Here is a 57,671-nt window from a genome sequence, read left to right on the forward strand (position 1 = left end):
GTCTTTGAAATCAGGTGGTCCTACTACTACAAAAGGCCGTTTCAATTTATCACAGGCCTCAATTGCTGGAAGACTCCATCCAATTAAAGCAGTTAAATATGGAATAGTTTTTCCTTCTGGCTGACTTTCTTCCAACGTCTGGTTCATTTCTAATTGATCCAGTTCCATTCGTTTTCGCTCCTTTTTTTCGTATAGTAGAGAAATCTTCCTGAGCTTCCCTCTCTAACGTAGCAGATATGCGATGACTTTTTAACTAATATTCTGACTTTTAGCCAAATTACGACAAAAGAAGTCGGCATTCTCTGTTATTCGAGTTAATTCGACTAGTCGAAAATCAGAAAACCAGCTAGCTTTTCTATTCCCTATATTTTCTATTTTCTAACAAAAAAGAAAGCCACACTATTGTGTAGCTTTCTTTGATAAACCTAGATGATATGCTCCCTATGCCGTAGGAGCTTGAATACAATCAATCAAAGTTATACTTTCCGATCTATGATGATAACAAACGTTTCAGCTCATCATTTTGAAGTGATTTATTTTAATTCATCGTAATAACGCAGATTGGAGCGGAAGGATGCTCGACTCCTGCGGGACATGCGGGACAGGGGAGATCCCACAGGAGCGTTAGCGACGAGGAAGCTCACCGCCCGCCCCGCGGAAAGCGAGCGTCCGGAAATCACCACTATTTTGTTAGCAAATTCTTAAGATTTTTTTCAACAAACTGAAAGCCACCCAATTGAGTGGCTATCTAAAAATATAGCTTACGAAGCATTTTTCACAGCGATTTTATCTTCAATTACCTCTACTTTTACTGACGTTACATTGCCTTCGTCAACAAGTAGATCAGCTATTCCATCTTCAACGTGTTCTTCGATTACTCTTCGTAATGGGCGAGCACCGAACTGTGGATTGTATCCAAGCTCTGCTAGCTTCGATTTAGCTTCCTCTGTGATCTCGAGGGTAATTTGCTGCTCAGTTAGACTTCCTTTTAACTCATCGATCATCAAGTCAACGATCGATACAAGACTTTCTTTCTCAAGTGACTTAAAGGATACGATCGAATCGAAGCGATTGAGAAATTCTGGTCTAAAGTAAGAGCCTAGGCTTTCCATCACATCGGTATAGCTATCGGCGGATTCAAACCCTACTGTAATACGGCGTTCTGTACTTCCTGCGTTGCTCGTCATGATGATCACGGTATCTTTAAAGCTCACTGTTCTTCCTTGGCTATCCGTCAATCGACCATCGTCTAAGATTTGTAGGAACATATTTTGAACATCTGGATGTGCTTTTTCAACTTCATCGATCAATAGAATGCTATAAGGCTTGCGGCGTACACGTTCTGTCAGTTGCCCTGCCTCATCATGACCTACATATCCTGGTGGTGAGCCGATCAATTTAGAGACGGAGTGTTTTTCCATGTATTCACTCATATCGAGTCGAACCATCGCATCTCGATCTCCAAATAACTCTTCAGCTAGAGATTTAGATAATTCTGTTTTACCGACACCAGTAGGCCCTACGAATAGAAATGAACCGATCGGTCTGTTCTTACGCTTCAGACCTGCGCGACTTCTTCGAATTGCTTTTGCAACCTTATGAACAGCGTCCTCTTGTCCAATAACTTTAGCATTCAGCTGTTCAGCAAGATTCTTCATCTTCATCTGTTCATCTTCTTGGAGTTTTTGTACAGGTATACCTGTTTTACTCTCGATGATTTGTTGAATATCTTCTAAGTTTACAAGAGCTTCCGCTTGATCATTCACACTTAATGATTCTTCTAGTTTCTTTTCAAGCTTTAATTCTTCATCACGGAGCTTTGCAGCTACTTCATAATTCTCTTCATCCGTCGCCTTCTTCTTTTCTACTGCAATTTGTTCGAGCCTCTTTTGTATTTCATCATGATTAGAAGTTGTAATCGTTAAGTTTCTTTTTGCACCAGCTTCATCCATTAAGTCGATCGCTTTATCTGGTAAGAAACGGTCTTGAATGTAACGATTAGATAATGTGACACAAGCTTTTATTGCTTCATCAGAAAACGCCACCTCATGATAATCTTCGTACCTCGGTTTTAGACCTTCTAGAATTTGAACCGCTTCTTCAATCGATGGCTCGTTAACCATAACTGGCTGAAAACGTCGTTCAAGAGCTGCATCTTTTTCAATTTGACGATATTCTTTCAAAGTAGTAGCACCGATTAATTGAAGCTCACCTCTAGCGAGCGCAGGTTTCAGAATGTTTCCTGCATCCATCGATCCTTCGGCTGAGCCTGCTCCAACGATAAGATGAATTTCATCGATAAAGAGAATGACATTCTTTCTTGCTTGCAGTTCTGAAATCAACTGTTTCATTCTCTCTTCGAACTGACCACGGATTCCTGTGTTAGATACGAGAGATGCAACATCTAACAAATAGATCTCTTTGTTTTGTAATTTCGAAGGAACGTTTCCTTCAGAAATACGAAGTGCTAGTCCTTCGGCGATCGCTGTTTTCCCTACACCTGGTTCACCAATCAGGACAGGGTTGTTTTTGTTTCGACGATTTAGTGTTTCGATGACCCGTGCTACCTCTTGATCTCTTCCGATAACTGGGTCGATCAATCCTGCTTTTGCAGCATCTGTTAAATTCTTTCCTAAATCATCTAGTAATCCACCGTTACCAGCGTCGGTTTGCTCAGTAGATTGAGTATGACCTGATTGATTCATAAATGATTGAAAGAAATCATCAAATTGACCTTTTGATGACGGTGTTGTCTGACCATTCATCACATTTGCATAGCAAGAGTTGCACAGATGAACACGTTTTTTAGAATGATTGATCTGAACATTCAACTGAACTGTTGCAGGATTCTGATTACATTTTTCACAAAGCATATGATGGCCTCCTTTAAAATTTATAAGATCGTTATATAATAGTGCGTTACTTGTATTTGTTAAGGTCAATGTATTTTGTTTTGACTTTGACTATATTTGACCTTGTAACCATATTATAATCTGACTATCTTTGACTTTCAAGTGTTATGCATTTTCTAATCTGTTCTTATAAACAAAGCCGCGATAATTGTATCGCGGCTAAAAAAATGTAATATTTGAAATAAAGGAATTTTTTTGAGGGTTGGATAATAGATTGTATTAAACTACTTTTCGACAAAGGGTATACAAGTTTACTAGTCTGGCAACAATGGTGATAGATTATAAAGGGAGGAATACCAATGAATGATTCAGTCTATCAATTGATAGTTGAAACGACCGTCAAGCGCGTGCCTACCTGTCATGAATCACCTAATGATTTCTTCATTGCCCTGGATGACTGTGATTACCCGTACCTTATCCTACCTACTCCTAAAGAAATGTTTGATAACGATGATGTCTTTGCCATTCGTTTAATTCCTGATGTGTTGAATAAATTCCGCTATGATTTGGACAACTCTTATACAAAGCTTTCGTTCAGTCGATTTTCTACTTTTTTCGATGATAAAACGTATTATTTTGGTCCAGAAGATAACATGCTAGTGAAATTCCTAACCTCTTCTATCTACAAGAACTATGTAGCGTGGATCAGCCACCTGTACTTCAAACGGATCGATGATTTAATTGAACAATACAATAATGAACCGGGTAAAGAGCAGAGAAAATCAATTAAAGCGAAACTTTCTCGCCTTCTAATCGAAGCTTAGACACTAGACGCTCCACTTCATTCTGGACAAGTTGGCATCCTTCATCAAGAGACTCATAGTGAACTTTTATAACCTCACCCACATTCTCTGTCGCCTTGTAGGTGTACCTAGGATCGTAATAATTCACCAGAAGGCTTTCGACGACTGCTTCATAATTCTCTTCCTCAAGTGCGAGGGATATATAACGTCGTTCATTATCTGGCAGACGTTTCTCGATTCTTTGGATGCCCTTTACTATTTTCTCTCTATTCTGTTCGGGATGATATGTATCTAAAATGGTTTTTATTCGATAAGAAAGCGGGGCGTGAACATGTATGCGCGTCCCTTTTTGTTTGCCCTCAAAGATAAAGTCCGGAACGATAATGTTCCCAAGTCGCTTACTTTCAGACTCAATTACATAATAATCTGTCTCCCCTATTTCATTTAACCGATGAGAAAGCTTCGCTTCAAACTCCTTTTGACTTCTTTCTGGTAAATTCACTCTTCCGAAAACTGATCCTTTATGTGCAGCTAAGCCTTCAAGATCAATGACTGGGTAGCCTTTGTTTTTTAAATAATGTAAAATGTCTGTCTTAGATGTCCCAGTAAACCCTTCCACTATAAGAAAAGATACGTTTTTTTTAGCATGGCTTTCAAGTATTCTCATGACATTTTGACGATATGACCGAATGCCACCAACAAGTTGACGACATGGCAGCCCCATCATCTCAAAAATCACAGCAAGGCTTCTACTCCTCATACCACCTCTCCAACAGTAAACGACAAACTCCTGTCCTTTTGATAGAACTTTTGCCTTCTGATAAAAATCAGGAAGAGATGGAGACACAAGCGAGATCCCTAAATCCTTCGCTGCTTCTGTGCCTTGTTGTTTGTAAGTTGTTCCAACTAACTCTCTTTCTTCGTTTGAAAAAATCGGCATGTTAACTGCTCCTGGAATGTGGAACTGCTCGAATTCGGCTGGGGTTCGAACATCTATGATCGGTAATTTTCTATCGAAACATTCATCTATCGAAATAGTTCTCATAACGACTCATCCTTTGTATCTCATTATTAGCTCATTATATCATTCTAGACTTAAACCTTTTAAACCCTTGTTTATGCATCTTAAATTCGGGGAAGTTTATATTGAGGTGAAAAATATGGAAACTACCGAAATGGTAACTCGTATACAAGAAACCTTAAACGATTGGGTTGGCGGACATCTTATCATTCAAAAACAAGAGAATGAAGACTTGGATAAGGTAATCATGGTATTAGATCGCATTTCTTTGTTTCACAGAGAGGAAACGATCGATAATTACACGCCTTCTTCCCTCCTACAACTAGAGGGAAAAGGTAAGATCATATCTGAAAAAAATCCCGTTTCCCTTCCAGACGCTAACTATGAAGTACAATTAGAAGATTTAAAAGAAATCGATCGTTCAGCAAATGAGCTAAAAATAACGACAGAGAGAGCACAATACGTGATTACTTATAATTCCAACTAGAAGGAGCCAGCGACAGGTTCCTTTTTTTCGTTGGGAACAAATCGCAAAGAATATCTAAGAAGCCTTCATAATACCTTGTATATAGACGGTTATGAAGGAGGTACTCCATGGAAGAAAAGAACATTCAAACCCCCGATGACGAAACGCGTTCATGGGCTATGTTTGCGCATCTTTCTGCACTATCAGGCTATTTAATTCCGTTTGGTAACATCATTGCTCCATTAATCATTTGGTCACTAAAGAAGGATGTTCATCCTTTTATTAATGAGCAAGCAAAAGAAGCATTGAATTTCCAAATTTGCATGACCATCTACGGCATCATCGCAGGAATACTCACGCTCGTCTTAATCGGATTCATCCTTCTACCTGCAGTTTTTATCGTCCAACTTGTTTTTATTATCATCGCTTCAGTAAAATCGAATCAGGGCGAAGATTATCGGTACCCGCTGACGTTTCGAATGATCACCTAACATTCGACTAATTTTAATGTTTCCACATAATTTAGGTATGTCCATGTTATAATGGAAGTAAACTTAGAATGTGGAGGGTGTGCCTTGACTGCAAAAGGAAAAGAATGGAACCGTTTTACTGTATGGGCGCTTGCATTTATGGTGTGGGCTGTACCTATCGCTTTTATCGTCGGTTTCTATATCACAACAAGACCTCAATAAACCAGCGAACCGCTGGTTTTTTATTTTTTCTGAATCGTTTTAGGCAGGTTTTAGCTTCCATCTTGTTGGGAAAGAAGTACATATACACCAACTAAAGGAGGAACAAAATCATGAAAGAATTCACAGTAGCACCAAACAAAGATGTAACAGGCTGGTATGTTAAGGTGGAAGATATTGCACCTACAGATTTATATAAAATGCGTTCAGATGCTGTTGAGAAGGCAGAGGAACTTGCAAAGGAAGATACTCCTAGTAAAGTATTGATCTTGAATGATCAGCATGAAGTCGAGGAAGAGCGTAAATTTTAATAACTACTCTAGCCCCTTTCAAACGAAGGGGTTTTAATTTTGTTTAAGCCCATAAAAAAAAGAGCGGAGGCTTCTCCGCTCTTCGTACCGATCAATTATTGTTACTGCCGTTTCCGCTATTTTTACCGCCTTTTTTCCCAATCTCTTCGTAAAATTCTTTGTCATGATTCTTAGATGTTTGCTCTCCGCCTTTTTCTCCTATTTCTTGATAAAACTCTTTATCATGCTCACGAGCTGTTTTGTTTCCGCCTTTTTCACCAATTTCTTCGTAGAATTCTTTGTCGTGCTCCCTCGCAGTCTTATTTCCGCCTTTACGTCCTGCTTCTTCCCTACTCATTTTATTATTGTTATTATCAGCCATTTGAAAATCCTCCTTTAGAATGTGTGTTTATATCTCACTCAATTTACGTATTTTACTGTTTTTCATAAATTTGGTACACTCTATGTGAAGTATCATTTAGAGAGAGCGGGCCCAAACCGCTCTTTTTTTATTTGTTCTGATTTCCACCTTTTTTTCCTATTTCCTTATAGAACTCTTTATCATGATTCTTAGACGTTTGCTCTCCGCCTTTTTCTCCTATCTCCTGATAAAACTCTTTATCGTGTTCACGTGCAGTTTTGTTTCCGCCCTTTTCGCCGATCTCTTCGTAGAATTCCTTATCGTGTTCTCTTGCTGTTTTGTTTCCACCTTTTTCTCCTATTTCTTGATAGAATTCTTTGTCATGTTCATTTGCAGTTGTTTCTCCACCTTTTTGGCCGATATCTTGGTAAAACTCTTTGTTATGTTCTCTCGCGGTTTTGTTTCCACCTTTTCGACCAGCTTCTTCTCTGCTCATCTTTTCATTGTTATTTGCCATTTTCTCTTCCTCCTTTGAGATACTTTTTTCTTTTTTTGCTACAGTTGTGGTATTCCACGGTAAATTTTTTCAAAACCAAATAATGGGGTTATTTTACAAATATAAGCCATTCTTACCAACCTGCTCTGTTTTCTTCACACAAAAAAAGCCCCCAAACTTGGGGGCTTAGCGATTAAGAGTAGTACACATGGATCGGTCTTTCGTATTTCTTAGAAAGCTTTTCTAGTGATTTCTTTACGTTGATCAAATCGTCTTTATCGATTCCACAACCGATTTTTATTTTAAAACCTTTTTCTTCAAAGGGCTTTAATTCTTTAATCATACTCTCAAAAGATTTCAACCAGGCTGGGTAGTTGGTTTGAAGACCGGCTGGTTTATATTGACCGTATAGATTAGCAATAATTCTCTTATTATCATGACTCAAAGCAAACGAACATTTACCTAGCTTCTTTTTTGGTGGAAATGGAAAGTTTTCGTCTGCTTTAGCTGCTTCAGGGTACGTTTCTTTCACTGATTTTGCAATACCGACATCTAATGCATTGAAGCAATCACATTGGTGAGCAATAACAGTACAATCACTTTTAAGAAGGTTGCCTTTTTCTAATCGAATCATACATGCACTCTCCTTTAGAGAACCCTTTTGTATGATTATAATGAAAAATCAGATAAATTCAATAGGAATATTTTCCTTCGTTCTGCATAAAATGATAGGTTTCGCTATTTTAATAGGATCTTCCTATGAAAAAAGTTTTTTATCCCCTCTTTATCCCTGGTTGTTTTGCATGTATACTTCTTCGAAAGGCTGGACCACCACAAACCCTTCTCCTTCGAATTTCATCTGGATCGACTCTCCACTGCCTCTTCCAAAAAAGGACTTCAGAGACACATCAGTTTGAAAATCTGGGTTTAAATTACCAGACCATGCTACCGTTGCGTTTGGATCAGTAATAACTGGTTTATCTGGTGTTACTCGAATCGTGAGCGGCTCATAATGACTCGTTACAGCAATCATACCAGGTCCATTACATGTTACATTAAATAAACCACCAGCCATCATCCCAGTAATCCGCTTCATCATTCGAATATCCCAATCGATTCGTTCTTCAAATGAAAGAAGATCATTGCCGTTTACGCTGATCGACTCACCATGACCTAAATGAATGATTGAAATCTTTTTCCCAGAATCAGCTAAGTATAGCTTCCCTCTTCCTTCAGCTTTCATAAGAGAAGCACCTTCACCTGTGAATGCTTTTTTGAACATTTTACCTAACCCATGTTCTAAAATTCCTTCACGTTCGAATTTTATTTCCCCATTATACGTGATCATAGATCCGGATTTTGCCCATACTTTACCGTTTAAGTTCACTTCCAACATTCTTTCAGTTTCAAGTTCAAAAAAACCTTCACCTTTATCCTTTTGCTCTGTTGATTTTACGAACTCATCCATCGAGTATCGATTCACAAAAACCTCTCCCTTCTATTTCTTACCACCATTTTACAATAATCGCTATAACTTCTCACACAGTTGGTTTAGACTGTAGATATAGACTGTTTGGATCATTCCAGCACAGGGTACATTAAAACGTATAAGACTAAGACTGGAGGTATGACCTTGATCATCGTGTATGTAAGTATTGCACTAGTTGTCCTTTCACTCATTTATCTCGGCATCGTTGCAGTAAAAACCTCTAAAGAAACAAAAGGTTCACTGAACGATTTTTCTGCCACTGCAGCAAGACTGCAAGAAAAAGTAGATAAGATCAACGAAGAAACAACGAACTTAACAAACACATCGAATCAAATAACAGAGAACATTCAATCGAAAAAAGAAACGATTCAAGGCGTGATCGGAGAAGCGAAAGCAACTCCTGAACCATTCAAAAAACTTTTCACATCGATTAAGAACACACCAAACCCACAAAAAGATACATCAGATGAAAGGTTGATCGAACTAGGCGATCGACTGATCGACATGTGGGGCCGCTACCGCGTTAAGAGAAAATCGAGAGCGGAGTAAGGGCGCAGCCCTTACTTTTTTTGTACTGCAAAACAACTTATTAGGTGGGCTACTTATGAAACAAATTAGACAAATCATTTTCTTTATTCTGATGACAACAAGCCTTTATAGCGTGTTGTTCACATCGATCCCCACCCTATGGAAGTGGGTTTTTGGAACAATCTATCTTGTGATCTTATTTTCTATTCTCTTCGTCCTCATGCTTGAACAAAGGTCACCTTATAAAACGTTGTTGTGGATGTACGTGCTGATTTTCTTTCCCATTATAGGGTATGTGTTCTTCCTCTTCTCAGGTCAGTTAGAGGTAAAGGGGCACTTGTTTAAAGAGAAACGTACAAACGGCCTCGAGTTTTTTCAGAAGTATGTTAATTTCTCTGCATCAGAGCGCTGGCATGACTTGAATGAGCGGAACCAAAACTTTTCAAACCTTATTGCTACGATGGTGTCTAGTCCTATCAGCATGCGATCCCAAACGAAGCTTCTTTTAAACGGAAGTGATACATTTCCTGCTATTAAAGAAGAAATTAAAAAAGCAAAAACGTACATTCATATGGAATACTACACTTTCCGTTCTGATGAGTTAGGAAAATCGATCATTGAGCTCCTCGTTGAAAAAGCGAAAGAAGGCGTTGAAGTTCGAGTGCTCTATGATTCAATCGGCAGTCATAATCTTTCGAGGGCTTCTAAGAATGCTCTAAGAGCTGCAGGGGCAAGTGTTCAGCAGTTCCTTCCCATTAAATACGGTTTCTTCAATCAAACCGTTAATTTTCGAAACCATAGAAAAATCATCGTGATCGATGGACGTACCGCTTTTGTCGGAGGCCTTAATATCGGAGATGAGTACGCCGGCGATTACAATAATATGAACTACTGGAGAGATACCCACCTTCTCGTAAAAGGTGAAATCATTTCTGCTGTACACGGTGTTTTCCTTATGGATTGGGAATACATGTCTGGAGAAAGCCTGTTATCGGAAAAGTATCTAGAAACGTATGATGTGGAAGGTGACGGCGGTGCTCAGGTTGTCCCGAGCGGACCTGATACAAAGAGAAGTGCTATGACCGACCTTTACTTCAGCTTGATCACAACAGCAAAAGATCGCGTGTGGATCGCAACACCCTATTTCGTTCCAAACAAAGCTCTTAGAGCAGCTCTTTCCATCGCTGCGATGCGTGGTGTGGAGGTTAAGTTAATCGTTCCTGAAGTGAGTGATGGTTTTCTTACACAATACGCTACTCGATCCTACTTCTCACAGCTTCTGGAGTACGGTGTAGAAGTGTATATGTACCAACGAGGGTTTCTTCACCAGAAGATTATGATTGTGGATGATGATATCGCAACGATTGGAACAGCAAATATGGACATGCGTTCGATGCACTTAAACTTTGAAGTGAATGTTTTCTTATTTCAGGCGAACACCATTACCGACTTAATAAACGCCTACCAAGAAGATATAAAAGACTCTATAAAAGTAGATAAGAACAGATATAACGAAAGAGGATTGCTTCACCGTACGAAAGAATCCTTCGCAAGGTTATTTTCTCCCGTTCTCTAATGACATCACCAATCTTTTTTTAAGAGAGCGTGCATTATAAGATCAAAGTGCTTGCCTCCTGCGTATGCATAGTCTCTAAGAACCCCCTCCTCCTGAAAACCGAGCTTCGTTACTAACTTTCGGGAGGATGTGTTATCAGGATGAACCAATGCCCCTATACGATTGAGGTGCAACTCATCAAAACCAAACGGGATAATGGCGGATAGAGCCTCTGTCATATATCCCTTTCCTTCTGCTTTTTCTACTAAATCGTAGCCAATCTCGATTCTTCCAACACGCTCAGCCCAGTTATGGAAACCACATGTTCCGATTAACTCATCAGACTCTTTAAGTGTGATTCCCCATCTCCATGCTCGCTTGTTCTCGAACCCTTTTCTAAAACTCATCATGATTCCTTCAGCTTCTTCTAAGTTCTGAATCGTATCATTGCCATAATACTTCATTGTGTGTGCACTAGAAAAAATCGTAAATAACGCCGTAACATCTTCTTCTTTAATCTCTCTTAAACGCAGCCTTGTTGTAATAAGTTCAGGAAATACGTTCACGTAAACATCCTCTCCACTTCAAAAAAATTCCTGGAGAACGTCTGCTCTCCAGGCAAAATAAAAAAACATAAAATAAGGGGATCAATTATAAGACGATTGAGATCCAATTAAGTTTCAATTTTTTGAATTTATTTTTTGCTCATAAGCTAATCATGGTAAAATTTATGATGACAAATTATTCAGAGTAGTGAAGGAGTGATCTTAGTGAAAAACCTGTACCTCATTCGTCACTGTGAAGCAGAAGGTCAAGCTCATGATGCTTCATTGACTGCGAAAGGCCGGGAGCAGGCCGTGATGTTAGCGGACCATCTACAAGGTATAAAATTCGATAAACTTTATTCTTCTCCTTTCACAAGAGCTCTTCAATCGATTGAACCGATTGCGCTAAAACTAGACAAGCAGATCACGATCGATGAAAGGTTAGAAGAACGAAGACTCTCAGAAGTAAGTCTAGATGACTGGATGACTGAATTAGAAAAAACGTTTGATGATTTCTCTTACAAGCTAACGGGCGGGGAATCTAGTTCTGAAGCAGCAACTAGAGGAGTAGAAGCTGTGATGGATGTTGTTCAAGTAACAAATGAAAATTCACTTGTGGTAACGCATGGAAATCTCTTCACACTAATTCTCAATCACTTTGAATCCTCACACGGATTCAATACTTGGAAGTCGTTAAAGAACCCTGATTGTTTTAAGCTGGTTTTCGAAAATGATAAAATCGTTTCGATCGATCATGTGAATGTGATCCCTACATGAAGACCGGATTTTATTCAAAATACCATTGTTGTGCTACGTGCATTCATTTTGAAATCGTTAAAAACCCACGTACTTCTTACAGATGCAAACGGCTCGGTTTTGAAACCAAACCTACGTATCGATTCGACTGCTGGGAACCTAAAGACGTTGTAAAAAAGCGGATAAAAAAAGACTTACCCTAAACCTCCTAATCCTTCGGGAGGTTTTTAATATGTCGTTTCGATATCAGTTACTTCGTTCATCCATTTATCGATTGCGTGCTGTGGTACATCCCAACTGATCCAAGAAGCCATCACTTTTAGGTCCTCCGACTTTACTACCCAGTATTCGTAGCGCTTTTCATGAATATTGCGATAGACTCCAGATTTATGAATGATCATAGACAACGCCTCCTCTTGAATCTCTTATATTTTTCATACCCTTTTAAATTAAAAGTAACACGGCAGATGTATGAATTATGACTTCATTATCAAATACTAACCTAAGTATATAGTAGGGGGTGATGGTAGTGAAGTATAGTAAATTACGACAAATCCGATCCAGCTTTTGGTTCATTCCAACCTTCTATGGAGTGGGAGCTTTCATTGCAGCGATTCTTACGCTTGTTTTTGACAGGCACTTCATTCAAGGAAATGCCATTATCCTACCTTACTTCTTCTTCGCTACCTATGATACAAGTATAACAATCTTAAGCACACTCGTGTCTTCAATGTTAACGATGACCACCATTACTTTCTCTACCATCATGGTTGTACTTACTACCTATTTATCAAATTTTTCTCCAAGAACACTTCAGAACTTCATAACAGATCGCATTACGAAGCGTGTCCTTGGGATTTTTGTAGGTGGGATCATCTACTTCATCATCCTTCTCCTACTGATCGAACAAACCGCAGAGGATGGATTCGTTTACTTTGCGCCGGTTTTGGCAGTCACTTATGCTATTGTATGCGTCGCTTATTTTGTGTACTTTATCCACCACGTTGCAAACTGGATTCTAGTCGGAAACTTAATCAAACATATCTCAAAGAACACGATGGATACAATCGATCGAACATTTATGGATTTTGAAAAGGCGAACGAAGGTGGATCCGCTTCATGGGACTCTTGGGAACTCGATGAAATCAAAATGAAAGAACCTCGTACAATTTCTTCTAGAGTATCTGGTTATCTACAAAATGTAGCGATCAAAGATCTATTAAAAATCGCGATTCACCATGATCTTATTATTAAACTGGATAGAGATATTGGTGAATTCATCGACGAAGGTACAGTCGTCATCTCTTATTGGTCTGCAAAAGATTATCCCGGAGAAGAAAAAATATTAGATGCCTTATCGCTTGGAACGGAACGAACAACAGATCAAGATATTGAATATGGAATCCAAAAGCTCGTTGAAATTGCATTAAGAGCAATTTCCCCTGGAATCAACGATCCTAATACTGCGATCAATTGTATCAATCGCTTAGGAAGGGTGTTATCAAGGTTAGGGCAAAAGCATATCCCACAACCTTTATACCATGATGAAAACAAAAACCTTCGCGTCATAACGAACCCAGTCACCTATAGTACGTACCTTTATAAAAGTTTTTACCAAATCAGGCATTATGCGCGTGAGGACGTATCCGTTCTTGGCTCGATCCTTCACTCACTAGAACTTGCAGCAGACGGGAATAAGCATGACATTCATGAGACGATATGGGAGTTCGGTCAGTTTGTGATAAGAGGATTTGATCCAAATGTTCTAGATGATCTGGATTTTCGATTTATCAATGAAAAATTAAAAAAGGTGGCAAAAGCAACCGGATTTGAAGAGGCTTATACGCCTCTCAAAAAGCCAGTCTAAAACACAAAAAACGGCCGATATGGGCCGTTTTTGTTTATGATGCAGATTGCAACCACTCTTCCATTTCTTCAAGGGTTAAAGGGCCTACCCGTTTTTCAACAATAACTCCTTCACGATCGATCATGTAGGAAGTAGGCATAGAAATAACTTTGTAGAGATCTTCTCCTACCTTCCCCTCATTATCCATCAAAACAGGAAATCTCAAGTTATTTTCTTCAACAAAGATCGGAATCTCATCCTTTTTAGGTTCAAACTTCGTAAAGTTCACCGATATCACTTCGACCTCTTCCCCGTATTGATCAGCGAAGGCCTGAATATCTGGCATTTCCTCTTCACAAGGTGGACACCAGGTTGCCCAGAAATTTAAAAACACCGGTTTTCCTTCAAAATCCGACAAGCTTACTTTTTCTTCATCTTCAAGTGTCGTAAGAGTGAAGTCAGGTGCACGATCGTTTATTTCTGTACCAACACTTGGTTCTGCGATTACCGTACTATAAACTCCCCATCCAAGCGCAGCGACAAGGATGAGAAGCACGATTCGTTTAAGCATCTCGTTTCACTCCTTTATTACGTATCTAGAGAGAAATATTCATCGCGAACGAAGATTTCTTCACGATTTACTGCATCATCTTTTGATGCTAGCACTAGCCCTAAAGGAGTATCGGTCTCTTTATCATTAATGATCGTAAACGGTATTGAAGCTTTGTTTGCTTCTTTTATATATTTCGATAGCATGGAATACGGTAAATCTCCATTTAGGAGTAAAACACGCCCCCTTCTCATCTCGTTCTTTACAGAAGGATACAGTTTTTGAGCTACTTGTCTTTTCGTAAGTGCAACGTAAACTCGCTCCCTGAACGTTGATAAGTAAAGTGCTTTTTCAGCAGGCTTTAACTCAGGAGTACCATGTATTCCAGCTTCTAATGCTTGTTTGATCTCTTTGTCCAATTCATACACCTCTTCTTGATGATTAAGAATAGTGTCTCACATAGTATGATTGAAATGCTAGTAAAGAGATATTCGAACTTAGACATTTCTCTAAATAAAAAACGCCTTTCTGAGTTATTCAGAAGGCGTAGCTTGTTTTGCGCTCCCTATGCCGCAGGAGTTTGAATCCCTCTTGCTTTCCTGTGGACGAACGCCCGAGCCTCAGAGCGGACAACCCCCCTCCACTCCGAGTCTCGAACGCCCGTTGGACCACTGGAGTCAAGAGGGATTCACTCCTACTAGAATACAATTAAACTAAATAAAACATCACGTCCTAGGTTAGATAACGCCAGCATATATCGCTGGTTGACGGTAACCTTACTACATTGATAGCTCTTAACGCTTTCTAGAAAGACTAGGCCTTTCTATTTTATTCAGAAGGCGCATCGTTTTCGTATTGGTTTAGCATGATTAAACGTTCCATCATTGTTGGATGACCATATTTAAAGAACTTTACTAAGATCGGTGGATTCACTTCGTTTAAACTATTCACAGTTAACTTCTGAAAAGATCCGATGGCAGCATCCACATCGTCTGTCATCTCAATAGCATATTCATCTGCATTCATTTCAGCATGCCTCGATATTGCAAGTTCTACCGGACTCGCAATAAATGACATGATCGAAAATAGAAGCAACAATGCAGGGAGTGTGGTGATATCAGAGACTGATGTTGCCCCCCAGGCATTTCCCCATTTGGCAACAATTTTACCAAAGAGACGATAGGCGATATACAATCCGAACAAACTCATGATTAAAGCACCTGCAAGGTTTCCATACAAGTGGTTCATCACATAATGACCCATTTCATGTGCCATGATGAAAAGCACTTCATCATCTTGTAATTTATTCGTTGTCGTATCCCATAGCACAATTCGTAAGTTTGAGCCTATTCCCGTAACATAAGCATTCATTGCATTTGTTTTTTCAGACATGTTCACTTCAAATACTCGATCAGCTGGTATATTTGCCTCATTCGCTAACCCGAGAATTTGCTCCTCAAGCTCTTTATCAGACAGTGAACTGAAGTCATTGTACAGAGGATCGATGACGACGGGTTGGATGTACATCATAAAAGCGAGATACGGCACCATCAACCCCCATGCAGCAAGCCACCATCTCTTCTCAAAGCGCTTAATCAAGAAATACAACACTCCGATGATGATTGAGGTGAGGCCGATTTCTATCCAAAAAGAAATCATTTCATCCTTCATCCAATCGGAAAAAGCCTGCGTATTAATGCCATATTTCACTGAAAGTGACCTGCTCCAAAATTTAAGAGGAAAGGTTACAATCCATGTAAAGGCAGAGAGAAGCACAATATAGATAGGAATGATGACGAAACCTTTCTTTGAGAGTCCTTGCCCAAACGATTTGAACATCTTCGATAGACCGAAACCTAGTACAAGAAGGTAGATCCCCCACTCAAAAGGAATGGAAAGAAAGGATAAAAAACTTCTGTAACGTGAATATTCTTCCGAAAGTTCAAGCTGCCCTTCAGACATGAATGTAGCTGGATCCGCTGCTGTTCCTTGATACGCTTTCGGTACTCCAAAATCAGCCCAATAAAACAAATAAAGCCCCATTAAGAGCGCGTATGCGGAGAAGCCAAGAATGAACCACCAGGTTACTCGTTTCCTCATAATATTTCTCCTCCCGATACTTTCTCTATATTATTTGTACGAGCAAACCTCACAAATAGAACCTGTCTGTATTGTAGGGTTATGTATTAGTACTTTACCTATATTGTTATGATTTAGATCAATATTATTACAAACGTTGAACAAAAAAATCGGCGGGATAACCGCCGATTTCATTTCAGTTTATTTACTCTCTACATAGACGTTCGTGCGATCATAGCTGTGATCAAATCGGTTCATCACTCCACAATGTGGACATTGTGCAATCACATGGAGCTCAACCACTGGAGCTTGACTGCTTTTTGTCGTAATTGCAGTCGCTTCAACCCTACCTTGTGATTGATAATTATCCTTTGCTATCGGAATGAACCAAGTATAATCATTATCGCACATTCTACAAGTTGATTTTTCCTCAATTTCAGTTGGTTTTAACATGTTTCCAGCTCCTTTAGCAGATTATTTCTCTAGACTGCGAGAAACAAGGCTCCGGAAACCCTCCTTTTTAGATGGGAATCCCTTCCTGGTAACACAATTTCCCGCTCAAAAGGAACTGAAACGTAAATACCACTAATATTTTTGACTATTTCGTTAATTTAACCATCCTGTAATGAAGTAGAAATTGTTCAATAATCCTTGAAATGTCTCTTTACAAAAAGAAATACGCATAAACACTAAGAGCTCCAACAGAAGTCATCACTACGACAATTAGGTTGGCACCAAGGTAAGCAGTGATGAAAGCGACGGCTGCTCCGATCAGACCAAATGTCATGTCTTCATGAATCGTTAAGATACCAGGAAAAATTAGTGCGCCTAAAATCGCAAACGGTACATTTTTCAGTATGTTTTGAAGAGAGGCAGGTATGTGATCAGAGTTGAAGAATACGAGTGGCACCATTCTTGGAATATACGTCACGACAGCCATACCAACGATGATCAACAGCATTGTACTAGACATTCTCTTTCCTCCCCATAACAATCTCTACTAGCACGGATGATAATAATGTAGCTAGGACAATAGACCAACCTGTCGAGATGCTAAGATAAGAAAAGAAACTATTTAAGAGTGCAGCCAAACCTGCTAGAATGATGACTTTCCGACTCTTCTTAGAGGACGGAACAAGCAGTCCAACAAACATCGCATATAGTGCAACGCTCATCCCCTGTTGGATAACACCCGGAAGTGATGCTCCCACCATATATCCTGCTCCCGTGAAAACCACCCAACTCGTGTAGGAGATCAAGCAGAGTCCAAACATATAACCTGTCGTCACGTTTCCACTCTTTGTAGCTGCTACAGTAAACGTCTCATCTGTAATACCAAATGCATATAGAGCCTTTTTCCAGACCGAATCTTCTGTTACTCTTTCGTTAATGGAGGCACTCATCAATAGATGTCGAATATTTACAATGAATATTGTAAATATAATTTCTAATGCACCTGTTCCGATTGCAAGTAGGCTTAGCGTTATATACTGTGCTGCGCCAGCAAAAACTAGCATGCTCATTAAAATCGCTTCAAACACAGTAAGCCCTGTCGTTCTAGCTAATAAGCCAAATGTGAGCGCTACTGGCATATAGCCAATCGCTATGCTTGTTCCTGCTCTAAGACCTGTTGCAAATCCTGACTCACTTCTTGTAACACTCGTGATCGCCTGCATACCATCACTCCTATTGGCGTTAGTTGTTTAATATATTATACTGATTGTATGTTATATTAAACAAAACATCAATAGGTATTTTACCATAGAATAGGAGATAAGAATGAGTGACAACTCTTTAACAAAACAAATCGGTGAAAAGCTTAAGAAGCTACGCCAGGAGAATGGTCTGAGTCTCGATCAGCTTAGCTCTCAATGTTCAGTTAGCAAGCCGATGCTCGCTCAAATTGAAAGAGGAGCCTCAAACCCGACCGTAAATACACTTTGGAAAATTGCAAATGGCCTTGGTGTTTCCTTCACAGCCTTTATAGATGAGGAACAACCAGTGATAAAAAAGGTGAACAGAGACGAAATTGAACCGCTTTTTGAGGAAGGTGGAAAAATGAAAGTCGTTCCCCTGTTTCCAATGGAACCAGGGAAATCGTTTGAAAGTTTCGCGATAACGTTAGATGTAGGCTGCGATTATCACTCTAACCCTCATCCAGAAGGCGTGGAAGAATACCTTTTTGTCGAAGAAGGGGACATGCAGCTCGTTGTGAATGATATCTCGTATACGATTAAGAAAGGTGAGAGCTTGCGCTTTACCGCAAATTATCCACACCGTTATGTGAATCCATCAAAATCTCTTTGTAACGCGATGATGATCATTCATTACCCCACGCGTCATAGGTAAGCAAAAAAAACAACGCCAATCAGCGTTGTTTTTGTTTTGATTCTGTTTTAAATGTTTGAAGTGAATTTTCAGCTGCTTCGATCCATGCTTCTCCAAATCCCGGGTGAGGCGCAAATGGGTAAATAAAGTCTTCATCTCTAGCAACCATCTCCAGGGCGAGCGTTCCTTTTTCGATGAGTTCGATCGCACCGCTTCCAATTGCATGAAAGCCTAGTAAAAGATGCGTCTCCTCATCTCTTATCACTTTTACAAGACCTTCAGGTTGCCCTTGTAACGTCGCATAGCCGTTTGCTCTCATATGAGATAGCCCTGTAGATACTTGGTACCCTGCTTCTTTCGCTTCCGCTTCGGTTAATCCGACAGATGCTACTTGAGGTAACGTGTGCATGACGACAGGTAAAAAAGTAAGATCACATACAGAAGAAACCCCACAGCAGTTGTCTGCTGCTACCTTACCTTGCTTGATCGCTTTAACCGCAAGTGACGGTCCGTTTGTAATATCACCACAAGCATAGATGCGATCATTAGATGACTGACATGAATCGTCGATCGTAATAAAGTGATCGTCATTCACCTTAACTCTCGCATTCTCTAAACCGAGGGCTTCAAGATTACGCCTTCTTCCGGCTGAATATCCTAATATATCGGCAAACATCTGTAAATCTTTCCCCTTAGAATCGTGCGCCGTAACTTTTATAGAGCTTCCTTCTTCGTTTATCGTTATATTTGTAACCCCTGTAGAAACACGGATTCCCTGTTTCTTGAACTGTCTTCTTACTTCTTTTCCAATCGTTTCATCAAGTTCAGGTAGAAATGACGCCTCATCTGTCATCACATGGACATGAGAACCAAGGGCTTGAAAGCTACTTGCTGCTTCTGCAGTCACATAGTCCGATCCATATAGTACGAGGGTCTCTGGCACACGTTCCAGATTGTAAAGGTCTTCGACAGATTGTACAAAATCACTATGTTCTTCATAAAAGGAGGGGATCTTCGGACTGCTTCCTGTTGCGACGATCGCATGGTTAAAAGACCATACTTCAAATTTCTCGCCTTGCTCAACACCGATCCGCTCCTCTGATAAGAAAGAGGCGTTTCCTTGTATAAATTCGATTTTACTCGTTTTGAACAATGAGTGAAGTCCTGTTTCTAGTTTCTTTACCACTTCTTTTTTGTCACTGTTCCACTGTTTCATCGAAAAGGAAGCTGACAATGTAAGGCCAGGAGCTGCTTCGTTCATCTTACTCGCAGAAACAGCAAGCAGTTTTGAAGGGATACACCCGCTATGTAAGCACTCCCCACCAGGTTCAGTGCGATCGATCAAGGTCACATCACGTCCGTAGTTCGCTGCACGGATCGCTGCCTGATAGCCTCCTGGGCCTGCTCCAATGATTACCAGATCTTTTTCATATACCAATTCTCCTACTACCATTATTTCAACTCCGTTAAGAGCAGTGCAGGCTGCTCGATTAATTCCATCACACGATTCGTAAATCGCATCGAATGTGCACCATCAGCTATCCTATGATCGAACGTCATCGATAGATTCATGATCGAACGGATCACGATTTCATCATTTTTACCTACGACAGGCATTCTCTTTGTTTTATGAAAAGCCATCAACGCTACTTCTGGGTAATTGATAATCGGCGTTGCACCAGTACTACCTAGGGGACCAGCATTGCTGATGGTAAATGTACTACCAGACATTTCTTTCGGAAGAAGCGTATTCGTACTTGCAGCTTCATATAACCTCTTCATTTCTTTATGGATTTCCTTAACTGAAAGCTTGTCACAATCATGAATAACTGGAACGATCAATCCATCCTCCGTATCAGCCGCAAGACCAATATGAATAGAAGGCTTTAAATGGATAACCCCTTCATCTTCATCGAGCACTGCATTGAAAATAGGAAAGTCTCTAAGGGCAGTACAAACCGCTTTAATATAAAACGCAGCAACTGATATCGCCTCTCCCCTTTGTTCTAACTGTGCTTTCATTTCCAGAACATTGGAGACGTCGACTTCATCAAAGTGTGAGACGTGAGGAATCGCAAGTCGTGACTGTGACATCTTCGCTGCAATCTGTTTACGCCTCCCCTTGAATGGTATGGTCGTTGTCGAGCTTTCATGTGGAGCTTCTTTCCTGACTTCTTTTTTCTCCTTGATCGGTGCCGGCTTCTTAACACTTGTTTTCATATGGTTGATCACGTCTTCATCCATGACGCGCCCTGCAGGACCAGTTCCAACAACCTTCTCGATATCTACCCCGTTTTCCCTCGCAATCTTTCTAGTAAAAGGAGCAGCTAGTATTCTATTGTGATTGCGCCATCCCCGTTCTGTTGACTCAGCAGGAGGCCGCTCGCTTTCCTGAGCCGGATTGATCGTTAACATCACATTCCCTACCTCGATCACATCTCCAGGAGAAACAAGGATATTCTCAATCTTTCCAGCGATAGGTGCCGGAAGCTCAGCCGTCACTTTATCTGTTTGGACTTCAAGCAACGGTTGATCCACAGTTACAACATCGCCAGGATTAACGAGAAGTTGAACGACTTCTCCCTCAGACATCCCTTCACCTATATCATGAAGTTTCACTTCCATTAACGTTCACCCTCCTTAGAAACGCGTCACTTCTTCAATTGCTCGATAGATTTTCTTTTCATCAGGCGCATAGTCGTCTTCAAGTGTAAATAGAGGTACAGGCGTATCGTAGCCTGTCACTTTTTTAATTGGGGCTCTCATGTAAAGGAAGGAAGTATCGTTGATGATCTCGATCACGTCATTGCTAACGCCACCAGTTGAAGGAGCTTCATGGACGATAATGGCTCTTCCCGTTTTCTGTACAGATTCTGCGATTGCATCTTTATCTAACGGATATAACGTTCTTAGGTCGATGACATCACAGTGCATTCCATTCTTACTTGCTTCTTCAGCTGCTTTTTCTGCAACTCTCACCATAGCACCCCAGGCGAAGATCGAGACATCATCACCTGTTCGTTTGACTGAAGCTTTACCAAGTGGAACAGAATAGCTTTCAGTTGGTACATCTTCTTTCCCTGCACGATATATTTTCATAGGTTCAAGGAATAGAACTGGGTCTGGATCTTTAATAGAACTGATCAGAAGACCTTTTGCATCATAAGGGTTTGAAGGCACAACCACTTTTAAGCCCGGAATATGAGTGAAAAGAGCTTCAGTACTGTCACTATGAATTTCTGGTGCTCTTACGCCTGATCCATATGGAGCTCGTACAGTTAACGGAACGGTATAGCGGCTTTGCGTCCTAGTTCGAATGCGCGTGGCATGGGTGATCAATTGATTAAAACCAGGATAGATAAACCCAAGGAACTGTATTTCTACAACGGGTTTAAAGCCGTTCATCGCAAGACCGATCGATGACCCGATCAATCCTGATTCTGCTAGAGGTGTATCGATTACGCGATCATCACCGAACTGCTCAAAAAGACCATCTGTCGCTCTGAATACCCCTCCGTTCTTACCTACGTCTTCTCCGAGCACCAATACGGATTCATCTTCAGCTAGCATTTCTCTTAACGCATCCGTAATCGCTTGGACGATAGTCAATTTCTTTGTATTTACGGCAGTACTCATCCCTTCTCGCTCCCTTCATAAAAGAAACGATGCTTTTGCTCCTGAACTGGCCAAACATCCGTCCCAAACACATGGTCAAACATGAGTGATTCATCAGATTTAATCGTTTTTTCCATTTCGATCACCGCTTCATCAAGCTTTTGTTCTGATTCTTCATGAACATTTTCTGCCCAATTTGAATCCCATGCCCCTTCATGTTCAAGAAACCTCTCTACTCTTGTGATTGGGTCTTCATTCTCTCTTCTTCTTTTACTTTCAGATTGGTCACGGTATTTCGAAGGCTCATCCGTCGTTGTATGAGCGCCGTACCTCCAGGTGACTGCTTCGATCAACGTCGGTCCACCGCCGCTTCTTGCTCGCTCGACCGCTTTCATCGTTTCATCGTAAACAGCAAACACATCGTTTCCATCGACACGAACGCCAGGAATATCATATGCTAAAGCCTTCTGGGCAATCGTTTTTGTTTTCATCTGACGTTCAAGAGGAACACTGATCGCATAGCCATTATTTTGGTTGAAAAATACGACAGGAATATTAAACACACTGGCAAAGTTTAACCCCTCATGAAAATCTCCCTCAGAAGTTGCACCGTCGCCAAAATAGACGAGTGACACTCTGTCAGTCCCTTTCTTTTGCTCCGCCCATGCGGTACCTGTAGCGTGAAGAATCTGAGATGCAATCGGAACGGAAGGTGGAAAGATATGCTTTCCTTTCGGAGGCACACAGCCTTCGATACACCCTTTCCAATAGAGGAATATATTTTTTAAAGAATGACCAAATGCAGCAGTAGCTGCATGATCGCGATAAGTCGGAAACATCCAGTCGCCATCTTCCATAGCAAGTGCACTTCCGATCTGAGAAGCTTCCTGCCCTTCAAAAGGAGCGTATGTCCCAATACGCCCCTGTCTTTGAAGATTTACTGCTTTTCGGTCGAACAAACGAGAAAACACCATATGCTGATAAAAACGTTTTGCTTTTTCGATCGTAATGTTTTCAGAAATAGCTCCGGTTCTCCTGCCGTCACCAGTGATTAGCTGTACGATAGGGAATTTCTCATTCATATCCATACGTATCCTCCTATTATCTGCATTTAAGAACGCACAGCCCATTTGCCAGGCTTTTTGTGAGAAAAGAAGCTATTTCTTCTTTTACGGCTTTCAATTCTTTCTTCACAAAAATAATTCGCAGCCTGGACAGTCGATATTGAATTTTCTTCTGCGTTTTTGAACACCGTATGAAGCGTATCGTAAATTGCTTTCGTCTTTTGAAGTACACGCATCGGGTGAGGAGAATATAGCTCATCAGATACTTGTATCAACCCTCCGCTGTTCACAATATAGTCCGGTGCATAGAGAATCCCTCTATTATGAAGGCGGTCTCCGTGCTCAAGAGTGAGAAGTTGATTGTTAGCTGATCCGACAACAGCACTGACTTTTAACATATCGATCGTACGATCATTGATGACCCCACCTAGCGCACATGGTACGAACACATCTGCGTCAGCTTCGTAGATCTCATCACCTGAGACGACCTTGACCTCACCCTTCAGTTCGATCGCACGCTGAATGAGTCGATCGATAGCGGAGCGGTTAATATCAGTAACGATAATTTCGGCGCCCTCTTCAAGCAACATTTCAGCAACTTTATACCCTACTTTTCCAAGACCTTGAATCGCATACGTCTTACCTCCGAACTCTTCATTCCCAAATACCATTTTGTTCGTAGCTTGAATGCCGTATAAAACACCTTTTGCAGTAGGAATAGAAGAGTCTCCGCTTCCACCATATTCTTCTGGAACGCCGACGATACAGTTCGTCTCACGTAGAGAATGTACAAAGTTATCTGGTGTCGTCCCCATATCTGTTCCTGTATAAAATCGCCCGTTAAGCGATTCCACAAACTGACCGAATGCACGGAATAATTCAGGTGTGCGATCTGTAAGAGGATCTCCGATAATTACAGCTTTACCTCCTCCGAAATCCACATCTGCTGCAGCACATTTATATGTCATTCCTTTAGAGAGTCTTAGGACATCTTCTAAAGCATCGTCTACGGTTTCATACGGTCTCATCCGACAGCCACCAAGAGCAGGACCAAGCGTTGTATTATGTATCGCGATGATGGCCTTAAGTCCTGTATCTGCGTCATTACAAAAAAGTACCTGTTCATGCTCAGCTATTCGATCAAACATGATTTTCACCCCTTAATGAAATCGCTTACAATTTAGCATTTGCTAATTTCTCTTCTATTGCTTTCTTAGGTAGGACGAACTGAACGACTGATCCCGTTCCAATAATATCCAATCCTCTTCTCACTTCCACATAGCTAATTACTGATTTACTCGTCAATGAGGTGATCGTTGCGGTGATCGTGATCTCTTGACCTTCACATGCTGGCCCAAGATGCTTCATTTCGACCCCTCCGCCAATTCCCTCTTCTTCCTCTTCTAAGTATGGAAGAATGAGCTTTCTCGATGCCCATTCCATATGGTAGACCATTGAAACGGTAGAATAAGCTGGATGGACAACGTTCCCTTCAAACTGAGCGAACATTTCTGATGTCACTGTTGTTGTAACTGTTGCTTTTTGTCCGATGGCGATACCATCCTTCACTCGCTTCATCCCCTAATCATCACACTAAAATATATGACGTTTATTTAACGATATAATAACATCACGTATAATAACCGTCAATTAATTGTCAAAAAATTACGACCCTTTCGCGTTAGAAAAGCTGCCGAACCTACTTCGACAGCCGTAACGTTCACAAGGTTTATCCAAGCAGTGCCTTGTCACTATTCAACTTTGAACCTTTGATTCTCTGAAATTCATGTAGCAGGGCTTCGATCGTAAGATTCTGCTTGTCCTCACCATCGACTTCTAGAATAATCTTTCCGCTGTCCATCATGATCAAGCGATTTCCGAGATCTAGCGCTTGTTGCATATTATGCGTAACCATCACTGTGGTTAGGCCCGTCTTCTCAACGATTTCTCCTGTAAGCTTAGTTATGAGCTCTGCTCGAGCTGGGTCGAGTGCTGCCGTATGTTCATCAAGCAAGAGAATTTTCGGATCAGTAAACGTGGCCATCAGTAGAGAGAGTGCTTGTCTTTCTCCACCGGATAATAATCCTACTTTCGCGTTCAGTCGATCTTCAAGTCCAAGGTGAAGGCTTTCGAGAGCTTCCTGGAAAGTGGTTCTTAGTTTTTTCGTAACGCCTTTTACAAGGGTACGCCTACGGTTCCGACAGTAGGCCATCGCTAAGTTCTCTTGAATCGTCATCGAAGGGGCTGTCCCTGCCATCGGATCTTGAAAGACTCGCCCAATTAACCTCGACCGCTTATACTCTGGCATCGTCGTTACTTTCTTGTCATCGATAAAAACATCACCTACGTCTGGAGTTAACACGCCAGAGATCATATTCATCAACGTCGATTTTCCTGCACCGTTACTTCCGATCACAGTTACAAAATCACCAGGTTGTAATTTTAGATCGATATCTTCTAGCGCAACCTTCTCGTCTAGTGTTCCTTCGTTAAACACTTTGTGAATCTGATTTAGAAGAAGCATACTCATTTCCTCCATTCTCTTTCAGTTTCGTTTGCTGTAGACGTTTCCGTTTCTTTCGATTCCGCTCCTTTTGCCCATCGATTAACTGCGGGAAGATCAATGCTCCGATAACAATGACTGCTGTGATCAATTTCATATCACCTGTTTCAAGAAAATCAACTCGAAGTGCCAGACTTACAACCAATCGGTAAACGATGGCTCCCCCAATAACGGCAAACGTTGTGATCGCGATCGTTTTCGTTCCGAATATCGCTTCTCCAATTATGACGGAGGCAAGACCGATAATAATCATCCCGATTCCCATTCCTACATCTGCAAATGAACTATACTGCGCAATGAGCGCTCCAGACAGTGCGACAAGAGCATTTGAAATACCAAGACCTAGGATTGTCAGTTGATCAGTGTTGGCTGAAAAACTCCTAATCATTCGTTTGTTATCGCCTGTCGCACGTAATGCAAGACCGACCTGCGTCTTAAGGAAATAGTCGGTCAAGATTTTAATAACAGCTGTAAGCAACAGCATACTGATTAAAATCGACCATGTAGAGGTGATACCTCCTAGCCCAACGGCCGATGCTATGCTGTTTAGTAACGACTCAATTCCTAGTGATGAGAAAATCGATTCTACTTTTGTAAAGATCGACTCTTCGTTCAACAGGGGCACATTCGAACGGCCCATGATTCTGAGATTGATCGAGTAAAGTGCGATCATCATTAAAATCCCTGAAAGCAGTGGATTTATTTTTCCTTTTGTATGTAGTAATCCTGTCACACATCCTGCTAAAAATCCTGCACCGATTGCAATCAAAGTTGCAAAGAAAGGATTTGTTCCATTAACGATCAGAATAGCGGCAATTGCAGCCCCAGTTACAAAGCTTCCGTCTACCGTTAAATCTGGAAAGTCTAATATTCGAAATGATAGATATACACCGAGCGCCATGATGGCATAAATCACACCAGATTCAACCGCACCAAATAATGCTGAGCCCATATGTAAGCCTCCCCCTTAATTTCATTCTCACGAGTAAAAAAAATGGTTCGAAAAAGAAGCTGACTTCTTTCTCGAACCTGTCCTGTTACTCGGTATATTCTCCTTCTTCCTCCCATTCTTGTTTGATATCGATTCGCATTTCTTCAGCAGCACTCTTATTCATCTTAAGCTTCAAATTTTGAGGATATTGAACTGGTAATTCAGATGCAGTTGCTTCACCATTTAAGATCTTTGCTGCCATCAAACCTGCTTCGTACCCAATATCTTTATAGTCGAATCCGTAGGCAGCAAACGCGCCTCGTTCAACAGAATCGAATTCACCTGCAAACATCGGAATGTCTTTGTCGTTCGCAACGCTGATAACAGATTCAAGCGCAGATACGACCGTATTGTCAGTAGCAATATAGATCACATCGACTTTTCCTACGAGTGCTTCAGCAGCTTGCTTTACTTCAGCTGAAGTCGAAACGCTTTTCTCAACAGGGTTCAATCCGTTACTTTCTAGCGCTTCTTTTACAACTTTGACTTGTGCAACAGAGTTTTGCTCCCCTGCGTTATAAATTAACCCAACGTTCTCAGCGTCGAATTCACTCGAGATAAATTCAATCGTCTTTGGAATCGCATCAGGATGAGTATCAGTTGTACCTGTGATATTCTCTCCTGGCTTATCAAACGATTCTACTAGCTTCGCTCCAACAGGATCTGTAACCGAAGTGAAGATGATCGGTATATCTGACGTTGCGTTTAATGCTGATTGAGCACTTGGTGTAGAGTTTGCAAAGATCAGATCGACATTATCTCCAACTAAGTTTTGAGCGATGGTATTGCTGTTGTTCATATCATTCTGCGCATTTTGCACATCGTATGTAACGTTCTCTCCTTCTTTAAAGCCGTTCTCTTCTAGCGCCATCTTAAAGCCTTCGAATGCCGCATCCAACGACGGGTGTTCAACGATCTGCGTTACTCCGATCGTATACATCTTATCTTCTGACCCTTCTCCCCCACTGTCAGAGTCTGACGATGCATTGTTGCTTCCACACCCTGCAAGCACCAAGACACTACTGACAAGAGAAATCCCAACCCATTTTTTCCATGATTTCAACATCATTTTCTCCCCCTGTTAATTTAATGAGAACCTACATGTAGCTATCTGTCATATTTTATCGTAATGGTACACTGCAATTGTGAAACTTGTCAACGAATTATCAAACAATTGTTACTATTGTATATTTTTAGAATCTTTATCTTAGACAAGGGCTTCCCCTTATCCGTTATTAGGTTGTTTAAACTTGTTGAACTTCAGGGATTGATCGTTTAGTGTTTCTGAAGCTTCTCGTATCATCGTTACAAAAAGCTCTTCCACAGTAGGTAACGAATCGATCAGTCCACTAACTTGTCCACCATTGATGAACCCTTCTTCCAGCCGTCCTTCAACCGCTCCAATAATGTGCTTATCTTCAGCCGTCATCTTGGCAAAATCATTAGGATGTACTCCATTTCTTTCTGCTTCTTCTATCATTGATGAATAAGTTGTTTTTAATATCCTTCTCACTTTGCCTACACTTCGTCCAACGATCACAGTACCAGTGTCTTTCGACTGCAAAATTTGATCTAAATAATTTGAATGATACGGAGAATCTTTCGTTGCGACGAGTCTTGTCCCCATCTGAACCCCTTCAGCTCCGAGCACAAAGGCTGCCGCTAATCCTTTGCCATCTCCTACTCCACCAGCAGCGATGACTGGAATGGATACACTAGCTTTTAACTGAGGAATCAACGTCAAGGTCGTTAGCTCTAGAGATGAGTTGATCCCTGCTGCTTCAAAACCTTCTCCAACAATGATGTCTGCTCCGGCATTTTCAGCTTTCATCGCATGCTTCACACTCGCTGTCACGCAGATCACTTTTATGCCATGCTCTTTAAAAAAAGAAATATGTGGCGAGGGATTCCCTGCTGAGAGAGACACTACTTTGACGTCATGCTTCACTACCAGCTCACACATTTCTTTAAAGAATGGAGTTACGGTGATCGGGATGTTCACAGCGAATGGTAATGATGTGCGCATTTTAATATCTACTAACAATTTCTCGACCTCATCTGGCGACATCGTTCCAGTTCCGATCGTGCCAAGACCTCCAGCGTTCGAGACCGCAGATGCTAGTTCTGAGCTTGAGATATTTCCCATACCCCCTTGTATGATGGGATAGTTGATCGATAGCGTTTCACAAATCCGATTCATGATGTCTTCGCCCCTTTTCCTGTAACGTATTTATTACGTTTAATAGATTACGTGTTATACTCATACTAAACATTCAAAAAACAGACACTGAATTCCTGCAAAAAAATGAGAAAGAGAGGATTTTTTCGATGCTAATTTCTTATAACGGTCATAAACCAGCGGTAGGCAAAGATGTTTTCGTAGCTCCAGGAGCTAAAATTATCGGGGATGTTACGATTGGAGAAGAATCAAGCGTGTGGTTCAATACTGTATTAAGAGGAGACGAAGCACCGATTACGATCGGAAACGGATGTAACATTCAAGATAATTGTACGTGTCATTTGTTTGAAGGGTATCCTCTTGTGCTAGAAGATGAAGTTTCGGTTGGACATAACGCGATTCTTCATGGATGCAAGGTAAAGAAAGGTGCTCTCATTGGGATGGGTGCTATCGTACTTGACGGAGCTGAAATTGGTGAAGGTGCATTAATTGGAGCGAATACACTTATACCTGCAGGGAAGAAGATTCCACCAAACACGATGGTTCTCGGCTCACCAGGCAAAGTCGTTAGAGAGCTTAATGACAAAGATCGAGAATTGATTAAGTTAACGATTGATACCTACAAGAAAAAAGGAAAAGAATTTCTTGAACAAATCGAAGGCGTCGAAGAAATTCGCTAATACCAAAAAAGGAACGGGAGACCCGTTCCTTTTTTATCTATCGATCAATAGTGGATGCTGAAGCGCATCATAACGATCGTCTTTCTTCTTCAATTCATTGCCTTCTTTAAAGACCTCCTCAAAGAAGCGCGATGATGGTTTTGCAAGCGTACGGTAGTAGTCGCTGAATAGCTTCGCCGCATGTTCTCCCGGCCACTCATCTGGCAGCAGCTGAGGAGGAAGACCCGGATCCACGAATAGAAACTTACGATATTCATGAACAAGTTTTGCCCTTTCAACAAAACATTCTCCATCTGTCATGTTCCCTTTTTCGATCTTATTACGATCGATGACGAACTTCTCACTGTAACGTTTGATAAAGGAGCGATATTTATCGCTGATGTCCTTCAAATCCCAGCATTCATTCACAAGAGCAGTATTTTCGTGTGGACCTTTGTAATCGGCTACAAAGAAATGAATATGTTCTTTAATATCGTATTTCTCGATCAATACATCCACTTGCTCTTCCAGATGATTAGGAGACATCCACAAACTCGCAGAAGAACTTCCAAAGCCGCTCCAGACAAGTTCTTTTCGTAACTCGTCACGAATGTGTCTTTTTTCTTCTGGAATCGTGTAAAGAAGCATGCGCCATCTTCCATCCCAACTGAACGGCTGAAGCTTAAAGATACGCCTTGCCGCTTCATCGATCCGTTTTACCCCACGCTCTGTTAAGAAGTAATAGCTTTTGTTACCTTCTTTTCTTGATTGTACCCATCCTTGTTTGTTCATTCTTGAGATTGCAGCTCGAACTGACTGATCATTGTGTCCAAACTCCTTCAACAGCCTGATCAAACTTCCGATCCAAATCTCATTACCGTAGTGGCGGATATAATCCCCATACAGCGTAAAGATCATCGACCTTGTATTTAAACCTTCATTCATAACATTTTCCTCCGCTCAAGGTATACCGTTAATAAAACGCACCCTAAATATGATGTTATACTACCAAAGAGCGAAGGACATCGCAACTACTCTCCTTTAAACTCAGGCTTTCGCTTCTCAGCAAAAGCTTCAAGAGCTTCTAAACGATCCTTCGTGGGAATTGTCACTTCATACGCTTTCGATTCGATAGCCATGCCCGTATGTCGATCGACATTCATGCCTTCTCGGACTGCAAACTTCGCTTGTTGAACAGCCACCGGCGCGTTCTTACAAATTTCAGAAGCAAGGTCCTCACACTGAGAAAGCAAGGCTTCAGCTTTTACGACACCATTCAGGATTCCATAATCAAACGCTTCTTCTGAAGTTAGTTTTCTTGCGGTCAACACCAGCTCGAGTGCTTTAGCAGAACCGATAAGGCGTGGAAGCCTCTGCGTTCCACCGGCACCAGGTATAATACCTAGACTCGTTTCAGTAAGCCCCATCTTAGTCCCTTCTACTGCATAACGAAAGTCACACGCTAGTGCGAGTTCAAATCCGCCTCCGAATGCATATCCGTTGATCGCTGCGATCGTCGGTTGAGGAAGGGCTTCAACAGATGAAAATACCTCGCGAATCTTTTTGACGTTCCGCTTCACTTCACTTTCAGAGAGTGATCGTCTTTCTTTTAAGTCCGCTCCTGCACTGAAAGCCTTTTCACCAGCCCCCATAAAAATAACAACACGTACATTCTTATCGGTATAAATATCATCGATGATTCCTTGAAGTACAGAAAGCGTTTCATAGTTAAAGCAGTTTAGAACATCCGGACGATTCAATGTAACGTATCCTACGTGATTCTTTACTTCATATGTAACGACAGCCAATTTGCATCCTCCTCTAGTTAAGAACATAGGAAAGAGCCTGGTAGGATAATTAACCTCCAGGACCCCTTCCCCCTAACATCTATTATTCTCGATATTTCCCCCAGTTTCCTTCTTTAAAGCATTATGAACCTTGAAACACCGGGCGTCTCTTCTCAATAAAAGCTTTTACACCTTCACGATGATCGTTGGTTCGACCTGCTTTACGCTGCGCTTCTGCTTCAAATTCCAGCACTTCCTCAAGACTGCTGTCCCAACTTTTTGCCATCCCTTCTTTGATGAGTGAGACCGCTTTAGGTGGTAGATTCGATAGACGCGCAGCAAAGTTACTGACTTTTTCATCCCAAGCATCATGCTCATACACATCGTTGACCATACCAAGTTCCTTCGCATTCGATGCACTCACTTTATCACCAAGCATCGCAAGCTCTAACGCTTTTGCATGACCGATCAATCGAGGTAAAAAATACATGCTGCCAGAATCAGGAACAAGCCCGACGTGTACGAATGCCTCAATAAAACTAGCGTTCTCATGTGCAAGACGGAAATCACATGCGAGAGCAAGGCTCATCCCTGCACCAGCAGCTACACCATTAACAGCTGCAACGACTGGTTTCTCACAGTTCACGATTTGCTTGACCATAGGATTATATGCTGATCGAAGTACGTCACCATGATCGAGTCCTTCGTCAACTCCATTCAAATCCTGTCCTGCACAAAATGCTCTTCCATTTCCGGTAATCACGATACAGCGTACGTCTTCATTGCCCTCGCCACGCTCAACCGCTTCTTGAACTTCTTTATTCATCACCATTGTAAACGCATTCATTTTATCTGGTCGATTTAGGCGGATCCATGCAATCCGATCCCTTATTTCGTATTCAATCGTTTCGTACATTCTCGTGCCCCTTTTCTATTGCTTAGTATCAGCTGTTTCGTGTACTTCTTCTCCGATCATCAGCGTAACAAGATCTCCAGCAAAGCTCATCAAGTCTTTTCCTGACGCTTTTCCTTCTTGTGATTTCATACCTGCCTTCATAGATTCATGATCTTCATAGTACATCTCGCAAAGTAGATAAAATTCACTTTCTCCCATAGGAGAACCAACGATTCTCGTTACTTCCATCTTCTTTAAGCCTGGGATCTTTGACGTGATCGGCGCGTGCGTGTTGAAATAATGCTCATCAAATTTCTGCTTGTTCTCCGGCTGCTTATACAATGCGATAACTTTAACCATCTTTCATCAACCTTTCTATTTTAAAATTAAATTGCTACAGGCTTCATGGCTTCAAACGGATTTTTACAGCTTTTACAATAAAGAATACTTCGACATGCTGCTGGACCAAAAATGTTGTCCATCGTAGTGTATACAGAGTCACAGTAAGGACAAGGAACACGCCATTCGTCCCCGCTTCTCTCTTCTGGAGGAGCGATTCCGTATTCTTTCAGTTGTACCTTCCCTCTTTCCGTAACACGATCGGTGGTCCATATCGGTTCACGTATATACTTCACTTCTACGGATGTAATTCCTTCTATTGCTTCAATTGCTTCTTTAATATCTCGTTTGATGATATCAAGAGCAGGACACCCGGAGAATGTAGGCATCGCCTCTACTTCAACGTTTCCTTCATCCACCTTCACATCGTAAATGATACCGAGGTCGACAACACTAACCGAAGGAATTTCAGGGTCTTTTACAGAATCAAGCTTCTGTAGAACTTTCATTCTCGTTGTCATAACAAAGCTCCTCTCAAACTACCATTCTGCTGATGGTACCGATTGATAAACTTCTGACAGTGTTGATAACGCGCCCTCAAGGTGGTCAGTATGCTTGCCGTTTCTTCCATCTAAGCTCATTTCAATATCTAGGCTAAAGTCCACCTTCTCGTTAAGAATGTCCTTCCACCTCTGAATCAGTACCTCTTCACGTTCTATTAAGGAAAGACGTACGATCTTTTCTCCATTTTCTCCATATGAGAAAACGCCCCTCATTTCTTTGAGTACGATATTGATCGCGTCTGTCATTCTTCTTTTAGCTTCTGGCGTACTGTTCATTAGTTGATCGAACCACGTTTCCCAGTGCATGAGGTGGTACGACATCTCGACCGAAATCTTTTTCACGATTTGTTGAAGGGATTCATAAGAGTTTTCCTTGATGGATTGCAAGCGTACTTTTTTCGCTAACGTGTAGAAATAGTTTCTTACTACAGTAAAAGCCCAATCGTAGTTAGGTTCTTCGAGATATGTTCCTTGCCCGTTCGGAAGTTCTAATAAAACTGCATTATGGAAGTCATGAGGTGACCTCGCATGTGTGAGTTTGTCAGCGTCACCTTCACCAAGCTCTTCGAGTAACGAATAGTAGAGGGTTGCATGCCCCATTAAATCCTGACTGATCGAAGAAAAGGCGACATCCTCTTCAATATGGGGAGCGAGTCCTAACCACTCTGATCCTCTATAGGCAAGGATAAAATCATCATCTGCAAGCTGGTAAATGAGCTCGATTAGACTATTGCGGTATTCGGCGGACTCCATCAATGATTGCCTCCTCCCATAATATCTTTTTCAGTAAGCTGTTCCTGTTCATATTTGCGCCACTTTTTCTTCAAGTAACCATATCCTTTTGTTTCTCTATAAGATTTATCGAGATTCTTCATTCCCTCTCGTTCTTCTTGTGTCATCGTTCGGATATCGTCTCGTTTTACGACCCAGATATCTGCAGGCTGTTCTCGTCGGAAGAAGTTTTCCTTTGCCATGATAAAAGCAAGCTCACGATTTGGAGCAAGCAGGCTGAATTGGTACTGTAGCGGCGCTTTGTCATTCTTCTTACTAAACACTTCATAAACTTGGTAGAAATCCTTTTCACCTTCACTCACTTCAAGAACACCTCTCTATATATGCTGTGGTCTTTTACCAAGCGCCTCACGCACCCAGCTATTCATTTCATATGAACGCACTCTAAGCGCTAGTCGTTCTTTAGACTTCGGACCATTTCCAGTAACGATTTTCTTAAATTCCGACCAATCAGGATCTGCGTACTCCCACTCTGATTTTTTTTCATCAAATTTTAACGTAGGATCTGGAATCGTTAATCCTAACGCCCAGATTCTCGGAACATATTTCGTTAAAAATTCCTGGCGTAGCTCTTCATTCGTTTTCGTACGCAGTTTGTACTGCATGTTTTTATCTTGATTCGAGTGACCCGTTTCATTTTTTGATTTAGGACCGAAGAACATTAGGAGCGACGTCCACCATCTGTTTAGCGCGTCCTGCAAAAGTTCCCTTTGCTCTTCTGTGCCTTCTGCAAGTGCCATGATGATGCTCTCGCCATGCTGCGCATGAAAGACCTCCTCAGCACAAATCCGTTTCAGAGCTCTTCCATATGGTCCATAAGAAGTGCCTAGCATCATCGTTTGTGAGATGATCGCAGCACCATCCACTAGCCATGCAATTATTCCCGCATCGCCCCACGTTGGTGCCTCCATATGAAACACGTTGTGAAACTTTAAGCGTCCTGAGAACAGGTCCTTCATGATGTCATCTCTATTCTTTCCAAGCGGTGCCATTAAATCTTCAGCTACACGAAGCAAAAGCTGCCCATGCCCCATCTCATCCTGAACCTTTGCCATGATCGCTAATTTTCGATGAAGCGTAGGTGCTTTTGGAACCCATTCCTTCTCGGGAAGTGCCCCCATTATTTCACTGATTCCATGCATCGATATCAAACGGATCAATGCTTCACGATACTCATCTGGCATCCAATCGTCTGCTTCGATTTTTTCGCCATTGTTAATTCTATCCATGAAATGATCAATATTTTGCTGATAAACAGCTTCCATTCCCACACACCTCCAATATAACGTTTATTTAACGTCATTATATTTTATTGTTATATAAATATCAAATATTTTCTGAATACTTTTCAAAATAAAAAAAGCCGGCTCTAAGCCGACTTCTTTGTTTCTACGCATTTACATGCTTTCTTAACGCTTTCCTTAGAATCTTTCCAGTAGTGTTCTTCGGTAGTTCATCGATAAACTCGACGATCGTTGGGCATTTATATTTCGCAAGATGTTCCCTACAATAGGTCTTTACATCCTCTTCCGTAAGCGTGTCTTTTGAAACGATAAAGGCTTGTACCGCTTCTCCGAAATCAGGGTCGGGTACTCCTACAACAGCTGCTTCCACAATACCTGGATGCTGGTATAATACCTCTTCCACTTCTCTCGGGTAGACATTATATCCGCCTACGATCACGAGGTCTTTTTTACGATCTACAATATAGAAATACCCTTCTTCATCCATCTTTGCGAGGTCTCCGGTATAAAGCCAGCCGTCTCTAATTGTTGCAGACGTATCTTCAGGGAGCTTGTAATAGCCCGTCATGACATTAGGACCTTTTACAATAAGTTCACCAACGACACCAGGAGACACTTCTTGACCTAGCTCATCTACTACTTTATTCTCTACATTCGTAATATTCGTGCCGATTGAACCAGGCTTTCTCGGACGATCTAACGGATTGAAACATGTAACCGGTGCCGCTTCAGATAATCCGTACCCTTCAGATACTCTTACGTTGAACTTTTCTTCAAAGCGATGAAGGAGCGCAACAGGCAGCGGTGAACCTCCAGAAATACATATCCTAACATGCTTAAAATATTCACTTCGTCCTTCTGGATACTGATAGAGAAAATTATACATCGTTGGAACACCTGCAAAAACGGTTGCTTTGTACTTTTCAGCAACGCGAAATACTTCTTGTGGACTAAATTTCGGCATGATCAGAAGTGTTCCACCTGAAATAAGAGGAGCATTCATAGAAACGGTCATACAAAATACATGGAACATTGGGAGGGCTGTGATAACGACGTCGTCAGAATTAAACTCAAGATAATCGGCTGTGTCAGAAGCATTACTCACGATATTTTTGTGAGATAACATCGCTCCTTTTGGTCGACCAGTTGTCCCCGATGTATAGAGAATCACTGCAACATCATCTTCTTCTGTGTGAAGAGATGGTACAGCGTTTCCTTCTTCGGCAACCATACTTGTAAACGGTTTCAATTTTATGTTTGAAATGACCTTTGAATCCGTTCCTTCTCCTACATACGTAACGAGGTTCACTCCAGGAAGCTGACCTGCCATACCTTCTACAAGGGGTAATGCTTGTTCGAGCGTTACGATCGCCTTAACATCACCATTGTGAAGCAAATAGCCGATCTCACTAGGGGTATAGACCGGATTGATTGGAATGACAACTGCACCCGCTCGTAATACGCCATAATAACTGATGAGAAATTCTGGTGAATTTCCAAGTATTAATGCCACGTGATCGCCTTTGTTGATATCCTCAGCTGCAAGGTTTGCTGCGAAAAGAGATACTTTCTGGTCAAGCTGTTCATACGTTACTGCCTCATCCTCATAAATATACGCTTGTTTATTTGGATGCGATAATGCGGCTCGTTTCAGTTGTTCCGAAAGATTCATTCGCTCTCCTCCTGATATGAATGAATAGTCATTCATTTTTAATTTTCTAAATATATTATATTGGAAGAAAATTTATCAAGCAAGGGGGGAATCCTCTTTCCAGCTCGATCCAATAGAAATAGGAGCTGATATATCAGCTCCTATCCGTTAATAAAGAAGATTTATAAATTCTTCTTCAGTAATATTTCCAAAATAATGTTTTACATCAATATCTTCAATCGCATCACGAATGGACGCTGGATCATACCTTGTATCGTTCAAACGTTGTTCTAACTCTTTTACATCTCCTACCCCGAAGAAGTCTCCAAAAATCGTTGCTTCCTTAATGTAACCCTTCTTCACTTCTAAGCGAACATCGATCGATCCGATTGAGAACCGCTTTGAATGCTGAACGTTGAATTTTGGGGACCTTCCATAGTTCCAATCCCAATTCTTATATCGCTTCTCTGCAATCTCATGTATTTTCTGCCAATCTTCCTCAGTTAGCTGATAGGTGGGGATAGTATCATACTCTTCAAAAATTGAATCCAATAGCTTTTGTTTAAATTCTTCACGAGTCATATCGTCGTCCATATGCTCACTGATGTTCGTCACTCTGCTTCGGATCGATTTAATTCCCTTTGATTCTATCTTCTCTTTGTTTACTTTTAATGCTTTTACGACGTTTTCTAGATTCACATCAAACATCAATGTTCCGTGACTATACATTCTACCTTTCGTTGAAAACTGAGCATTCCCTGATATCTTCTTTCCGTTTACGAGAAGATCGTTCCTCCCGCTTAACTCAGCTTCTACTCCCATCTTATGTAATGCTTTTACGACTGGGTCAGTAAACTTTTTATAGTTGTGAAAACTATTTCCATCGTCTTTCGTGATAATACTAAAGCTTAGATTACCCTGATCATTGTACACGGCTCCGCCACCTGAGAGACGTCTGATGACATCAACATCATTCTCTCGAATATAAGCAGTATCGATCTGTTCGATCGTGTTCTGATTCTTTCCGACAATTACCGTAGGATTCATTGAGTAAAAGAGCAGATAGGTTTCATCAGGGTCGAGTTCTTTTAGAATGTATTCTTCAATCGCCAGGTTAATCCCAGCATCCATAATGTTTTCATTATCGATATACCGCATAGCATTCCCTCCAGTTTGTACTGATTCTATTGTAATGAATTGTCTTAAACTAAGCAAAAAACCTACGCTCTCCCATAAAATGTTATGCGCTTCCTCCCCGTTCTTTTGTCCTATGCTACGAATACTTCTAGTAAACGCAAAAGAGGAGGAGCACAAATGAAGATTGTGTATTATGAAAAAGGGGATATCCCAGTTATTGTAGGTGCTTCGAGTTTAAATTCAAGCTTAACGATAGAGCAAATTAAAGCAGAAGGCGAAAAAAAGTGTAAGGAAATCGCAAGACTTCTTGGAAGAGAAATTGGTTTCTTAATGGATATGAACGGTAAACTCGAATCAAATCTAGATTAATATTTCAAAAGGACTGAAGGGAACCCCCTCCAGTCCTTTACTCATCTTTCCCACGTTAATCCACTTTTCGCAAGGACAACTTCTCCATCAAAATACTTCTTCGCATCGTCCTCTAACTCTTCTAACACACCAAAGTGTGGCAGGTGAGTTAGCATTAGCGTGCCCACATTCGCTGATTTTGCAATTGTCGCCGCATCCGTACTATTCATATGACCCATGTCGGACCCGTCCATATGACTGTATAGATTACATTCACATATAAAGAGATCAGCATCTCGTGCAAACGCTTCGAACTCTTTCATATAACTTGAATCTGCAGTAAACACCATGCTTGTTTGTTCATCCGTAATTCTCATAGCAAAACAAGTCACTGGATGCTTCGTTTTGAGGAACGTAATCGTAAATGGGCCAATCGTAAGCTCTTCGTCTTCCTTATAAGGTTTTGCCACTGTATATGGTTCATGACTGAGTCGTTTAAATTCTGCTTTATCATGAGGAGGCGCATAAATCGGCAGCTCAGGAAGTTCCTTACCAATCTTTGATTGTATGAGCCTTCCATGATAGAGAACACCGATATCCGCGATGTGATCAGGATGATAATGACTGATCACTACGGCATTCAGCTCCTCAACAGACAGATAGTGCTGTAGCTGTGCCAAGACTCCACTACCGCAATCTACTAGTAAGTTAAAGCCGTCTGATTGTACAAGATAACCAGCGCTAGCTTCTCCCACTTTAGGATATCCTCCCCACGGGCCGAGAACTGTCACTTTCATCTTTTTCACGCTCCTTTCAACTCAAGTAATGCTCTTGCAGTATATTGATCAGTAATTAAAATGTTTGCATAGCCGCCTTTTAACGCCCCAAAAATGGCCTCTACCTTCTTTGGACCGCCCGCGATCAAAATCGATTTTTCCTTTTTCGAAAGTTCTTCTAGGTCGATTCCTATTGTCCGATCATTTAAATCCTTATGAATCGGCCGTCCATTCCGATCGAAAAAACGAGAGCAGATTTCACCGACAGACCTTGAGTGGATGACATCTAATTCTTCCTCACTCACATACTCTGCTTGAACGATCACAGAATCTTTTGTTGGAATGCCTACGCTAAAGAGAGCTACGTTCGCATCGCGCCCCATATCGAGTACCTTCCGAATATGTCGATCAGCCTCCATCGTCTCTTTTACAAGCAGCTGATCTACGATAGCAGGTACAGGTAAGAAGTGACCCGCTGCATGGAACGAACGACTGAGCATCTGTATAACTTCATATGCAAACGTATTGGTTTCTGAATAGCTGATCCCACCATTTAACTGAACGACAGTCACATTCTTCAATAGTTTATGACGGAGGTTTTTTCCCACCTCATGTAAGGTCGTTCCCCAGGAAACTCCAATTAGATCATTATCTTTTATCGTGTCATTAAGATACAGAGCAGCTGTCTTTCCCACATGGTGTTTTACGATACTGTCTTCATATTGGGGAACGATGGTCACTTCGGCGTCCATCAGGCCAAAAGCCTCTACGAGCTCGGTGCTTAATCGATGGACATCCTCAGAAGGATCATGAATGGTTATCTCCACAACACCTTCCGCTTTCGCTTGTTTCAACAGCCTGGATACGGTTGGCCTAGATACCGACAACTTGCTGGCGATTTCTTGCTGACTGAAATCAAGCTGATAATATAAGCGGGCTGCCTCTACAACCTTTTCAAGTTTTCCCTTATCCATAGCAACACCTGTAATTCCGTATTATTTGCCACCTAAACACCTTTAAAAAAGGCTTTCAGAAAGACCTTTTCGCCTTCTGAAAGCCTCTCAAGTGTTATCTTGATAGCATTGCTTTTACTCTTTTAACGACGTTTTCTGGAGTGAAGCCAAATTCTTTGATGACCGTATTTCCTGGTGCTGAAGCTCCGAAACGGTCGATCGCTAGAACATCACCTTGTTGTCCTACATAGCGATCCCAGCCCATGGATGCTCCCATTTCAATTCCAAGACGAACAGTTACATCATCAGGCAACACTGTTTTCTTGTAGTCTTCTGACTGCTTTTCGAAAAGATCCCAGCTTGGCATGCTAACTACAGAAGCCGTGATTCCTTCTTTTTCAAGAAGCTTTTGTGCTTCAACTGCAAGACCAACCTCAGAACCAGATGCGAGTAGAAGAGCATCCGCATTTGTGCTGCCTTCCACGATGTAAGCACCACGCTTAACGCCTTCGTAAGCTTCTTCGTGAGAGTCAGTTACTACAGGAAGGTTCTGACGAGACAAAACAAGTGCTGTCGGATTCTTAGAAGATTCTAGTGCTACTTTCCAAGCCGCAGCCGTTTCGTTACCATCAGCTGGTCTGATAACCGATAATCCAGGCATCGCACGAAGAGAAGCTAGCTGCTCTACAGGCTCATGCGTTGGTCCATCTTCACCAACTGCTACGCTATCGTGAGTGAACACATATGTTGCTGGTACACCCATCAATGCTGATAAACGAAGTGCAGGACGAAGGTAATCAGAGAATACAAAGAATGTCGCGCCAAAGATCTTAAGACCTTTGTGAAGTGCGATACCGTTCATCGCAGCTGCCATTCCGAATTCACGTACACCGAACCAGATATTTCTTCCGCTATAATCTGCTGCTGAGAAATCATTCTCGCCCTTAAGCATCGTCTTGTTAGAAGAAGCTAGGTCAGCAGAGCCACCGAAGATTTGTGGATTGTTCTTAGCGATCGCATTTAGTACTTCACCAGATGCAGCACGTGAAGCAGTGCTCGTACCTTTTTCATAAGAAGGAATTTCACTATCCCATCCTTCAGGAAGCTCCCCTTTGATCGCTGCTGTCAACTGTGCAGCTAGTTCAGGGTATTTTTCTTTATAGCTAGCGAAAAGATCGTTCCACTGCTTCTCTTTCTTATCTCCTTCTTCCTTAAGCTCTGCGAAGACACTCTTCACTTCTTCAGGAATATGGAAGTCATTTTCATAAGACCAGTTGTAGTTTTCTTTTACTAGAGAAATTTCATCTGATCCAAGTGGTGCACCATGAGATGTGTTGCTTCCACCTTTATTCGGAGAACCATAACCGATCGTTGTCTTCACTTCGATCATCGTTGGCTGCTCTGTGTTGCTCTTCGCTTGTTTTAGAGCATCAGCAATTGCTGCCATATCGTTACCGTCTTCAACGCGAATCACTTGCCAGCCATAAGCTTCATAACGCTTTTGAACATCTTCTGAGAATGACTGGTTTAATTCACCGTCAAGAGAGATATCGTTCGAATCATACATAACGATTAGGCGGCCAAGCTTAAGGTGACCAGCTAATGAAGCTGATTCAGATGAAACACCTTCCATTAAGTCTCCGTCACCACAAATGCTATAAGTGTAGTGATCGATCACGTTAAAGTCATCTCTGTTGTATGTCGCTGCTAGATGACGCTCTGCCATAGCCATTCCGACTGACATTGCAAGTCCTTGTCCTAATGGACCAGTCGTAGCATCGACTCCTGGAGTTTCACCAAACTCAGGGTGTCCTGGAGTGTTACTACCCCATTGACGGAAAGATTTAAGATCTTCCATGCTAACATCGTAGCCGAACAAGTGAAGCATGCTATAGAGTAGCGCTGAGCCGTGTCCTGCTGAAAGGACGAAACGATCACGGTTAAACCACTCTGGGTTAGATGGACTGTGATCCATGAACTGGCTCCATAATGTATATGCCATCGGCGCAGCTCCCATCGGCATTCCTGGATGTCCAGAGTTAGCCTTTTCAACTGCATCGATGGATAATGTACGAATTGTATTTACTGCAAGTGAATCCATTTGATTTGTTGTCATATGTATACACTCCTTTTTTTATTGTGAAATTTAGTAAAATGTCTTCTGAACAAATGTACATTCATTATTATACATGAGTGCTCGAAAAAGAAAAAGGAAAGATGTCTGATTTTACAAAAAAACATCTAGACCACAAAATTATCTTCCCTCGAAAATGAGTTTTCAATCATGAAAGTTTCAACAAATTAAAAAAGCGCGGTGACTACCGCGCTAAGATTAAGACCAATACACATCGGAGTGCAGAAGCCGATTTCCGCTCCAGGATGCTCGCTTTCCGCGGGGCGGGCGGTGTGCCTCCTCGGCGCTCTGCCGCGCGCCTGTGGGGTCACACCTGTCCCGCTCATCCCGCAGGAGTCGAGCATCCTTCCGCTCCAATCAACGTGATTATGAGCATTATTCAAAATAATTTCCTCATGATACTTCGATGGTGTTAGATATTCTTAATCGTTACAATAAATAAGCTTTTACCTCATACGGTCGCATAGTAGAGTTCGTTTCTAATTTATGCGAAGTACTTTCATAGTTGTTGATGAGGAGGCTGCCTCCTTGTAATGATTCATCTAGTTCAAGTATTACGTTTTTGCTTGAGAAGTTAGCGGCTACGATGAGTGTTTGGTCTTTGTATGTTCTTTTGTAGACGTACAATTGCTCGTTGTCTTCTAGTAGAAGTTTGTAATCACCGTGAACGATGATGTCGTGTTCTTTTCTTAGGCGAATAAGCTCTTTATAGAAGTAGAAGGTTGAGTTTTCGTCGCTCAATGCTTTTTTTGCATTCACTTCGGTATAGTTCGGGTTAAGTTTAATCCAAGGCGTGCCAGAGGTGAATCCAGTATGCTGCTCATCTGTCCACTGCATTGGCGTTCTAGCATTGTCTCGTCCTTTTTTATGGATAGCTTGAAGGATTTCCTCATGCTCTCTCCCTTTTTCTTCTACCTCTTCTTTATACATGTTCAGTGTTTCGATATCTTTATATTCCTCAATCGAATCGAAGTATACATTTGTCATACCAAGCTCTTGACCTTGATAGATGTATGGCGTTCCTTGAAGCAAGTGAAGCCAGGCTGCAAGCATTTTTGCTGATTCAACGCGATACGATTGATCATTACCAAAGACAGATACAGATCGAGGTTGATCATGATTTTCCATATAAAGACTGTTCCAACCTCTACCATGTAACTCGGTTTGCCACTTAGAGATGATTTTCTTTAAATCTGTCAGCTTCCATGGCTGCTGGTCCCATTTTCCTCCTGGACCACTCGTTACGTCCATATGTTCAAATTGAAACAGCATGCTGACGATACCATCTTTTTCGTCTGTATACTTCACACCATCTTCAGGTGTAGCAAGCGGCATCTCCCCTACCGTCATGGCTCCATACTGGCTCAATACCCTTTCGTTCATGTCTTTCATATACTCAAAGAATTTCGGCCCATTAACGAAATAGTCGCCACCCCACTGGTATTTATCAGGTGAAGTTACTTCAGCATCAGGAAGACCAGGCTCTTTCGATATGAAGTTGATGACATCCATTCGAAAACCATCAACACCTTTATCAAGCCAGAAGCTCATCAGTTCATACACTTCTTCACGTAACGTTGGATTTTCCCAGTTTAAGTCTGGCTGCTTCTTTGAGAAAAGATGAAGGTAATACTCTTCAGTCGTCTCATCATACTGCCATGCAGACCCACCGAAGATCGACCCCCAGTTGTTTGGTTCATGTCCATCAACATCAGGACGCCAAATATAATAGTCTCGATATGGATTGTCCTTTGATTTACGAGATTCTGCAAACCATGCATGCTCATCTGAAGAATGGTTAACAACGAGATCCATCACGAGTCGAATGCCACGCTTATGCATACCATCCAACATCTCTTCCCAGTCTTTCATTGTACCGAATTCATCCATAATCTCTCTATAGTTACTAATATCATACCCATTGTCATCGTTTGGTGATTGATATACTGGTGACAACCACACGACATCGATCCCTAGTTCTTTCAAGTAATCGAGTTTCTCTGTAATTCCTTTAATATCACCGATACCGTCACCATTACTATCATTAAAACTTCTTGGATATATTTGATAAACGACACTATCTTTCCACCATTGCTTCCCCACGTCGAAACCCTCCTGATCATAAAATTGCGCAAACGTTTTCACAACCTATTATATAAGAGATTCTATTGAAGTACAAATGAGGGATACGAAGCGAGCTTCTTTTATTTCTAGTATAAAAATTGGTATAATAGGTCTATTCTTCAGTATCTAATAGGCAGAAAGAGTTTTGTCGAGAGGGGCTATACTACATGAGTATCATTCAAGTTAAAAACTTAAAGAAATCATTCGGTGATTTAGAAGTTCTAAAAGAGATCAATACTGAAATAAATGAAAAAGAAGTCGTCTGCGTTGTTGGCCCATCAGGGTCAGGCAAAAGTACGTTTCTTCGTTGTTTAAATAAATTAGAAGATATAACAGGTGGCAGCGTAATCGTGAATGGTCATGACATTGCTGATCCTAAGACCAAAATCAATAAAGTTAGGCAAGATGTAGGAATGGTCTTTCAGCACTTTAATCTCTTTCCACACAAAACTGTTCTTGAAAATATCACGGTTGCTCCTATCAAAGTAAAGGGAAACAACAAACAAGAATCCAAAGAACAAGCATTGGAACTGCTTCAAAAAGTAGGGTTGAAGGAGAAGGCAAACAGCTACCCTGGCGAGCTCTCTGGTGGCCAAAAACAACGTGTTGCCATCGCTAGAGCACTAGCTATGGAACCAAGCGTCATGCTGTTTGACGAACCGACTTCAGCGCTTGACCCTGAAATGATCGGAGAAGTGCTCGAAGTTATGAAGCAGCTTGCTAAAGAAGGAATGACGATGGTAGTCGTCACTCACGAGATGGGCTTCGCAAGAGAAGTTGGAGATCGCGTACTGTTCATGGACGGAGGCTACATTGTAGAAGAAAATGTACCGGAAGAAATCTTTAAAAATCCACAAAATGAACGAACAAAAGCATTCTTAAGTAAAATACTATAAAAAAAAACGTGCAGATCAGTGATCTGCACGTTTTTAAGTAGAAAATAATGACTTCTCCTCACTATTCGCTTTAGTCGATAAGACCTTTATCTTTCAAGAAGTTCATCGCGACATCTTCCGGCTCTTCTCCATCCAGGTCAACCTTCGCGTTCATTTCAGACATTTCTTCTTCAGAGATCTTACCTGCTAGTTCATTCACAATATCAGCTAACTCTGGATGAGAATCCAGCGTTTCTTGTCTTACAACAGGTGCAGCGTAATAAGGTGGGAAGAAGTTCTTATCATCTTCCGTACTTACAAGGTTAAAACGAGCGATACGACCATCTGTTGTAAAAGCAGGAATCACATCTACTTCGCCTTCATTCAAAGCATCGTACATGATGTTCGGATCAAGACTCTCTGTTTCTTTAAAATCAAATCCATACGTTTCTACCATCGCTTCGTAACCATCGATGCGTTCATAGAATGGGTGTGGTCCTCCAAATACCATTTCGTTCGATACTGGCACTAAGTCTGAGTACGTTTCAGCATTCAAGTCTTTATTCGTTTCTTGTGTGATCGCAAGAGTATAACCATTCTCAAAGCCTAGTGGCTCAAGCCAAACGAGGTCGAATTCGTCCTTGTATCCTTCTTTAACACGATTGAAAATATCATCTGCAGAATCACTAGAATCCGCAGTATCTTTTAAAACCGCTTCAAGCCCTGTTCCCGTATACTCAACATACATGTCCACATCGCCATCCACTAAAGCTTGATGGATAACATTTACCTCACCTACAGCTTCATCGATCTCAACTTCATAATCACTATTCGCCTTTATGTATTCACCAATAAGGTGCGGTAATATATATTGCTCTGTCCATGGCTTCCCTGAAATAACGATTGGATCATCCTCACTACTTCCGCTATCGTTACCGCAAGCAGCCAGTACCATAGCGAGGCCAATAATGAATACCGTAAACTTCTTCAAATTAATCTCCCCTTTATTTTTTTGCTTTAATCCCTTTTGGAGTTGCTGCATTTTCTAATAACTTTAAGATCAAGTCGAACCCTAATGCTAGAATCGTAGCTGGAAGTGCACCAGCTAACACAAGCTCATCCTTGTTCGATGTAAGTCCTCTATAGATGATGTCTCCAAGTCCTCCAGCGCCAACGAACGTGGCTAACGTTGCAACACCAATCGTCAATACAGTCGCAGTTCTTACACCTGCCATAATAACAGGTAAAGAAAGAGGAATCTCGATTTTCTGAAGGATCTGCAAATTCGTCATCCCCATACCTCTACCGGCTTCGATCGAGGATTGATCGACTGAAGTGATTCCAGTGTATGTATTTCTCAAGATTGGGAGCAACGCATAAACTGTCAAAGCGATGATTGCAGTTGTGTTCCCAATTCCTAGGAAAGGAATTAAAAAACCAAAAAGCGCTAAACTTGGTACTGTTTGAAAGATCGCTGAAATTGCGATAAACGGTTCTGCAAGTTTTTTTCTTCGAGAGATAAAGATGCCAAGTGGAACTGATATTACGATTGCGATCACGATCGATATGAACGATAGAAAGAGATGTTCTTGTAGGGCAACTAGAATATCATCCCATCGGCCTTGAATGGTTTCAATGAACAAAACAAAGAAATTCCGATCATTCATTTAGGGCACCTTCCTTTCGCTGACTTACTTGATCGAGACCGGCTAGCCCTCTCATCATACTGCCATTTGTGATGACACCTTCAAGCTTTTTCTCATTCACTACCGGAATCATCTTCACTGTTTCTTCAGCAAACCGTTTTGCGATTTCTGGGTAAACCGTATCACTCGTAACAGGTTCAGGTTCACTCATCACATCGACGATGCGCTTAGAGTCATCCTCATAATGCTCTTGAACCACTTCAAGTGTAATCACTCCCTGATAAACTTGTTCAGGACCTGTAACGACAAGACTGTCGACGCGTTCTGACTTCATTAATCGAAATGCCTCGGCTAGGCCACGGCTATCTTTCACAGTAGCGACTTTTCGGATCATCAAATCACGAGCTGAAGGCGTTTGTCCTTTAGCAATTCGTTCATCACCTACAAAATCACGGACAAACTCATTTTTGGGATGGCGCAGAATACGATCAGGAGTATCGAGCTGGAGGATCTCGCCGTCTTTCATGATAGCGATACGGTCAGCGATCTTCATCGCTTCGTCCATATCATGAGTTACGAAAACAATCGTCTTTTGTATCTCCTTCTGCAGTTTGATCAATTCATCTTGGAGCTGTTCGCGGCTGATCGGATCAAGAGCACTAAAAGGCTCGTCCATCAGTATGATCGGAGGCTCTGCAGCTAAAGCACGGATAACCCCGACACGCTGCTGTTGTCCTCCACTTAACTCTAGAGGATAACGGGAGCGAAATGTTGAAGGCTCTAGTCCAACAAGGTCCAATAACTCATCAACACGTTTATCAATTTTATTTTTCTCCCATTTCTTTAGCTTCGGTATCAATGAAATGTTCTCTGCAATCGTCATATGTGGTAGTAGCCCAATCTGTTGAATCACGTACCCGATGCTTCGTCTGAGCTCTACTGGATCCTGCTCGGCAATCTGTATGCCGTCTATGTAGATCTGACCTCCTGTTGGTTCGATCAACCGATTGATCATTTTCATAGTCGTTGTTTTTCCACAACCACTTGGACCGATCAAGGTCAAAAGTTCGCCTTTTTCAATATGTAAGTTAATGTCCTTTAAAGCAGTTGTTCCATCAGGAAATTGTTTGCTAACATTTTTAAAAGTAATCATTCTTCCCCTTCACCCTGCCTCCTTAAAAATTCCTATTCTAAGTGAATACCCTAACGTGCTCGTTTCAAACTGAACGATACTATTACAATCTTACTAATACTCTATCCTTTTTCGCAGTATAATTCAAAGAAATAAGCCTTCTCACAATCGAGAAGGCTTAGTAGTTTTTATTTCGTTACAGCAGGTTCATCAAACCTCTGAGCTTTGCGTTTTTTCATTTCCATGAAGAAAAATACAATTGTCCCAACTATGAATATAGTGGTGAACCCGACTAATACCCATACGTTATCCCACATAAATGCAAAATCTCCACTAGAGATTACAGCCTTAAGTCCAGAAACGGTGTACGTCATCGGAAGCCATGAATTGAAGATTTGAAGACTCTCCGGAATTAACTCAAGTGGGAATGTACCTGCACTTGTCGTTAATTGCAGAATCAAAATAATAATAGCGACAAAGCGTCCAGGATCGCCCATCGTCGTCACGAAAAACTGGATCATCGCCATATACGTTAAACTCGAAACAATTGAAAACATTACGAATAACGGTACGCTCTTAACTTCGATTCCTAATCCATACAGTAATACAGCATCCGCGATCACTGCTTGAATAACGCCTACTGTAAGAAGAATTCCATACTTACTCACAAACCATCCTAAAGCAGACTTAGGATCTGCTGCAGGTTCCCGAAGCGGGAAGACGATCGACATAAGAAGAGCGCCTACAAATAATCCTAGAGACAGAAAGTATGGAGCGAAACCTGTTCCATAGTTTGGAACAGAAGAAGTTGCATCACCTTCTACATCGACTGGGTCTGCAAACATGTTGTAGTTTTCTTCATCTGCTTTTGTTTGAGACGTTTCTTTGGCAGCTTCATCTAGCTTAGTATGAAGTTCGTTCGATCCGTCACTTACTTTTTCAGCACCACTATCTACCTTCTTTGACCCTTCTAGAAGCTTGCCTGCACCTGTTGTTAGATCAGACGTTCCTCCTTCTAAATCGGTTAAACCGGTGACGAGCTTCTCTGATCCATTAGATAATTCAACAACACCTCTATTGAGTTTTCCTACATTCGTTATCATATCTTGCCAGCCAGATGACACGTCGCTCGTTCCTTGAGCTACTTGAGCAGCACCGGCTTCAAGTTTTGATACCTTTTCTTTCGCATCATTTATCTCTGTTCCAAACTGATCGAGACCTTGTTCAAGCTTTACTTGTCCATCATATAGAGATTCTAGTGCCGAAATAAGCTCTGATTGACTCGTTTTCATCTCACTTATGCTTGAAGAAACACCCTTTGAAACGGTTTCTAACGTGGTAGCTCCCTCCTGAATGGACTGAGCGGCACCTGCAGATTTTTCTGCGATTGGTTGCAGTTGACTGATCAACGCTTGTTTCTCTTCTTCTGTATAAGCATCATTTGATTGAATACCTTGAATCACGCCCTGTAGCTCTTTTGAAACTTGAACAGCTCCTTGACCACCATTAACAATCGGTTCTTTTATGCTTTCAGCAGTCGTACCTAAAGCGGTCACTTCTGACGATTTTTCCTTAAGGTTCGTTAAAATTTGTTCGATGCCTTGTTGACTTTGTTTCACTCCACTTGCCAGGCTTTCTTGCCCTGACTTAAATTCATTGAAACCATCGTTTAACTTTGTCACACCATCACTGACTTGATTGGCACCAACAGTTAGATCATTTACTTTAGATTGTCTTTCTTTCAATGTTGTTAACAAAGTAGTGGAACCTTGACTCGCTTCGTCTAACCCCTTTGCAAGTTCCTCTGATCCATTTTGTAATTCACTCACGCCATTCGTGATTTCGATCGATCCATTGTTTAGCTCTGCTAGATTTGCTTTTAACTGAGCTGTTCCATCTTTTAATTCTGAAGAGCCATCAGCTAAATCCCCTGCACCATCTGATGCATCTGATAAACCCTCTGCAATCTCGCTAAACGTATCAAAAACAAGTTCACTATAATTCTCTGTTATATTGTTCGCGATTTGAGACTTGATTTCACCTACAGCTGTACCACCTATTTGCCCCGCAAGGAAGTTAAAACTTTCATTCGGCACATACTCTAAATTAAGTTTTTCGGGCTGTTCATCAAGCACTGTCGTTGATCGTTCTGAGAAATCTTCAGGGATCTGAATCTTCATATAGTAGGTCTGATCTTCGAGACCCTCATTCGCTTTTTCCTCATCAACAAAGTCCCATTTGAATTGCGGATTTTCTTTCAGCTTTTCTATTAATTCATTTCCTATTTCAATATGCTCTCCTTCAAAATCAGCACCGCTATCCTCATTTACAACAGCGACAGGAATTTGATCGAGATTTTCATACGGATCCCAGAATGCCCATAAAAACATACCACTGTATAAAACAGGGATGAATAGGACTGCTAGAACAGGTATGAGAATTTTTTTATTAGTGAACAATGCACGCCACTCAGAACGGAGATGACGAAAATTCATAGTTGATGACCTCCTATTGTCTATATGACCAATTTTGTCATTTGGTCATTAATGCTTAAAAAAAAGAACAATCCATACTATCTCGACTACGTTTTGACCAAAATTGAAATTTAGTCATTTTAACTACAGATAGTAATATATCATCCTTTTTTTATTTAGGCAATAGGATCTTTTATACCTTCTTAATCCCTTCCATTGTGAATAACTCGATGTGGTGTGCAATTTCTTCTTTGGTCAGAGAACGGTTTGATTTCTCCCAATCAAACACGAGAGCGATATACATTTTGAAAAGCAGGAATGCAGTGAGAGAAGGATCGCATTCTTTTATCTCATTGTTCCGTATTCCTCGCTCGATTTCTTGCTGAATAAAGGACGTAATCGCTTGTTCTACAAGATTGAGTGCTTCTAAAGCAGCTGGCGTTCCTATCTCTCGAACTTCTTGTGATAGTTTAATTGCGAGTTTATGTTCCTTCCGGTGCTCAAGTACATCGAACAAGCCTCTATGAAGATTCTCAAAAAACGTATCCTCTTCATTGATCGAGGTTTGAGCAAGCTCTTTCATCTCACTCACCATCTGGTTTACGATCTCATTGAAAAGCTCTTCTTTATTCCGAAAAAAAGTGTAGATCGTCCCTTTTCCCACATTCGCTATTTTCGCTACTTGGTCCATCGTTGTAGCTTTGTATCCAAACATTGAAAAAGATTTTTCTGCAGCATTGATAATGCTTATCTTTCGGTCAAATCCCATTGTCCTCCCCCTTTATTTTAATGTAGGGAGCGTTACCGTAACGGTCGTTCCCGAACCAATCGTACTTTCATACGATATTTTTCCATTCATATTTCTTATGAGTCTATTTGTTATCATCGTACCTAACCCAGTACCTTTTGATTTCGTAGTGTAAAAGGGAAGGCCGATCTTTTTTAGCTCTTCATCACTCATGCCAGATCCATTGTCTTTTATAACGATATCGACCGTGTTTCTCTTTGTTCCATTCTGCAGAGAGATTTCGATCAGTCCATCTTTCTCTATCGCTTCGATGGAATTCTTAATTAGATTGATCAAACACTGTTTCATCTCTTGAGGATTGGTTAAGATCCTGAAATCACCGTTCTCTTCGTAAGAAATTTTAACAGCATGGTAAACCCCTAGAACGGATGTCAACTCGATCGTATCACTGACAACTTTATTTAAATGGACCTCAACATGATCCAACTTTGTTGGTTTGATGAGAGTCAGGTAATCGGTAATAATTTTATTCGTTCGATCGATTTCATCTAGCATCAGTGGCGCATATTTTTTCACCTGCTGATCTTTTGCACCTGTAGAAATAAATTGAAGAAGTCCCCTAACCGTAGTGAGTGGATTTCTGATCTCGTGGGCAATTGAAGCAGCCATTTTTCCGGCAACAGAGAGTTTTTCAAGATAGACTGTCTCCTCGAGCTGGAGGTTAATGATAACAAGTTTCTCCGTTAAATAGAAAATAAAAAAATAGGCGATTGCAAAAGACAAAAAATAGATCGGATAAAAGTACGGTTCTGATGGTTTTACTAACCATAAGATGATCGATATATAAGTAATGATAAAGATACTGCCTACTTTTAAGATAACATTCCATTTCTGGATCGACCTTTCGAATAGACCTCTATATCCCCAAGCTAAGACAAATGCAATGATCGCTAAACTGACACCTACATAAGCGAACTCCCCGCCCATTGAGAATCGAGTGATCGAGATAACGACAGCACAGATGACTCCCGGGACTGCTCCTCCATATAACGTAACAAGAATGAGAGGAACCACCCGCAGGTCAAATACAGTATCTCCGAATTTCTCTAACGGAAACAGCATACACAAAAGGGCCATTAAGGAGCTAATCACACCATATAAGATTTTATCTTTTAAACTTAACGACCTTGACCGTGTAAAAGGCATGACCATGTTCCAGATAAATAGCACTGAAAATAGCATCGCAATATTCACAAGTAGAGGTCTTGCCATATCTAACATTGCCAAGTCTCCTTTTTCTATATGTTGCCATTTCATTTTATCATTAGAGACGCAAAGAGACTATCCTATATACAGTTACTACTGCCGCACAAAAAAGATTCACCAATTGGTGAATCTACTTGTGACTACTGAGGTATGAAACGACTGATGTTACGGATTCGACTCCTTGATCGATACAATCAGGAAGCCCAACTCCTCCATAGGAAGCACCTGCGAGAAAGACGCCAGGCATTTTACTTCTTAATCCTGTTTGTACTTCCTCAAAGCGGTTTCTATGTCCTACTTCATACTGCGGCATAGCCTCACGCCATCTCGTAATGCGGTAGAACTCTGGGTGCCCTTCAATTTCCATGATTTGATTCAAATCATTTAGAACGGTTTGGACAATTTCCTCATCGCTCTTCTCAACGATTTCTTCCTCACCCGCTCTACCTACATAGCACCTAAGAAGGACTTTCCCTTTCGGTGCAGCATGCTGCCATTTTCGATGTGTCCACGTGCAAGCCGTAATCGTATAATCGGCATTTCTAGATACGACAAATCCTGTACCATCTAATGATTTCTTAACTGCTTCTTCCGGAAAAGCCATAGCTACTGTTGCCACTGTTGTTGAAGGCATATCTTCTAATGGAGCAACTTCCTCGTGATCCCTGAACATCTTTGTCACTTGCTGATGTGGAGTCGTAACGATCACAGCATCAGCCTCGATCTGTTCACCGCTCATCGATGTAAGCTTATATGACTCCCCATCTTTTTCAATCGAATCAACTTTAGTATTTTTTCTAATATCTACTTCAGTTAGGTGATCTTCAATCGCCTTTACTAGCGATTGCAGCCCTGATTTAATCGTTAAAAATGCTGGTTTCTTCTTACCCGTTTTTCTCCTTGAAGCGGGCGTTGTCTTCTTCATCCCTAATATTAAACTACGATGCTTCTTTTCAACTTCATAGAATTGAGGAAACGTAGACATCAGACTCAATTTATCAATATTCCCAGCATAAATTCCTGATAATAATGGCTCGATCAAATTTTCAACGACTTCATTACCCAATCTTCTTCTGAAGAAAAGACCTAATGACTGGTCCTCGCCATGACTATCTCGTCTTGGGAGTGCTAGGTCGAGGGCTGCTCTTAGTTTTCCTTTCAAGCTGAATAAACGCGTCGAAACAAACGGAGCTACTTCCGTTGGTATCCCCATTACAGATCCACCAGGAATGGGATAGAGCTGATCGTTATTTAAAATAAATGCGTTACCGGTCGAGTTCGGTACAAGCTGATCTTCTAGCCCTACCTCTTTCGCTAACGTCGCGGCACTCTTCTTTCTTGCTAGAAATGAATCAGGGCCTCTCTCGATCACAAAACCATTGGTTGTGTCGGTATGAATCTTCCCTCCGAGGCGTTCACTGCCTTCGAGAAGTGTAATCTGAAAAGGTTCGCCGGAGTCTTTCATTTCTTTCTGAAGATAGTACGCGGCAGTTAAGCCAGTGATACCCCCGCCAACTATCACAATTCGTTTTTCTTTATTATTCATGATTTATCATCTTCTTTTTTATTAATTCTTTTGTCACAACAGAAGCTAATATCTCTATAAATTCGTCTCGTGCATTCGGCATATCAGGCCTATGATAGGTAGCCCCTAGCTCATCTGTTACCTGTTTACATTCATAATCGTTGTCATAGAGTACTTCGAGATGATCTGCCACGAAACCAACCGGGCAATAAATGAACCCTGTATACCCTTCTTGTTCAAATAGATCCCGAGTTAAATCCTGAACGTCAGGACCGATCCAAGGTTCTGGTGTATTTCCTTCACTTTGCCACGCAACAGCATAATTTTGGATACCCGCTCTTGTAGCAATATGACTTGCAGTTTCTTCTAATTGGGAAGGATAAGGGTCTCCGTGTTGCAATACTTTCTCAGGTAAGCTATTAGCAGTAAAGATGACGACAGTCTTTTTCTTCTCCTTGTCATCTAGCTTTCTCAAACAGGAGTTTAGTTGTTCAACCCAGTATTGAATGAATTTTGGCTCTGTGTACCATTCGTCGATGCAGTGGATATGCGGGAATCCTAGCTTTGCAGCAGCCTTATTCGCTCTATCATTATAAGCTTGTACACTATAACTCGAATAATGTGGCGCAAGAACGATGCTGATCGCTTCTTGGATGCCATCTCTCTGCATATTTTTCACTGCATCTTCTACAAAGGGTTCGATATGCTTCAAGCCTAAATAGCTCTTAAACACAATGTCTTCTCCAAAAAGCTCATTCATCCTGACCTCAAGCTTCTCAGATTGTTCTTTCGTAATCTCATACAGCGGAGAAATGCCCCCGATTGCCTCATACCGTTCAACTAGATCTTGTAGCATGTCCTCTGTCGGCCTTTTCCCTCTTCGAATATGAGTATAATATGGTTCGATTTCCGCTTCGTTCCGCGGTGTACCATAAGCCATTACAAGGAGACCTATTGTTCGTTTCGGCATAGTTTACCTCCCGTTCCCCTGCCTATTTCTTACTTGTATATTCGTGTACAAAACGAGTTAATCTCTGCAACGTTTCAACTTCAACTTGCGGGAATACACCATGACCGAGGTTGAAGATAAACCCAGGATCCTGCATCCCTTGATCTAAGATTTCTTTTGTACGCTCTTCGATCACGTCCCAAGGCGCAAGAAGCAATGCTGGCTCGAGGTTGCCCATAAGAGGTTTAGTGATTCCCTCTTTCACTCGTGCATTCTTAATCGTGATTCTCCAATCGATCCCAATCACATCGACAGGGAGCTTGTTCCATTCTTGAATAAGATGGCTCGCTCCGACACCGAAGATGATAAGAGGAACACCGGTCTCTCTAAGACTAGAGAAAATACGATTCATGACTGGCGCTATGTACGTTCTATAATCAGCTTCGTTTAGAGCTCCAACCCAAGAATCGAACAATTGAAGCGCCTGAGCGCCAGCTTGTACTTGGGCTTTAAGATACGCGATCGTCATATCTCCTAATTTATCCATAAGACGGTGCCATGCTTCAGGATCTGAGTACATAAGCGCTTTCGTTTTGTAATAGTTTTTAGAAGGGCCGCCTTCTATCATATAACTAGCAACGGTAAAAGGAGCACCACTGAAACCGATCAAAGGTACAGATAACTCTTCACGAAGCATCTTGATCGTTTCCATGACATACGGAACATCCTTAAGCGGATCTAACTCTCCTAGTCGATCGATATCTGATACGGTGCGGATCGGGTTGTCGATTACAGGACCAATCCCTTTTTTAATTTCAACATCGACTCCGATTGATGGAAGTGGAGTCATGATATCTGCAAATAGGATCGCCGCATCTACACCTAGCTGCTCGACGGCAAACCTTGTTACTTCTGCAGCAACCTCTGGATTTAAGTTCATTTCATGAAAAGAGTACTTTTCTCTAATCTTTCTATATTCAGCCTGATATCGTCCAGCTTGTCTCATATACCAGACTGGCGTAAAATCTGTTTCCTCCCCGCGACATGCGCGAAGAAATTGATCATTGAATGGCGCTTTACTCATCGTTGTCCACCTTTCCCACACTCTTAGTGCTTTACGTTCATTTATGCATCCCTACATACTATAGCTGTGCATGTCGTACGTGTATAGTCATTGAAATAAACTGTCATAAAATTGTCCTTGTTTGATGCCGTTTACACTTCTTACCTTAACACACTGAAAACCTTGATTAAGAGGTATTATCACATTATTACCCTCTTTTGTAGATTACTACCCTGCTTCCTCTTCATTACGGTCCATAAATCGATCAAAAAGACGGATCGACGTTTCATTCGAAGGCGTTCCTTCTTGGTCTGTAAGTGGATTAACAGGTACGACTTGATATGATACAGAGCCGAAGAAAGAAACGGAATGTTTCGTGTATTCGCCTTTTCCTGTCACTGAATCAATCTTCTTTCTGTTACCGTCTTTTACTTCATAGATGGCATACTCCACTCGATCATCTGAAGAAGCCGTCCATTTTAATGTTACTGCTGGTAGACCATATAAGAAATCGATATCAGCTTTTAAGTCATCGATTTCAGGAAGGTTGACAGGCTTCTCCATATCTTTTACATCTTCAGGTTTTTTAAAGGCCTTCGTTTTAGCTTCACTTGCGTTCACAACTTTTTTGAACAACTGTACAGGATATTCGCTGCCGCCTTTGAGGTATTGGTCCTTTGTTGTTCTGTCATACCCCATCCAGACGGAGCCTACAATCTCTGGTGTGTAACCAACAAACCAAGCATCTCTAACGCCGCCTTTCACTCCTTCAAATGAAGTTGTTCCCGTTTTTCCTGCTAGAGCTGTGTTCACCTTACCACTTTGGGCAGTACCGTTCTTCACAACTCCTTCAAGAATACGCGTCATGTACCAAGCCGTTTGTTTTTTATAAACGGATTCTTTCTCAGGCTTTGCTTCACCTACAAGTTCACCATCGTGATCGTAGAGATTCTCAATAAAATAGGGTTCTATTCTTTCCCCTTCATAAGCAAAAGGTCGATATGCTTCCATCATTTCAAATGGAGTGACTCCCTTGTCGATGCCGCCAAGGGCAATCTTCAAATCTTGATCTTCAATCGAAATGCCGCTTTTTTCTAAATAAGATTTAGCGTAAGAAATCCCGATCTCGTTTAAAAGCCAGACTGCTGGCGCATTCGCAGAAACTCTAACTGCGTCATACAGTGGCATCTCACCTGAGTATTGGCCATTGTAATTAGATGGTGAATAGCCGTTATACTCTTCTTTCTTATCTTGTAAAAGCGTGTAGGGCTCGTACTCTTTTTTATCGAGAGCCGGCCCATAGACAGCGATCGGTTTAAACGATGAGCCTGGCTGTCTTCGTGCATTCACATGGTTCAACCCTTTTTGAACGTAGTTCCTGCCCCCTTGAACAGCAAGTACACCACCGCTTTTAACATCCATCATCGTTAAAGCACCTTCTGGAGGCGTGTTAGGATCGCTTCCTGGGAATAGCGCTTTATTCTGGAACTCTGTATATGCGGATTTCTGTAGCGTGACGTCCATT

60 protein-coding genes and 1 pseudogene (2 of these 61 cut by a window edge) are annotated in these 57,671 nt (G+C 41.4%); 12 read left to right on the forward strand and 49 right to left on the reverse strand.

All coding sequences use genetic code 11. From position 1 onward, the window contains the following. Window positions 1–168, reverse strand: the 5' portion of a protein-coding gene (locus ACXAEY_RS18640; RefSeq protein ID WP_270182513.1) for an ATP-grasp domain-containing protein. The gene continues 1,101 nt to the left of window position 1, outside the view; only the first 168 of its 1,269 coding nucleotides appear in the window; the start codon lies at window positions 166–168; its stop codon lies beyond the left edge, outside the window. Between the two features lie 593 nt (window positions 169–761). Next, on the reverse strand, window positions 762–2,873 hold the full coding sequence (locus ACXAEY_RS18645) for an ATP-dependent Clp protease ATP-binding subunit (protein WP_474814141.1): 2,112 nt from the start codon (window positions 2,871–2,873) through the stop codon (window positions 762–764). A 338-nt stretch (window positions 2,874–3,211) separates the two neighbouring features. On the opposite strand from ACXAEY_RS18645, the gene ACXAEY_RS18650 reads away from it, so the two are divergent. Beyond that, window positions 3,212–3,676 carry a hypothetical protein gene (locus tag ACXAEY_RS18650; protein WP_270182511.1) on the forward strand — a complete coding sequence of 155 codons (465 nt, stop codon included), beginning with the start codon at window positions 3,212–3,214 and terminating at the stop codon, window positions 3,674–3,676. Here the strand turns inward: ACXAEY_RS18650 and mnmH are convergent. After that, a complete protein-coding gene (gene mnmH / locus ACXAEY_RS18655) occupies window positions 3,639–4,700 on the reverse strand; it encodes a tRNA 2-selenouridine(34) synthase MnmH (protein ID WP_270182510.1) in 1,062 nt (353 codons plus the stop codon). The two genes, ACXAEY_RS18650 and mnmH, sit on opposite strands and share 38 nt — an antisense overlap. Window positions 4,701–4,815: 115 nt before the next feature. On the opposite strand from mnmH, the gene ymzB reads away from it, so the two are divergent. From ymzB to ACXAEY_RS18670, 3 genes are all read left to right on the forward strand, one after another. Beyond that, entirely contained in the window at window positions 4,816–5,163 is a 348-nt protein-coding gene (gene ymzB / locus ACXAEY_RS18660) for a protein YmzB (RefSeq protein ID WP_474814144.1), read from the forward strand. A 107-nt stretch (window positions 5,164–5,270) separates the two neighbouring features. Beyond that, window positions 5,271–5,633 carry a DUF4870 domain-containing protein gene (locus tag ACXAEY_RS18665; protein WP_270182508.1) on the forward strand — a complete coding sequence of 121 codons (363 nt, stop codon included), beginning with the start codon at window positions 5,271–5,273 and terminating at the stop codon, window positions 5,631–5,633. A gap of 311 nt (window positions 5,634–5,944) precedes the next feature. After that, window positions 5,945–6,142 carry a DUF2188 domain-containing protein gene (locus ACXAEY_RS18670; protein WP_270182507.1) on the forward strand — a complete coding sequence of 66 codons (198 nt, stop codon included), beginning with the start codon at window positions 5,945–5,947 and terminating at the stop codon, window positions 6,140–6,142. Between the two features lie 109 nt (window positions 6,143–6,251). Here ACXAEY_RS18670 and ACXAEY_RS18675 read toward each other — a convergent pair. The 4 genes and pseudogenes from ACXAEY_RS18675 to ACXAEY_RS18690 form a co-directional block, all read right to left on the reverse strand. Then, window positions 6,252–6,503 (reverse strand): annotated as a pseudogene (locus ACXAEY_RS18675) (KGG domain-containing protein); the annotation flags it as partial. A 127-nt stretch (window positions 6,504–6,630) separates the two neighbouring features. After that, on the reverse strand, window positions 6,631–6,999 hold the full coding sequence (locus tag ACXAEY_RS18680) for a KGG domain-containing protein (protein WP_270182506.1): 369 nt from the start codon (window positions 6,997–6,999) through the stop codon (window positions 6,631–6,633). Between the two features lie 172 nt (window positions 7,000–7,171). Continuing rightward, window positions 7,172–7,612 carry a macro domain-containing protein gene (locus tag ACXAEY_RS18685; protein WP_270182505.1) on the reverse strand — a complete coding sequence of 147 codons (441 nt, stop codon included), beginning with the start codon at window positions 7,610–7,612 and terminating at the stop codon, window positions 7,172–7,174. Between the two features lie 150 nt (window positions 7,613–7,762). Beyond that, on the reverse strand, window positions 7,763–8,461 hold the full coding sequence (locus ACXAEY_RS18690) for an AIM24 family protein (protein WP_474814147.1): 699 nt from the start codon (window positions 8,459–8,461) through the stop codon (window positions 7,763–7,765). 159 nt (window positions 8,462–8,620) lie between these two features. Between ACXAEY_RS18690 and ACXAEY_RS18695 the strand changes: the two genes are divergently transcribed. Both ACXAEY_RS18695 and cls read left to right on the forward strand, forming a co-directional pair. Then, entirely contained in the window at window positions 8,621–9,016 is a 396-nt protein-coding gene (locus ACXAEY_RS18695; RefSeq protein WP_474814888.1) for a DUF948 domain-containing protein, read from the forward strand. Window positions 9,017–9,071: 55 nt separating this feature from the next. Next, window positions 9,072–10,571 (forward strand): cardiolipin synthase, encoded by a 1,500-nt coding sequence (cls, locus tag ACXAEY_RS18700; RefSeq protein WP_474814150.1) that lies wholly within the window; start codon window positions 9,072–9,074, stop codon window positions 10,569–10,571. Between the two features lie 5 nt (window positions 10,572–10,576). Here the strand turns inward: cls and ACXAEY_RS18705 are convergent, their stop codons facing one another. Continuing rightward, window positions 10,577–11,116 carry a GNAT family N-acetyltransferase gene (locus ACXAEY_RS18705; protein WP_474814152.1) on the reverse strand — a complete coding sequence of 180 codons (540 nt, stop codon included), beginning with the start codon at window positions 11,114–11,116 and terminating at the stop codon, window positions 10,577–10,579. Window positions 11,117–11,320: 204 nt separating this feature from the next. Between ACXAEY_RS18705 and ACXAEY_RS18710 the strand changes: the two genes are divergently transcribed. Then, entirely contained in the window at window positions 11,321–11,872 is a 552-nt protein-coding gene (locus tag ACXAEY_RS18710; protein ID WP_270182501.1) for a histidine phosphatase family protein, read from the forward strand. A gap of 206 nt (window positions 11,873–12,078) precedes the next feature. Here the strand turns inward: ACXAEY_RS18710 and ACXAEY_RS18715 are convergent, their stop codons facing one another. Next, window positions 12,079–12,252 (reverse strand): hypothetical protein, encoded by a 174-nt coding sequence (locus ACXAEY_RS18715; protein ID WP_270182499.1) that lies wholly within the window; start codon window positions 12,250–12,252, stop codon window positions 12,079–12,081. Between the two features lie 128 nt (window positions 12,253–12,380). Here ACXAEY_RS18715 and ACXAEY_RS18720 point away from each other — a divergent pair, with 128 nt between their 5' ends. Continuing rightward, window positions 12,381–13,718 (forward strand): DUF2254 domain-containing protein, encoded by a 1,338-nt coding sequence (locus tag ACXAEY_RS18720; protein WP_474814155.1) that lies wholly within the window; start codon window positions 12,381–12,383, stop codon window positions 13,716–13,718. Window positions 13,719–13,752: 34 nt separating this feature from the next. Here the strand turns inward: ACXAEY_RS18720 and ACXAEY_RS18725 are convergent, their stop codons facing one another. The 6 genes from ACXAEY_RS18725 to ACXAEY_RS18750 form a co-directional block, all read right to left on the reverse strand. After that, the gene (locus ACXAEY_RS18725) at window positions 13,753–14,268 is read right to left on the reverse strand and encodes a redoxin domain-containing protein (protein WP_270182497.1); all 516 of its coding nucleotides are present in this window, start codon (window positions 14,266–14,268) and stop codon (window positions 13,753–13,755) included. Between the two features lie 17 nt (window positions 14,269–14,285). Beyond that, window positions 14,286–14,666, reverse strand: coding sequence for a YueI family protein (locus tag ACXAEY_RS18730; protein ID WP_474814157.1), 381 nt, complete (start codon window positions 14,664–14,666; stop codon window positions 14,286–14,288). A 409-nt stretch (window positions 14,667–15,075) separates the two neighbouring features. Beyond that, window positions 15,076–16,347, reverse strand: a complete 1,272-nt coding sequence (locus tag ACXAEY_RS18735; protein ID WP_474814159.1) for a M48 family metallopeptidase — start codon at window positions 16,345–16,347, stop codon at window positions 15,076–15,078. Between the two features lie 180 nt (window positions 16,348–16,527). Beyond that, window positions 16,528–16,779: a hypothetical protein gene (locus ACXAEY_RS18740; RefSeq protein ID WP_270182494.1), complete on the reverse strand. Its 252-nt coding sequence runs from the start codon at window positions 16,777–16,779 to the stop codon at window positions 16,528–16,530. Window positions 16,780–16,990: 211 nt separating this feature from the next. Continuing rightward, complete coding sequence (locus ACXAEY_RS18745; RefSeq protein ID WP_270182493.1) at window positions 16,991–17,299, reverse strand: AzlD domain-containing protein; 309 nt, start codon at window positions 17,297–17,299, stop codon at window positions 16,991–16,993. Beyond that, window positions 17,292–18,002, reverse strand: a complete 711-nt coding sequence (locus tag ACXAEY_RS18750) for an AzlC family ABC transporter permease (RefSeq protein ID WP_270182492.1) — start codon at window positions 18,000–18,002, stop codon at window positions 17,292–17,294. The genes ACXAEY_RS18745 and ACXAEY_RS18750 overlap by 8 nt, the downstream gene beginning before the upstream one ends. 103 nt (window positions 18,003–18,105) lie before the next feature. On the opposite strand from ACXAEY_RS18750, the gene ACXAEY_RS18755 reads away from it, so the two are divergent. Continuing rightward, on the forward strand, window positions 18,106–18,675 hold the full coding sequence (locus ACXAEY_RS18755; RefSeq protein WP_270182491.1) for a helix-turn-helix domain-containing protein: 570 nt from the start codon (window positions 18,106–18,108) through the stop codon (window positions 18,673–18,675). A 19-nt stretch (window positions 18,676–18,694) separates the two neighbouring features. Here ACXAEY_RS18755 and ACXAEY_RS18760 read toward each other — a convergent pair whose 3' ends face one another. From ACXAEY_RS18760 to ACXAEY_RS18805, 10 genes are all read right to left on the reverse strand, one after another. Then, window positions 18,695–20,107 (reverse strand): dihydrolipoyl dehydrogenase family protein, encoded by a 1,413-nt coding sequence (locus ACXAEY_RS18760; RefSeq protein ID WP_474814162.1) that lies wholly within the window; start codon window positions 20,105–20,107, stop codon window positions 18,695–18,697. Beyond that, window positions 20,107–21,279 carry a dihydrolipoamide acetyltransferase family protein gene (locus ACXAEY_RS18765; RefSeq protein ID WP_474814164.1) on the reverse strand — a complete coding sequence of 391 codons (1,173 nt, stop codon included), beginning with the start codon at window positions 21,277–21,279 and terminating at the stop codon, window positions 20,107–20,109. Before ACXAEY_RS18765 ends, ACXAEY_RS18760 begins: the two co-directional genes overlap by 1 nt. A gap of 15 nt (window positions 21,280–21,294) precedes the next feature. Further along, window positions 21,295–22,290 carry an alpha-ketoacid dehydrogenase subunit beta gene (locus ACXAEY_RS18770; protein ID WP_474814166.1) on the reverse strand — a complete coding sequence of 332 codons (996 nt, stop codon included), beginning with the start codon at window positions 22,288–22,290 and terminating at the stop codon, window positions 21,295–21,297. Next, a complete protein-coding gene (pdhA, locus tag ACXAEY_RS18775; protein WP_474814890.1) occupies window positions 22,287–23,351 on the reverse strand; it encodes a pyruvate dehydrogenase (acetyl-transferring) E1 component subunit alpha in 1,065 nt (354 codons plus the stop codon). The genes ACXAEY_RS18770 and pdhA overlap by 4 nt, the downstream gene beginning before the upstream one ends. A gap of 29 nt (window positions 23,352–23,380) precedes the next feature. After that, window positions 23,381–24,481 (reverse strand): Glu/Leu/Phe/Val dehydrogenase dimerization domain-containing protein, encoded by a 1,101-nt coding sequence (locus tag ACXAEY_RS18780; protein WP_474814168.1) that lies wholly within the window; start codon window positions 24,479–24,481, stop codon window positions 23,381–23,383. Window positions 24,482–24,506: 25 nt separating this feature from the next. Continuing rightward, window positions 24,507–24,911: a thioesterase family protein gene (locus ACXAEY_RS18785; RefSeq protein WP_474814170.1), complete on the reverse strand. Its 405-nt coding sequence runs from the start codon at window positions 24,909–24,911 to the stop codon at window positions 24,507–24,509. A gap of 151 nt (window positions 24,912–25,062) precedes the next feature. Then, complete coding sequence (locus ACXAEY_RS18790) at window positions 25,063–25,857, reverse strand: ABC transporter ATP-binding protein (protein WP_270182485.1); 795 nt, start codon at window positions 25,855–25,857, stop codon at window positions 25,063–25,065. Continuing rightward, window positions 25,823–26,848 (reverse strand): ABC transporter permease, encoded by a 1,026-nt coding sequence (locus tag ACXAEY_RS18795; protein ID WP_474814172.1) that lies wholly within the window; start codon window positions 26,846–26,848, stop codon window positions 25,823–25,825. Before ACXAEY_RS18795 ends, ACXAEY_RS18790 begins: the two co-directional genes overlap by 35 nt. Before the next feature lie 85 nt (window positions 26,849–26,933). Further along, window positions 26,934–27,950, reverse strand: coding sequence for an ABC transporter substrate-binding protein (locus tag ACXAEY_RS18800; protein WP_474814892.1), 1,017 nt, complete (start codon window positions 27,948–27,950; stop codon window positions 26,934–26,936). 162 nt (window positions 27,951–28,112) lie between these two features. Then, window positions 28,113–29,087 carry an NAD(P)H-dependent flavin oxidoreductase gene (locus tag ACXAEY_RS18805; protein ID WP_474814174.1) on the reverse strand — a complete coding sequence of 325 codons (975 nt, stop codon included), beginning with the start codon at window positions 29,085–29,087 and terminating at the stop codon, window positions 28,113–28,115. A gap of 128 nt (window positions 29,088–29,215) precedes the next feature. Here ACXAEY_RS18805 and ACXAEY_RS18810 point away from each other — a divergent pair, with 128 nt between their 5' ends. Then, window positions 29,216–29,746: a gamma carbonic anhydrase family protein gene (locus tag ACXAEY_RS18810; RefSeq protein ID WP_474814176.1), complete on the forward strand. Its 531-nt coding sequence runs from the start codon at window positions 29,216–29,218 to the stop codon at window positions 29,744–29,746. Window positions 29,747–29,779: 33 nt separating this feature from the next. On the opposite strand, the gene paaX is transcribed toward ACXAEY_RS18810, so the two are convergent. The 10 genes from paaX to ACXAEY_RS18860 all read right to left on the reverse strand — a co-directional run bounded on the left by paaX (window position 29,780) and on the right by ACXAEY_RS18860 (window position 38,154). Then, window positions 29,780–30,670, reverse strand: coding sequence for a phenylacetic acid degradation operon negative regulatory protein PaaX (paaX, locus tag ACXAEY_RS18815; protein WP_270182481.1), 891 nt, complete (start codon window positions 30,668–30,670; stop codon window positions 29,780–29,782). Between the two features lie 86 nt (window positions 30,671–30,756). Further along, window positions 30,757–31,533 (reverse strand): enoyl-CoA hydratase-related protein, encoded by a 777-nt coding sequence (locus tag ACXAEY_RS18820; protein ID WP_474814178.1) that lies wholly within the window; start codon window positions 31,531–31,533, stop codon window positions 30,757–30,759. 121 nt (window positions 31,534–31,654) lie between these two features. Further along, window positions 31,655–32,428, reverse strand: coding sequence for an enoyl-CoA hydratase-related protein (locus ACXAEY_RS18825; protein ID WP_474814180.1), 774 nt, complete (start codon window positions 32,426–32,428; stop codon window positions 31,655–31,657). Window positions 32,429–32,443: 15 nt separating this feature from the next. Further along, window positions 32,444–32,767 carry an EthD family reductase gene (locus ACXAEY_RS18830; RefSeq protein ID WP_270182478.1) on the reverse strand — a complete coding sequence of 108 codons (324 nt, stop codon included), beginning with the start codon at window positions 32,765–32,767 and terminating at the stop codon, window positions 32,444–32,446. Window positions 32,768–32,793: 26 nt separating this feature from the next. Continuing rightward, window positions 32,794–33,267 (reverse strand): 1,2-phenylacetyl-CoA epoxidase subunit PaaD, encoded by a 474-nt coding sequence (paaD, locus tag ACXAEY_RS18835; protein ID WP_474814182.1) that lies wholly within the window; start codon window positions 33,265–33,267, stop codon window positions 32,794–32,796. Between the two features lie 18 nt (window positions 33,268–33,285). Beyond that, window positions 33,286–34,062 carry a 1,2-phenylacetyl-CoA epoxidase subunit PaaC gene (gene paaC, locus ACXAEY_RS18840; RefSeq protein WP_270182476.1) on the reverse strand — a complete coding sequence of 259 codons (777 nt, stop codon included), beginning with the start codon at window positions 34,060–34,062 and terminating at the stop codon, window positions 33,286–33,288. Further along, the gene (paaB, locus tag ACXAEY_RS18845; RefSeq protein ID WP_270182475.1) at window positions 34,062–34,403 is read right to left on the reverse strand and encodes a 1,2-phenylacetyl-CoA epoxidase subunit PaaB; all 342 of its coding nucleotides are present in this window, start codon (window positions 34,401–34,403) and stop codon (window positions 34,062–34,064) included. The genes paaC and paaB overlap by 1 nt, the downstream gene beginning before the upstream one ends. A 15-nt stretch (window positions 34,404–34,418) precedes the next feature. Then, the gene (gene paaA, locus ACXAEY_RS18850; RefSeq protein WP_474814185.1) at window positions 34,419–35,366 is read right to left on the reverse strand and encodes a 1,2-phenylacetyl-CoA epoxidase subunit PaaA; all 948 of its coding nucleotides are present in this window, start codon (window positions 35,364–35,366) and stop codon (window positions 34,419–34,421) included. A gap of 124 nt (window positions 35,367–35,490) precedes the next feature. Beyond that, window positions 35,491–37,017, reverse strand: coding sequence for a fatty acid--CoA ligase family protein (locus ACXAEY_RS18855; protein WP_474814187.1), 1,527 nt, complete (start codon window positions 37,015–37,017; stop codon window positions 35,491–35,493). 147 nt (window positions 37,018–37,164) lie between these two features. Beyond that, on the reverse strand, window positions 37,165–38,154 hold the full coding sequence (locus ACXAEY_RS18860; RefSeq protein WP_474814189.1) for a lipoate--protein ligase: 990 nt from the start codon (window positions 38,152–38,154) through the stop codon (window positions 37,165–37,167). A gap of 156 nt (window positions 38,155–38,310) precedes the next feature. Here ACXAEY_RS18860 and ACXAEY_RS18865 point away from each other — a divergent pair, with 156 nt between their 5' ends. Then, entirely contained in the window at window positions 38,311–38,502 is a 192-nt protein-coding gene (locus ACXAEY_RS18865) for a hypothetical protein (protein WP_270182471.1), read from the forward strand. Window positions 38,503–38,543: 41 nt separating this feature from the next. Here ACXAEY_RS18865 and ACXAEY_RS18870 read toward each other — a convergent pair whose 3' ends face one another. From ACXAEY_RS18870 to ACXAEY_RS18885, 4 genes are all read right to left on the reverse strand, one after another. Beyond that, the gene (locus ACXAEY_RS18870; protein ID WP_474814191.1) at window positions 38,544–39,278 is read right to left on the reverse strand and encodes an MBL fold metallo-hydrolase; all 735 of its coding nucleotides are present in this window, start codon (window positions 39,276–39,278) and stop codon (window positions 38,544–38,546) included. A gap of 5 nt (window positions 39,279–39,283) precedes the next feature. Further along, window positions 39,284–40,231: a sugar-binding transcriptional regulator gene (locus ACXAEY_RS18875; RefSeq protein WP_270182469.1), complete on the reverse strand. Its 948-nt coding sequence runs from the start codon at window positions 40,229–40,231 to the stop codon at window positions 39,284–39,286. A gap of 94 nt (window positions 40,232–40,325) precedes the next feature. Further along, on the reverse strand, window positions 40,326–42,326 hold the full coding sequence (tkt, locus tag ACXAEY_RS18880; protein WP_474814194.1) for a transketolase: 2,001 nt from the start codon (window positions 42,324–42,326) through the stop codon (window positions 40,326–40,328). Between the two features lie 447 nt (window positions 42,327–42,773). Continuing rightward, complete coding sequence (locus ACXAEY_RS18885) at window positions 42,774–44,447, reverse strand: glycoside hydrolase family 13 protein (protein ID WP_474814196.1); 1,674 nt, start codon at window positions 44,445–44,447, stop codon at window positions 42,774–42,776. Window positions 44,448–44,635: 188 nt separating this feature from the next. On the opposite strand from ACXAEY_RS18885, the gene ACXAEY_RS18890 reads away from it, so the two are divergent. Next, window positions 44,636–45,364, forward strand: coding sequence for an amino acid ABC transporter ATP-binding protein (locus ACXAEY_RS18890; protein ID WP_270182466.1), 729 nt, complete (start codon window positions 44,636–44,638; stop codon window positions 45,362–45,364). Between the two features lie 70 nt (window positions 45,365–45,434). Here ACXAEY_RS18890 and ACXAEY_RS18895 read toward each other — a convergent pair whose 3' ends face one another. From ACXAEY_RS18895 to ACXAEY_RS18940, 10 genes are all read right to left on the reverse strand, one after another. Continuing rightward, window positions 45,435–46,334 (reverse strand): ABC transporter substrate-binding protein, encoded by a 900-nt coding sequence (locus ACXAEY_RS18895; RefSeq protein WP_474814198.1) that lies wholly within the window; start codon window positions 46,332–46,334, stop codon window positions 45,435–45,437. Window positions 46,335–46,347: 13 nt separating this feature from the next. Beyond that, window positions 46,348–47,010, reverse strand: a complete 663-nt coding sequence (locus ACXAEY_RS18900; protein ID WP_270182465.1) for an ABC transporter permease — start codon at window positions 47,008–47,010, stop codon at window positions 46,348–46,350. Further along, a complete protein-coding gene (locus ACXAEY_RS18905; protein ID WP_270182464.1) occupies window positions 47,003–48,142 on the reverse strand; it encodes an ABC transporter ATP-binding protein in 1,140 nt (379 codons plus the stop codon). Before ACXAEY_RS18905 ends, ACXAEY_RS18900 begins: the two co-directional genes overlap by 8 nt. Window positions 48,143–48,309: 167 nt before the next feature. After that, complete coding sequence (locus ACXAEY_RS18910) at window positions 48,310–50,616, reverse strand: YhgE/Pip family protein (protein WP_474814201.1); 2,307 nt, start codon at window positions 50,614–50,616, stop codon at window positions 48,310–48,312. A 172-nt stretch (window positions 50,617–50,788) separates the two neighbouring features. Beyond that, window positions 50,789–51,364: a TetR/AcrR family transcriptional regulator gene (locus ACXAEY_RS18915; protein ID WP_474814203.1), complete on the reverse strand. Its 576-nt coding sequence runs from the start codon at window positions 51,362–51,364 to the stop codon at window positions 50,789–50,791. A gap of 12 nt (window positions 51,365–51,376) precedes the next feature. Then, window positions 51,377–52,624, reverse strand: coding sequence for an ATP-binding protein (locus tag ACXAEY_RS18920; protein ID WP_474814205.1), 1,248 nt, complete (start codon window positions 52,622–52,624; stop codon window positions 51,377–51,379). Between the two features lie 115 nt (window positions 52,625–52,739). Next, on the reverse strand, window positions 52,740–54,155 hold the full coding sequence (hemY, locus tag ACXAEY_RS18925) for a protoporphyrinogen oxidase (RefSeq protein ID WP_474814207.1): 1,416 nt from the start codon (window positions 54,153–54,155) through the stop codon (window positions 52,740–52,742). Continuing rightward, on the reverse strand, window positions 54,148–55,104 hold the full coding sequence (hemH, locus tag ACXAEY_RS18930; RefSeq protein ID WP_474814209.1) for a ferrochelatase: 957 nt from the start codon (window positions 55,102–55,104) through the stop codon (window positions 54,148–54,150). Before hemH ends, hemY begins: the two co-directional genes overlap by 8 nt. 22 nt (window positions 55,105–55,126) lie before the next feature. Beyond that, complete coding sequence (hemE, locus tag ACXAEY_RS18935) at window positions 55,127–56,167, reverse strand: uroporphyrinogen decarboxylase (protein WP_270182458.1); 1,041 nt, start codon at window positions 56,165–56,167, stop codon at window positions 55,127–55,129. Between the two features lie 207 nt (window positions 56,168–56,374). Then, on the reverse strand, window positions 56,375–57,671 hold the 3' portion of the coding sequence (locus tag ACXAEY_RS18940) for a transglycosylase domain-containing protein (protein ID WP_474814211.1). Its footprint extends 866 nt past the window's final position; only the last 1,297 of its 2,163 coding nucleotides appear in the window; the start codon falls outside the window, past its right edge — the gene reads right to left on this strand; it ends in the stop codon at window positions 56,375–56,377.

It is taken from the genome of Anaerobacillus sp. ABA4_114, assembly GCF_056159065.1.

Coding starts and splice junctions, on each gene's coding strand:
- ACXAEY_RS18870 (WP_474814191.1), bottom strand. CDS start 39,278: ATGAAAGTGACAGTTCTCGGCCCGTGGGGAGGATATCCTAAAGTGGGA.
- ACXAEY_RS18890 (WP_270182466.1), top strand. CDS start 44,636: ATGAGTATCATTCAAGTTAAAAACTTAAAGAAATCATTCGGTGATTTA.
- ACXAEY_RS18785 (WP_474814170.1), bottom strand. CDS start 24,911: ATGAAGCGAGTGAAGGATGGTATCGCCATCGGACAAAAAGCAACAGTT.
- ACXAEY_RS18745 (WP_270182493.1), bottom strand. CDS start 17,299: ATGTCTAGTACAATGCTGTTGATCATCGTTGGTATGGCTGTCGTGACG.
- ACXAEY_RS18875 (WP_270182469.1), bottom strand. CDS start 40,231: ATGGATAAGGGAAAACTTGAAAAGGTTGTAGAGGCAGCCCGCTTATAT.
- ACXAEY_RS18810 (WP_474814176.1), top strand. CDS start 29,216: ATGCTAATTTCTTATAACGGTCATAAACCAGCGGTAGGCAAAGATGTT.
- ymzB (WP_474814144.1), top strand. CDS start 4,816: ATGGAAACTACCGAAATGGTAACTCGTATACAAGAAACCTTAAACGAT.
- paaX (WP_270182481.1), bottom strand. CDS start 30,670: ATGAATGAAGGTTTAAATACAAGGTCGATGATCTTTACGCTGTATGGG.
- ACXAEY_RS18715 (WP_270182499.1), bottom strand. CDS start 12,252: ATGATCATTCATAAATCTGGAGTCTATCGCAATATTCATGAAAAGCGC.
- hemH (WP_474814209.1), bottom strand. CDS start 55,104: ATGCCGAAACGAACAATAGGTCTCCTTGTAATGGCTTATGGTACACCG.
- paaD (WP_474814182.1), bottom strand. CDS start 33,267: ATGACAACGAGAATGAAAGTTCTACAGAAGCTTGATTCTGTAAAAGAC.
- ACXAEY_RS18855 (WP_474814187.1), bottom strand. CDS start 37,017: ATGAATCTTTCGGAACAACTGAAACGAGCCGCATTATCGCATCCAAAT.
- ACXAEY_RS18685 (WP_270182505.1), bottom strand. CDS start 7,612: ATGATTCGATTAGAAAAAGGCAACCTTCTTAAAAGTGATTGTACTGTT.
- ACXAEY_RS18780 (WP_474814168.1), bottom strand. CDS start 24,481: ATGTTTGATCGAATAGCTGAGCATGAACAGGTACTTTTTTGTAATGAC.
- ACXAEY_RS18805 (WP_474814174.1), bottom strand. CDS start 29,087: ATGAATCGGATTTGTGAAACGCTATCGATCAACTATCCCATCATACAA.
- ACXAEY_RS18670 (WP_270182507.1), top strand. CDS start 5,945: ATGAAAGAATTCACAGTAGCACCAAACAAAGATGTAACAGGCTGGTAT.
- ACXAEY_RS18755 (WP_270182491.1), top strand. CDS start 18,106: ATGAGTGACAACTCTTTAACAAAACAAATCGGTGAAAAGCTTAAGAAG.
- ACXAEY_RS18680 (WP_270182506.1), bottom strand. CDS start 6,999: ATGGCAAATAACAATGAAAAGATGAGCAGAGAAGAAGCTGGTCGAAAA.
- ACXAEY_RS18790 (WP_270182485.1), bottom strand. CDS start 25,857: ATGCTTCTTCTAAATCAGATTCACAAAGTGTTTAACGAAGGAACACTA.
- paaC (WP_270182476.1), bottom strand. CDS start 34,062: ATGGAGTCCGCCGAATACCGCAATAGTCTAATCGAGCTCATTTACCAG.
- ACXAEY_RS18910 (WP_474814201.1), bottom strand. CDS start 50,616: ATGAATTTTCGTCATCTCCGTTCTGAGTGGCGTGCATTGTTCACTAAT.
- ACXAEY_RS18830 (WP_270182478.1), bottom strand. CDS start 32,767: ATGGTTAAAGTTATCGCATTGTATAAGCAGCCGGAGAACAAGCAGAAA.
- ACXAEY_RS18905 (WP_270182464.1), bottom strand. CDS start 48,142: ATGATTACTTTTAAAAATGTTAGCAAACAATTTCCTGATGGAACAACT.
- ACXAEY_RS18920 (WP_474814205.1), bottom strand. CDS start 52,624: ATGTTAGATATGGCAAGACCTCTACTTGTGAATATTGCGATGCTATTT.
- paaA (WP_474814185.1), bottom strand. CDS start 35,366: ATGGAAGCTGTTTATCAGCAAAATATTGATCATTTCATGGATAGAATT.
- ACXAEY_RS18825 (WP_474814180.1), bottom strand. CDS start 32,428: ATGTACGAAACGATTGAATACGAAATAAGGGATCGGATTGCATGGATC.
- hemE (WP_270182458.1), bottom strand. CDS start 56,167: ATGAGTAAAGCGCCATTCAATGATCAATTTCTTCGCGCATGTCGCGGG.
- ACXAEY_RS18915 (WP_474814203.1), bottom strand. CDS start 51,364: ATGGGATTTGACCGAAAGATAAGCATTATCAATGCTGCAGAAAAATCT.
- ACXAEY_RS18770 (WP_474814166.1), bottom strand. CDS start 22,290: ATGAGTACTGCCGTAAATACAAAGAAATTGACTATCGTCCAAGCGATT.
- ACXAEY_RS18860 (WP_474814189.1), bottom strand. CDS start 38,154: ATGCGGTATATCGATAATGAAAACATTATGGATGCTGGGATTAACCTG.
- ACXAEY_RS18650 (WP_270182511.1), top strand. CDS start 3,212: ATGAATGATTCAGTCTATCAATTGATAGTTGAAACGACCGTCAAGCGC.
- ACXAEY_RS18750 (WP_270182492.1), bottom strand. CDS start 18,002: ATGCAGGCGATCACGAGTGTTACAAGAAGTGAGTCAGGATTTGCAACA.
- ACXAEY_RS18735 (WP_474814159.1), bottom strand. CDS start 16,347: ATGAGGAAACGAGTAACCTGGTGGTTCATTCTTGGCTTCTCCGCATAC.
- ACXAEY_RS18740 (WP_270182494.1), bottom strand. CDS start 16,779: ATGTTAAAACCAACTGAAATTGAGGAAAAATCAACTTGTAGAATGTGC.
- ACXAEY_RS18760 (WP_474814162.1), bottom strand. CDS start 20,107: ATGGTAGTAGGAGAATTGGTATATGAAAAAGATCTGGTAATCATTGGA.
- ACXAEY_RS18795 (WP_474814172.1), bottom strand. CDS start 26,848: ATGGGCTCAGCATTATTTGGTGCGGTTGAATCTGGTGTGATTTATGCC.
- cls (WP_474814150.1), top strand. CDS start 9,072: ATGAAACAAATTAGACAAATCATTTTCTTTATTCTGATGACAACAAGC.
- ACXAEY_RS18645 (WP_474814141.1), bottom strand. CDS start 2,873: ATGCTTTGTGAAAAATGTAATCAGAATCCTGCAACAGTTCAGTTGAAT.
- ACXAEY_RS18900 (WP_270182465.1), bottom strand. CDS start 47,010: ATGAATGATCGGAATTTCTTTGTTTTGTTCATTGAAACCATTCAAGGC.
- ACXAEY_RS18665 (WP_270182508.1), top strand. CDS start 5,271: ATGGAAGAAAAGAACATTCAAACCCCCGATGACGAAACGCGTTCATGG.
- hemY (WP_474814207.1), bottom strand. CDS start 54,155: ATGAATAATAAAGAAAAACGAATTGTGATAGTTGGCGGGGGTATCACT.
- tkt (WP_474814194.1), bottom strand. CDS start 42,326: ATGACAACAAATCAAATGGATTCACTTGCAGTAAATACAATTCGTACA.
- ACXAEY_RS18725 (WP_270182497.1), bottom strand. CDS start 14,268: ATGCTTAAACGAATCGTGCTTCTCATCCTTGTCGCTGCGCTTGGATGG.
- ACXAEY_RS18765 (WP_474814164.1), bottom strand. CDS start 21,279: ATGGAAGTGAAACTTCATGATATAGGTGAAGGGATGTCTGAGGGAGAA.
- pdhA (WP_474814890.1), bottom strand. CDS start 23,351: ATGAATGAGAAATTCCCTATCGTACAGCTAATCACTGGTGACGGCAGG.
- mnmH (WP_270182510.1), bottom strand. CDS start 4,700: ATGAGAACTATTTCGATAGATGAATGTTTCGATAGAAAATTACCGATC.
- ACXAEY_RS18865 (WP_270182471.1), top strand. CDS start 38,311: ATGAAGATTGTGTATTATGAAAAAGGGGATATCCCAGTTATTGTAGGT.